Origin of the sequence: Gilliamella sp. M0320 (genome assembly GCF_016101635.1) — a bacterium.
Classification (GTDB): Bacteria; Pseudomonadota; Gammaproteobacteria; order Enterobacterales; family Orbaceae; genus Gilliamella; species Gilliamella apis.
On record NZ_JACFQD010000008.1, the window covers coordinates 57,672 to 115,342 of the forward strand.

Annotated in this window: 56 protein-coding genes (2 of these 56 cut by a window edge); 40 read left to right on the forward strand and 16 right to left on the reverse strand. The window is 35.9% G+C overall.

The window, feature by feature from the left end; translation table 11 throughout:
- On the forward strand, positions 1-82 hold the final stretch of the coding sequence (locus H3T83_RS10105; protein WP_086356824.1) for an EamA family transporter. The gene continues 791 nt to the left of window position 1, outside the view; 82 of the gene's 873 nt are visible here — the last part of the coding sequence; its start codon lies beyond the left edge, outside the window; the stop codon is at positions 80-82.
- Between the two features lie 69 nt (positions 83-151).
- On the opposite strand, the gene ffh is transcribed toward H3T83_RS10105, so the two are convergent.
- A complete protein-coding gene (ffh, locus tag H3T83_RS10110) occupies positions 152-1,519 on the reverse strand; it encodes a signal recognition particle protein (protein WP_065578375.1) in 1,368 nt (455 codons plus the stop codon).
- A 146-nt stretch (positions 1,520-1,665) separates the two neighbouring features.
- On the opposite strand from ffh, the gene H3T83_RS10115 reads away from it, so the two are divergent.
- From H3T83_RS10115 to galU, 6 genes are all read left to right on the forward strand, one after another.
- On the forward strand, positions 1,666-2,049 hold the full coding sequence (locus H3T83_RS10115; RefSeq protein ID WP_034901712.1) for a RidA family protein: 384 nt from the start codon (positions 1,666-1,668) through the stop codon (positions 2,047-2,049).
- 265 nt (positions 2,050-2,314) lie between these two features.
- Positions 2,315-3,511, forward strand: a complete 1,197-nt coding sequence (locus H3T83_RS10120) for an amino acid aminotransferase (RefSeq protein ID WP_198215686.1) — start codon at positions 2,315-2,317, stop codon at positions 3,509-3,511.
- Positions 3,512-3,535: 24 nt separating this feature from the next.
- Positions 3,536-3,685, forward strand: coding sequence for an entericidin A/B family lipoprotein (locus tag H3T83_RS10125; protein ID WP_065578372.1), 150 nt, complete (start codon positions 3,536-3,538; stop codon positions 3,683-3,685).
- 105 nt (positions 3,686-3,790) lie between these two features.
- Positions 3,791-4,240, forward strand: coding sequence for a hypothetical protein (locus tag H3T83_RS10130; RefSeq protein ID WP_131798792.1), 450 nt, complete (start codon positions 3,791-3,793; stop codon positions 4,238-4,240).
- Positions 4,241-4,250: 10 nt separating this feature from the next.
- Complete coding sequence (locus H3T83_RS10135; protein ID WP_086360334.1) at positions 4,251-4,745, forward strand: DUF2569 domain-containing protein; 495 nt, start codon at positions 4,251-4,253, stop codon at positions 4,743-4,745.
- Between the two features lie 22 nt (positions 4,746-4,767).
- Positions 4,768-5,682 carry a UTP--glucose-1-phosphate uridylyltransferase GalU gene (galU, locus tag H3T83_RS10140; protein ID WP_065651698.1) on the forward strand — a complete coding sequence of 305 codons (915 nt, stop codon included), beginning with the start codon at positions 4,768-4,770 and terminating at the stop codon, positions 5,680-5,682.
- Positions 5,683-5,769: 87 nt separating this feature from the next.
- Here galU and H3T83_RS10145 read toward each other — a convergent pair whose 3' ends face one another.
- From H3T83_RS10145 to orn, 5 genes are all read right to left on the reverse strand, one after another.
- Positions 5,770-7,191, reverse strand: coding sequence for a cation:dicarboxylate symporter family transporter (locus tag H3T83_RS10145; protein WP_198215687.1), 1,422 nt, complete (start codon positions 7,189-7,191; stop codon positions 5,770-5,772).
- Positions 7,192-7,325: 134 nt separating this feature from the next.
- Entirely contained in the window at positions 7,326-8,657 is a 1,332-nt protein-coding gene (locus H3T83_RS10150; RefSeq protein ID WP_198215688.1) for a CoA-disulfide reductase, read from the reverse strand.
- A 155-nt stretch (positions 8,658-8,812) separates the two neighbouring features.
- Complete coding sequence (gene hemH, locus H3T83_RS10155) at positions 8,813-9,790, reverse strand: ferrochelatase (RefSeq protein ID WP_198215689.1); 978 nt, start codon at positions 9,788-9,790, stop codon at positions 8,813-8,815.
- Between the two features lie 9 nt (positions 9,791-9,799).
- Complete coding sequence (gene waaA, locus H3T83_RS10160; RefSeq protein ID WP_232351155.1) at positions 9,800-11,071, reverse strand: lipid IV(A) 3-deoxy-D-manno-octulosonic acid transferase; 1,272 nt, start codon at positions 11,069-11,071, stop codon at positions 9,800-9,802.
- Between the two features lie 2 nt (positions 11,072-11,073).
- Entirely contained in the window at positions 11,074-11,640 is a 567-nt protein-coding gene (gene orn, locus H3T83_RS10165) for an oligoribonuclease (RefSeq protein ID WP_034883923.1), read from the reverse strand.
- An 80-nt stretch (positions 11,641-11,720) separates the two neighbouring features.
- Here orn and rsgA point away from each other — a divergent pair, with 80 nt between their 5' ends.
- Positions 11,721-12,746: a small ribosomal subunit biogenesis GTPase RsgA gene (rsgA, locus tag H3T83_RS10170; protein WP_198215690.1), complete on the forward strand. Its 1,026-nt coding sequence runs from the start codon at positions 11,721-11,723 to the stop codon at positions 12,744-12,746.
- Between the two features lie 90 nt (positions 12,747-12,836).
- Here rsgA and H3T83_RS10175 read toward each other — a convergent pair whose 3' ends face one another.
- Both H3T83_RS10175 and dauA read right to left on the reverse strand, forming a co-directional pair.
- Positions 12,837-13,382 (reverse strand): HdeD family acid-resistance protein, encoded by a 546-nt coding sequence (locus H3T83_RS10175; RefSeq protein ID WP_198201746.1) that lies wholly within the window; start codon positions 13,380-13,382, stop codon positions 12,837-12,839.
- 195 nt (positions 13,383-13,577) lie between these two features.
- Positions 13,578-15,251 (reverse strand): C4-dicarboxylic acid transporter DauA, encoded by a 1,674-nt coding sequence (dauA, locus tag H3T83_RS10180; RefSeq protein ID WP_198215691.1) that lies wholly within the window; start codon positions 15,249-15,251, stop codon positions 13,578-13,580.
- Between the two features lie 187 nt (positions 15,252-15,438).
- On the opposite strand from dauA, the gene H3T83_RS10185 reads away from it, so the two are divergent.
- Positions 15,439-16,806 carry a histidine-type phosphatase gene (locus H3T83_RS10185; protein ID WP_198215692.1) on the forward strand — a complete coding sequence of 456 codons (1,368 nt, stop codon included), beginning with the start codon at positions 15,439-15,441 and terminating at the stop codon, positions 16,804-16,806.
- Between the two features lie 54 nt (positions 16,807-16,860).
- Here the strand turns inward: H3T83_RS10185 and dtd are convergent, their stop codons facing one another.
- The 4 genes from dtd to rpsT form a co-directional block, all read right to left on the reverse strand.
- On the reverse strand, positions 16,861-17,295 hold the full coding sequence (dtd, locus tag H3T83_RS10190; protein WP_198215693.1) for a D-aminoacyl-tRNA deacylase: 435 nt from the start codon (positions 17,293-17,295) through the stop codon (positions 16,861-16,863).
- Between the two features lie 7 nt (positions 17,296-17,302).
- Complete coding sequence (locus H3T83_RS10195) at positions 17,303-18,145, reverse strand: virulence factor BrkB family protein (protein ID WP_086320892.1); 843 nt, start codon at positions 18,143-18,145, stop codon at positions 17,303-17,305.
- Between the two features lie 13 nt (positions 18,146-18,158).
- A complete protein-coding gene (locus H3T83_RS10200; RefSeq protein ID WP_065578364.1) occupies positions 18,159-18,743 on the reverse strand; it encodes an SPOR domain-containing protein in 585 nt (194 codons plus the stop codon).
- A 117-nt stretch (positions 18,744-18,860) separates the two neighbouring features.
- Positions 18,861-19,124 (reverse strand): 30S ribosomal protein S20, encoded by a 264-nt coding sequence (gene rpsT / locus H3T83_RS10205; RefSeq protein WP_034901681.1) that lies wholly within the window; start codon positions 19,122-19,124, stop codon positions 18,861-18,863.
- A 229-nt stretch (positions 19,125-19,353) separates the two neighbouring features.
- On the opposite strand from rpsT, the gene pgk reads away from it, so the two are divergent.
- The 31 genes from pgk (at position 19,354) to H3T83_RS10360 (ending at position 54,852) form a co-directional block, all read left to right on the forward strand.
- On the forward strand, positions 19,354-20,517 hold the full coding sequence (gene pgk / locus H3T83_RS10210; protein WP_198215694.1) for a phosphoglycerate kinase: 1,164 nt from the start codon (positions 19,354-19,356) through the stop codon (positions 20,515-20,517).
- Between the two features lie 76 nt (positions 20,518-20,593).
- Positions 20,594-21,673, forward strand: coding sequence for a class II fructose-bisphosphate aldolase (gene fbaA / locus H3T83_RS10215; protein ID WP_065578362.1), 1,080 nt, complete (start codon positions 20,594-20,596; stop codon positions 21,671-21,673).
- 196 nt (positions 21,674-21,869) lie between these two features.
- Complete coding sequence (rplK, locus tag H3T83_RS10220; protein WP_034884321.1) at positions 21,870-22,298, forward strand: 50S ribosomal protein L11; 429 nt, start codon at positions 21,870-21,872, stop codon at positions 22,296-22,298.
- Between the two features lie 3 nt (positions 22,299-22,301).
- Positions 22,302-23,003, forward strand: coding sequence for a 50S ribosomal protein L1 (gene rplA / locus H3T83_RS10225; protein ID WP_034901675.1), 702 nt, complete (start codon positions 22,302-22,304; stop codon positions 23,001-23,003).
- A 223-nt stretch (positions 23,004-23,226) separates the two neighbouring features.
- The gene (gene rplJ, locus H3T83_RS10230) at positions 23,227-23,724 is read left to right on the forward strand and encodes a 50S ribosomal protein L10 (protein ID WP_034901673.1); all 498 of its coding nucleotides are present in this window, start codon (positions 23,227-23,229) and stop codon (positions 23,722-23,724) included.
- A 58-nt stretch (positions 23,725-23,782) separates the two neighbouring features.
- The gene (gene rplL / locus H3T83_RS10235) at positions 23,783-24,151 is read left to right on the forward strand and encodes a 50S ribosomal protein L7/L12 (RefSeq protein ID WP_034901671.1); all 369 of its coding nucleotides are present in this window, start codon (positions 23,783-23,785) and stop codon (positions 24,149-24,151) included.
- A gap of 243 nt (positions 24,152-24,394) precedes the next feature.
- A complete protein-coding gene (gene rpoB, locus H3T83_RS10240; RefSeq protein WP_086320893.1) occupies positions 24,395-28,423 on the forward strand; it encodes a DNA-directed RNA polymerase subunit beta in 4,029 nt (1,342 codons plus the stop codon).
- 91 nt (positions 28,424-28,514) lie between these two features.
- Positions 28,515-32,735 (forward strand): DNA-directed RNA polymerase subunit beta', encoded by a 4,221-nt coding sequence (gene rpoC, locus H3T83_RS10245; RefSeq protein ID WP_198215695.1) that lies wholly within the window; start codon positions 28,515-28,517, stop codon positions 32,733-32,735.
- Between the two features lie 83 nt (positions 32,736-32,818).
- Positions 32,819-33,130 (forward strand): antibiotic biosynthesis monooxygenase, encoded by a 312-nt coding sequence (locus tag H3T83_RS10250; RefSeq protein ID WP_198215696.1) that lies wholly within the window; start codon positions 32,819-32,821, stop codon positions 33,128-33,130.
- A gap of 357 nt (positions 33,131-33,487) precedes the next feature.
- Entirely contained in the window at positions 33,488-34,087 is a 600-nt protein-coding gene (locus H3T83_RS10255; protein WP_198215697.1) for a LemA family protein, read from the forward strand.
- A gap of 5 nt (positions 34,088-34,092) precedes the next feature.
- A complete protein-coding gene (locus H3T83_RS10260; RefSeq protein ID WP_198215698.1) occupies positions 34,093-35,010 on the forward strand; it encodes a YgcG family protein in 918 nt (305 codons plus the stop codon).
- Between the two features lie 351 nt (positions 35,011-35,361).
- On the forward strand, positions 35,362-35,697 hold the full coding sequence (locus tag H3T83_RS10265; RefSeq protein ID WP_198215699.1) for a PRD domain-containing protein: 336 nt from the start codon (positions 35,362-35,364) through the stop codon (positions 35,695-35,697).
- 45 nt (positions 35,698-35,742) lie between these two features.
- Entirely contained in the window at positions 35,743-36,111 is a 369-nt protein-coding gene (locus tag H3T83_RS10270; RefSeq protein ID WP_034884881.1) for an SFCGS family glycine-rich protein, read from the forward strand.
- Between the two features lie 13 nt (positions 36,112-36,124).
- Positions 36,125-36,421, forward strand: a complete 297-nt coding sequence (locus H3T83_RS10275) for a DUF4312 family protein (RefSeq protein WP_065578355.1) — start codon at positions 36,125-36,127, stop codon at positions 36,419-36,421.
- A 15-nt stretch (positions 36,422-36,436) separates the two neighbouring features.
- The gene (locus H3T83_RS10280) at positions 36,437-37,189 is read left to right on the forward strand and encodes a DUF4311 domain-containing protein (protein WP_086356811.1); all 753 of its coding nucleotides are present in this window, start codon (positions 36,437-36,439) and stop codon (positions 37,187-37,189) included.
- An 18-nt stretch (positions 37,190-37,207) separates the two neighbouring features.
- Positions 37,208-37,861, forward strand: coding sequence for a DUF4310 family protein (locus H3T83_RS10285; RefSeq protein ID WP_198215700.1), 654 nt, complete (start codon positions 37,208-37,210; stop codon positions 37,859-37,861).
- A 48-nt stretch (positions 37,862-37,909) separates the two neighbouring features.
- Positions 37,910-39,064, forward strand: coding sequence for an amidohydrolase/deacetylase family metallohydrolase (locus H3T83_RS10290; RefSeq protein WP_198215701.1), 1,155 nt, complete (start codon positions 37,910-37,912; stop codon positions 39,062-39,064).
- Positions 39,042-40,181 (forward strand): DgaE family pyridoxal phosphate-dependent ammonia lyase, encoded by a 1,140-nt coding sequence (locus H3T83_RS10295; protein WP_065578351.1) that lies wholly within the window; start codon positions 39,042-39,044, stop codon positions 40,179-40,181. The genes H3T83_RS10290 and H3T83_RS10295 overlap by 23 nt, the downstream gene beginning before the upstream one ends.
- On the forward strand, positions 40,181-40,921 hold the full coding sequence (locus H3T83_RS10300) for a KDGP aldolase family protein (RefSeq protein ID WP_086360914.1): 741 nt from the start codon (positions 40,181-40,183) through the stop codon (positions 40,919-40,921). The genes H3T83_RS10295 and H3T83_RS10300 overlap by 1 nt, the downstream gene beginning before the upstream one ends.
- A 3-nt stretch (positions 40,922-40,924) precedes the next feature.
- Complete coding sequence (locus tag H3T83_RS10305; RefSeq protein WP_198215702.1) at positions 40,925-42,844, forward strand: transcription antiterminator; 1,920 nt, start codon at positions 40,925-40,927, stop codon at positions 42,842-42,844.
- Between the two features lie 297 nt (positions 42,845-43,141).
- On the forward strand, positions 43,142-43,651 hold the full coding sequence (yceD, locus tag H3T83_RS10310) for a 23S rRNA accumulation protein YceD (RefSeq protein ID WP_086320900.1): 510 nt from the start codon (positions 43,142-43,144) through the stop codon (positions 43,649-43,651).
- A gap of 4 nt (positions 43,652-43,655) precedes the next feature.
- The gene (gene rpmF / locus H3T83_RS10315) at positions 43,656-43,823 is read left to right on the forward strand and encodes a 50S ribosomal protein L32 (RefSeq protein ID WP_025316508.1); all 168 of its coding nucleotides are present in this window, start codon (positions 43,656-43,658) and stop codon (positions 43,821-43,823) included.
- 33 nt (positions 43,824-43,856) lie between these two features.
- The gene (gene plsX, locus H3T83_RS10320; protein ID WP_081300049.1) at positions 43,857-44,903 is read left to right on the forward strand and encodes a phosphate acyltransferase PlsX; all 1,047 of its coding nucleotides are present in this window, start codon (positions 43,857-43,859) and stop codon (positions 44,901-44,903) included.
- 4 nt (positions 44,904-44,907) lie between these two features.
- Entirely contained in the window at positions 44,908-45,861 is a 954-nt protein-coding gene (locus H3T83_RS10325; protein WP_065651682.1) for a beta-ketoacyl-ACP synthase III, read from the forward strand.
- Positions 45,862-45,896: 35 nt separating this feature from the next.
- Positions 45,897-46,832, forward strand: a complete 936-nt coding sequence (fabD, locus tag H3T83_RS10330; RefSeq protein WP_110453793.1) for an ACP S-malonyltransferase — start codon at positions 45,897-45,899, stop codon at positions 46,830-46,832.
- Positions 46,833-46,850: 18 nt separating this feature from the next.
- On the forward strand, positions 46,851-47,585 hold the full coding sequence (fabG, locus tag H3T83_RS10335) for a 3-oxoacyl-ACP reductase FabG (RefSeq protein WP_086360910.1): 735 nt from the start codon (positions 46,851-46,853) through the stop codon (positions 47,583-47,585).
- Between the two features lie 150 nt (positions 47,586-47,735).
- A complete protein-coding gene (acpP, locus tag H3T83_RS10340; protein ID WP_025316503.1) occupies positions 47,736-47,969 on the forward strand; it encodes an acyl carrier protein in 234 nt (77 codons plus the stop codon).
- A 154-nt stretch (positions 47,970-48,123) separates the two neighbouring features.
- Entirely contained in the window at positions 48,124-49,368 is a 1,245-nt protein-coding gene (fabF, locus tag H3T83_RS10345) for a beta-ketoacyl-ACP synthase II (protein WP_065614599.1), read from the forward strand.
- A gap of 416 nt (positions 49,369-49,784) precedes the next feature.
- The gene (gene dnaE, locus H3T83_RS10350; RefSeq protein WP_198215703.1) at positions 49,785-53,264 is read left to right on the forward strand and encodes a DNA polymerase III subunit alpha; all 3,480 of its coding nucleotides are present in this window, start codon (positions 49,785-49,787) and stop codon (positions 53,262-53,264) included.
- Between the two features lie 239 nt (positions 53,265-53,503).
- Entirely contained in the window at positions 53,504-54,463 is a 960-nt protein-coding gene (gene accA, locus H3T83_RS10355; protein WP_198215704.1) for an acetyl-CoA carboxylase carboxyl transferase subunit alpha, read from the forward strand.
- A 20-nt stretch (positions 54,464-54,483) separates the two neighbouring features.
- Complete coding sequence (locus H3T83_RS10360; protein WP_086320906.1) at positions 54,484-54,852, forward strand: diacylglycerol kinase; 369 nt, start codon at positions 54,484-54,486, stop codon at positions 54,850-54,852.
- Between the two features lie 83 nt (positions 54,853-54,935).
- On the opposite strand, the gene H3T83_RS10365 is transcribed toward H3T83_RS10360, so the two are convergent.
- The 4 genes from H3T83_RS10365 to metK all read right to left on the reverse strand — a co-directional run.
- Entirely contained in the window at positions 54,936-55,778 is an 843-nt protein-coding gene (locus H3T83_RS10365; RefSeq protein WP_198215705.1) for a 23S rRNA (adenine(2030)-N(6))-methyltransferase RlmJ, read from the reverse strand.
- Entirely contained in the window at positions 55,772-56,146 is a 375-nt protein-coding gene (locus H3T83_RS10370; protein WP_065578339.1) for a hypothetical protein, read from the reverse strand. The genes H3T83_RS10365 and H3T83_RS10370 overlap by 7 nt, the downstream gene beginning before the upstream one ends.
- A gap of 257 nt (positions 56,147-56,403) precedes the next feature.
- On the reverse strand, positions 56,404-56,907 hold the full coding sequence (locus H3T83_RS10375) for a SprT family zinc-dependent metalloprotease (protein WP_198215706.1): 504 nt from the start codon (positions 56,905-56,907) through the stop codon (positions 56,404-56,406).
- Positions 56,891-57,671 carry the 3' portion of a methionine adenosyltransferase gene (gene metK, locus H3T83_RS10380; RefSeq protein WP_198215707.1) on the reverse strand. 371 nt of this gene lie beyond the right edge of the window, so only the last 781 of its 1,152 coding nucleotides appear in the window; the start codon falls outside the window, past its right edge; it ends in the stop codon at positions 56,891-56,893. The genes H3T83_RS10375 and metK overlap by 17 nt, the downstream gene beginning before the upstream one ends.

The following is a 57,671-nucleotide window of genomic DNA, read 5'->3' on the forward strand; positions in this document are numbered from 1 at the left end:
GTTTATTATCGTTTCATCGATTGGAACGGTATTAACTATGCATCGGCCAAGTAAAATTAAAGCAGTAAATCGAGAGAATTAAGTTTATTGAAATACTATCGCGCCAAGCTGCGCGATAGTAATGAATTGAAAGAAAGAGAAAAGTAAAACGTTATCTCGGTGGGAAACCCATGCCTCCGCCCATTAAACCTTTCATTTGACGCATCATCTTCATCATGCCGCCACCTTTCATTTTTTTCATCATTTTTTGCATATCTTCAAACTGTTTAAGTAGTTTGTTGACATCTTGTACTTGTGTTCCTGATCCATTTGCAATACGGCGTTTGCGTGATCCTTTGATGATTTCTGGATTCGCTCGCTCTTTTAATGTCATAGAACCAATTATTGCTTCCATTTTGATGGTGATTTTGTCATCCATTTGCGCTTTAATATGATCCGGTAGTTGACCTACCCCCGGTAATTTAGCCAGCATGGCTCCCATTCCGCCCATATTACGCATCTGTTTAAGCTGATCTTGAAAATCATTAAAGTCAAATTTATCGCCTTTTTTTAACTTTTTAGCGATTTTTTCCGCTTTTTCACGATCAACATTACTCTGTAATTCTTCAATTAAAGAGAGAACATCTCCCATGCCTAAAATACGTGACGCGATACGGTCAGGGTAAAAAGGCTCTAATGCATCCGTTTTTTCCCCCATCCCTAAAAACTTAATTGGTTTACCGGTGATATGGCGGATAGATAATGCTGCACCACCACGAGCATCACCATCAACTTTAGTTAAAATGACACCGGTAAGTGGTAAGGCATCATTAAATGCTTTAGCTGTATTGGCGGCATCTTGCCCAGTCATTGCATCGACTACAAATAGCGTTTCAATTGGGTTGATTGCATCATGTAGTGCTTTGATTTCATCCATCATCTCGCTATCAACATGCAATCGACCAGCGGTATCGACAATCAGTACATCAAAAAATTGTAATTTCGCATGTGAAATTGCTTTATTAACAATATCAACCGGTTTTTGATTGATATCTGATGGGAAGAACTCGACATCAATTGCTTTAGCAAGTGTTTCTAATTGTTTTATTGCTGCGGGACGATAAACATCGGCAGAAACAACTAATACTTTCTTTTTTTGTTTTTCTTTTAAGAATTTTGCTAGTTTTGCAACGCTAGTTGTTTTACCTGCACCTTGTAAACCAGCCATTAGCATTACCGCTGGAGGCTGAGTAGCTAAGTTAAGTGAACTATTAACTTCACCCATTGCTGCAGTAAGTTCAGCTTGAACGATTTTAATAAATTCTTGGCCTGGGGTTAGCGTTTTATTCACGTCTAAACCGACGGCTTTTTGTTTAACTTGATTAATAAATTCTCGTACTACAGGTAGGGCAACATCAGCTTCAAGTAATGCCATTCGGACATCACGTAGTGCATCTTTGATATTATCTTCAGACAGACGTCCACGACCACTAATATTGCGGAATGTCTGCGATAAACGATCAGTTAAATTCTCAAACATACTAACTCTCAACAAATGAAAAAATTATCACCTATCATATCAGAAAATTTGCAGAAGTCCCATGCTCATAAATTTGTTATAACTTGACACAAAATTGTGTTCCTGTTGAAATGAGAGTCATAATAAATAAAAGGAGAAATTTATCTATGGCGAAAGTAGTTAATACCGATAAAGCCCCTGCAGCTATTGGTCCTTATGTGCAAGGTATTGATTTGGGCAATATGTTATTTGCATCAGGTCAAATCCCAATTAATCCAGCAACTGGTGAGATGCCAACTTGTGTGAAAGAACAAGCTAAGCAAAGTTTAGCTAATGTTAAAGCAATTGTTACTGAGGCGGGTTATCAAGTTAAAAATATCGTTAAAACAACTATTTTTTTAGCTGATATGAATGATTTTGCTGATGTTAATAGTGTCTATGAAGCATTTTTTACCGAAAATCAAGCAAGCTTTCCAGCGCGTTCTTGTGTGCAAGTAGCTCGAATTCCGAAAGATGCTAAAGTTGAAATAGAAGTTATTGCTGTTAAATAAGTTTGCCAAAGTGATTAGCACCAAGAGGTGCTAATGAAGCAAAAAAGTTGAGGAAAGGGTTTTTGGTGGCTTTTTTTGCTAAATATCCCTATTTGTTGTCACCAATTATGACGTTTTTCTATCTGAATCAGACTGTTAAACAGTCGATTTTATTTGCCTAAAATTATTTATATTTAAACTGTTATTTTGTGATTGATTGCCAATTAAGTTGGTGCAATAATCTACAATTATACATTGCTATTTATTGGTTAATTAGGTAGGAAAAATGTTTGAAAAAGTAGAGTCGTATGCGGGTGATCCAATTTTGTCATTAGTCGCAGAATTTAATAATGACAATCGTCAAGATAAGACTAATTTGAGTATTGGTTATTATTATGATGAAAACAGTCATGTTCCACAATTATCATGTATTAAAACGGCTCGTGATTATATTTATCAACATCAACAAGGTGCACAACTTTATTTACCAATGAGTGGTTTACCTAGTTATTGCCAAGCAATTCAATCACTGCTTTTTGGTGAAGATAATCCTGCTATTCTAACTAAAAGAATTGCGACTATTCAAACGCTAGGTGGATCAGGAGCCCTTAAAGTTGGTGCTGATTTTCTTTATCACTATTTTCCTAATTCGCAAGTATGGGTTAGTGATCCAACTTGGGAAAATCATATTGCTATTTTTAGTGGTGCAGGCTTTAAAGTAAATAAATATCCTTATTTTGACCCAGCAACTTGTGGTGTAAAATTTGACGCTATGCTAGATACATTAAATAGCTTGCCGGCTAAAAGTATCGTGCTATTACATCCTTGTTGTCATAATCCTACCGGCGTCGATTTAACTCAGCAGCAGTGGGATAAAGTGATTGAAGTTTTACAAAATCGTGATCTTATCCCATTTATGGATATTGCTTATCAAGGTTTTGGTGAAAGTATCGAAAGCGATAGTTATGCAATCAAAAAAGTCGCTGAGAAAGGATTATGTGGTTTGATTAGTAATTCTTTTTCCAAAACGTTTTCACTGTATGGAGAACGGGTAGGTGGATTATCCGTATTATGTGATGATAACCAAGCGGCCAACCGAGTGTTTGGCCAATTACAAGCAACCGTTCGTCGAAATTATTCCAGTCCAGCTGCGTATGGTGCGCAGTTAGTGTCATATGTATTAAATAATGCCGAACTTAAAACTTTATGGTTTCAAGAAGTTCAAACCATGCGCAACCGTATTGTAACCATGCGTTCAACGCTAGTCGATTTATTAAAAACAGCCGTACCGACACAAAATTTTGATTATTTAGTTAAACAAAGAGGTATGTTTAGTTATACAGGTTTTTCTAAAGAGCAAGTCACACAGCTAAAAGATGATTTCGCCGTTTATTTGGTGGGCAGCGGAAGAATGTGTGTGGCGGGATTAAATCACCATAATATACATCGTGTAGCAGAAGCATTTGCCACAATAAAATCATAATGTGACTAACTAGAGGAGAATCACATGTTACGTAAAGTATTTATTTTAATGGTAAGTATTGCGATGACAACAATGGTAGTTGGTTGTAACACGTTTAAAGGTGTCGGTAAAGATGTTCAATCTGGCGGTAAAGCAATTACTAATACTGCTGAAAATGTTAGTGAAAAGATGTAAATAGTAGCTGGAGTTACTTATAAATATTTTATAAGTAAACAATAAATAATGATGTATCGTATTTTTAATATTTTCTTTATATTTTTACTTGTAGGGTGTGGTTCGTTGAATTTTCGAACTGCACCTTTAACAATGGAAAATTGCCAGTATCAAAATCGTTCTGGTATTGAATTTAAGCTAAACCAGCTTGAACCCAATCTTACAGAATATCCCCATATTTATCTCTCACAAAGTCGAGCGAGTAATCATTTACCAATAAGTTATGTTGGTTTAAAAGGCAAATTAACCGGTCAAACTTTTGAGCGCGATTATCCAAAAGAGACATTTTGGCGGAGTCCTAATATATTTGAACGAGCATCAATGTATGATGATGGTTATGACGATTTGTATATCAGTGTTAAACAGAAAGAAGCTCGTGATCGTAAGGCAAAATTTGTGGTCAAAGAAGCGGTATTAGAAAACTGTCAGATTATCTATATTTCCATTGATTCTTTAGCTAAAGACAGGGATAATCCTTCATTAATTCAATCTGAGGATTTATCTATTTTAAATTAAGGATATTTGTATGTCTGATAACTTAACTCTCAAAGGATTAGGTGGTTGGCTCATTGTTGTTGCGATAAGATTATTTTTGAGTTGTATCACTAGTTTATTTTTGATTCTTTATAGTAGCATTACCTTTATAAAATTGGCTAATCTTACTAATTCTATTTTTTATATTGAAAATCTTAATTGGATTTATCCATTAGAAATTGGTATGAATTTGATTATTATCTTTTTTAATATCTACTTACTTTATCTCTTTTTCACTAAAAATTATAAATTTCCATCTTTGATGATTTGTTTTGAACTGTTAGTTATTGTATTTATGCTTTTAGATCAGTTTATTACTCATCAATTTACCTCATTTAAAATTGAAAGCCGTGATTTGTTTCATATAGCCAAAAACATTATTTTGAGCATTATTTGCATTTCCTATATGCTTAATTCAAAGCGAGTTTATAACACGTTTGTTAATGGACATCGTAGAGAGGAAAATTATAACAATGTTATTAGTTAATTTATTTTTTTAAGGAATTAAAATGTCATTAAATTTAGAACCATCTTTAAACGGAAAAGTAAAAAAAGCGGTTATCCCTGTTGCTGGTCTTGGTACAAGGATGTTACCTGCAACCAAAGCGATTCCTAAAGAGATGTTACCCGTGGTTGATAAACCACTTATTCAATATGTAGTCAAAGAGTGTATTGCAGCAGGAATAACTGAAATTATTTTTGTTACACATTCGTCTAAAAATTCGATTGAAAACCATTTTGATACCAGCTTCGAGCTTGAAGCCATGTTAGAAGCCCGAGTTAAACGTCAACTCTTGCAAGAAGTGCAAGGAATACTACCAAAACATGTCACTATCACAAGTGTTCGCCAAGGTTTAGCTAAAGGGCTTGGTCATGCGGTGCTTTGTGCTTATCCCTTAGTTGGTGATGAACCTTTTGCTGTTGTGTTACCTGATGTAATTATTGATGAGTATGATAGTGATCTTACTCAAGATAATTTAGCGGCGATGATTCATAATTATCATGATACTAAGCATAGCCAAATCATGGTTGAGCCAGTTCCGAAAGATCTTGTTTCATCTTATGGTATTGTTGACTGCCGTGGTGAGGAGCTATCAGCTGGTAATGTAACACAAATGTATAGTGTAGTTGAAAAACCGTCAATTGAAGATGCGCCATCTAACCAATCTGTGGTAGGCCGTTATGTGTTGTCTGAAAAAATTTGGCCTTTATTAGCCAAAACACCATTAGGTGCTGGTGGTGAAATTCAATTAACTGACGCAATTGCGATGTTACTTGCAGAAGATCCTGTTGATGCATATTGCATTAAAGGCCGAAGCCATGATTGTGGAAATAAATTAGGTTATGTCCAAACTTTTGTTCAATATGCAATGCGTCATAAAAGCTTAGGTGATGATGTTAAAGCGTGGTTAAAAACGATTTAATTTTATCTTTATTTCTGATGTAAAAAAGACGCCAATCGGCGTCTTTTGCTATTTGTTTAGAATTCATCGGAAGTGTATTTTTTATCATTAAACTTCTGACTGTTCATTATCCAAGGTCACGTTAGGATCGTTGTAGATATCCATATTCATTAATCCAACCTCGTGATCCGTTGCTATTGCTGCGGTCATTGCTCCAGATACGTTAGCTAAAGTTCTCGCCATATCAATAATTGGATCGACGGCTAATACCATACCGATTAATGGGAAGTACTCAGCCATCCCCATACCAGAAAGCACCACAGTAGCGGCAACAGTTGCCGTACCTGGAATACCGGCGATGCCAATCGAACCGATAACTACCACAATTACTAGCATAATGTAAAATTGAATATCAGTATTAATGCCAACCATATGGGCAACCATAACCGCGAGTAAAGCAGGGAAAAAGCCAGCACAACCATTCATACCCATTGTACTACCAAGCGATCCGACTAGGTTTGCGGTACCGGTATTTACCCCCATTCTGACTGTCAATGTTGAAATCGTCATTGGTAATGTTCCAACCGATGAGCGGCTGGTGAAGGCCAGTAACCATGTGCCAAGTGCCTTTTTAATAAAGAGGATAGGGGAAATACCATGCACCATCACAATCACGATATGTACTGCAAGCATTAATATGGTTGCAAGGTAAATCGCTAATACAAAGCTTGAAACTTCAATAATTGCAGGTATGCCATTTGAAATAATGGTACGAGCAAGTAAGGCAATTACCGCATAAGGCATATATTTGATGACCGTCATGGCAATTGACATGATGATTTTATAAAGCGCTTCAATAAAAGTTTTAAAAAGAGCGATAGGTTGTGGATTCTTTTTTTCCATGCGGTTAGCGGCAAGCCCCATTAATGCCGAAAAGATAACTAAACCTACGATATTCTCTTTTACCATAGAAGCAATAATATTACTTGGAATAAGATTGACAAATGTATCGATGATATTGGTATATTGTTTGGCAATTGCAGTTTTGGCTGAGGTTGAACTTAGTTCACCTAATGATAATACATTAGCCAAAATAATTCCAATAATACAGGCAATTGCTGTAGTGAACAGTAGCCAAAAAATACCTCTAAATGCGATTTGTGGTAAATTTTCTTTACCAGAAAAATCAATAATCACTTTTACAATTGAGACGAAAATGAGTGGGATAACCAGCATGCGGATAAAGGCTATAAAGGCTCGGCCGAATAAACCATACCATGTCGCGGTTTCTTGCATCCAAACTGCTGAGTCAGTAGGAAAACCGGCTACGGCTTGGATACCTAAACCAAGAACGGCACCAAGTATCAATCCGACTAACATTCGAATGGAAAAATTAACTTTTTTTGTTTGTAGTGGCCGCATGATAGCGAAAAAGCAAAGCAGTAATAAGCCAATGCCGATTAAGGTTTGATAATGAGTGATAGATAAGAACTTTTCGAAAAAAGTGCCCTGAAATATGGCATCTGACATGTTTACCCCCAGCGTTTGGATAAAATTAAATTAATTTTGAATAATCTGTTTTGGGGTTGGATTAACCATTTAAATTAACCCAACTGCCCATTCTGAATCTTAATAACTAAGCAAATATTTATTATGCTTAAACTCTATTTAGCGATACCTCCGGCGATATTTAAAATATCCCACGGTCTTGAAAAAGGTGGTGCATATAAAAAGTCCATCATCGCTAATTCATCAATTTTCATATTTGCCCAAATAGCCGTAGCTAAACTATTGGTTCTTAATGCAGCACCACTGCCACCCGCAAGCTGTCCACCTAATAAAACACGAGTTTCAGCGTGATAAATCAGTTTAGCAATAACGCTAGTTTGCCCTGCAACATAGTTACTATGATTTTTATCTTTAACTATCACTGTTTTGTAGGGGATACCTGCTTTGATAGCTTGCTGTTCGGTGAGTCCTGTTCGGCCAGCTTCAATATCAAACACTTTTAATGCTGATGTGCCAAGGGTTCCTGGGAATTGATTATTACCGCCAGCTAAATTGTCACCAACCACCTTACCGAGTTTGTTGGCGCCAGTAGCTAATGGTATATAAGTCATTGATTGACTAACTCGATGATATAGTGCGACACAGTCGCCCGCGGCATAAATATCAGCAATATTAGTTTTGCCATAACTATCAATGACAATAGCGCCATTGCTAAGTGTTTCAAGCTCTAAATCATTATATACTTTGCTATTAGGTTTTACCCCTGTAGCTATAATGACAATATCCGCCGCATATTTAGCTTTATCGGTAATAACATGGGTAACTTTTTGTACACCTTCGAAACCTTGTACTCGTTCTTGTAGGTGTAAATCACAATGTTGTTTTAGGTTTTCTTCAATTATCTCGGTAAGTTCCGGATCGAAGGCGTCGACCAATACTCTTTCATCTAATTGAATTAATTTTACATTTTTGTTTAATGCCACTAAAGATTCAGTTACTTCAAGCCCTATGTAGCCAGCACCAATGACTACAACATTGGTATTTTGTGGATTCGTTAAGGCATTTTTTATTGCCAGACCATCATATATATCACGTAAAGTGAAAATATTTTCCAGTTGGCGATTTTCTAAAGGCGGAATTATTGGTACTGCTCCAACCGCAATAAGTAATTTGTCATAATCATCATCAAAACAGTTATTGGTATTAAGATCTTTGACTTTAATTTTTTTTAATTTTGCATTAATAGCAATAACTTCATGTAACGTTTTGATTTCAATCCCATCTTTTGCAAATTGATTTGGTGTTCTGGATATCATTTCATTTTCATCTTGAAAATGATTGCCAATAAAGTAAGGTAATCCACAAGCACCAAATGAAATAATATCTGATTTTTCATAGATGCGAATCGTCGCATTGGGATCCTTTCTTCTGGCTTTAGCCGCGGCACTTGCGCCAGCTGCTTGAGCGCCAATGATGATTATTTTCATCGAGTATTCTCCTTTGAGCGCAAATAATTTTTAATTATCATCCTAACACAGGTTAATCACACTAGTTAGATTAGTTGGTTATTTAGCTTTAATATTAATCAATTTAAAGTTGTGCCGATAAGATTTGATTTTTGTTAAAAATAAATCTTAATCAGTTAAAATTTTTTGAGGAAAGGGGTTTTTTCAACTATATTTTTGATTAATTTAACCTGTAATGGTGTATCGTTTAGGGCTGGGATATAATAAAACAGTTTACCACCAGCATTTAAAAATATTTCTCGATTTTGTTCGTCAATTTCATAAAGCGTTTCAATGCAATCTGCCGAAAAACCTGGACAGATAACCTGCACATGTTCAGTACCGGTTTTAGCCAAGTTTGCTAATATATCGCTGGTGTTGGGTTCAACCCATTTCCCTTTACCAAACTTTGATTGATAAGCCATTATTATTGGTAAGTCGATGCCATTTGCTTGGCATTTGTCTGTCAATAATTTAGTGGTTAACTGGCATCTTTGCACATAGTCGTCTTGGCGTTTATCAATATAGCGTTGAGGAATACCATGGTAAGAAAGGAGTAATACATCCGGTTGCCCTTGGGTTGAAAACGCTTGCTGAACTTGCCAATAAAGTGCATCAATATAATTTGGGTGGTCGGCATAATCACGAATATAGCTAAGATTAATTTTGATATTATTGTCAGCAATAAGTTGCTTTACTTTAGCTAATACCGCTTGAGTTGTGGTGGTCGAATATTGCGGAAATAACGGTAATAAAGTGACTTTTTCACATGATTTTAAATTATTTAGCGCCGACAGTAAGTTCGGTTCCCCATAGGTCATGGCTAATTCGCATTGCATATCTGGTAATGCGGGTTGTAATTGATTGATCAAGCGTTTACTGTAATGGAGTAATGGTGATTCACCCTCTCTCCATATCTTTTGATAATGGTTGATGATATAGGGGACACGTTTAGGCAGTACGAGGTATTTTAAAATTGGATGCCAAATAAAAGCAGGCAGGTCGACAACATGGCGATCGAGTAAAAACTCGGTCAAGTAACAACGAATCGCCATTGGTGTTACGGCACTTGGTGTGCCTAAATTAACTAGCAATAACCCCTGTTTTTTATTCACAAGCCATCCTTATGATTTTTCAAGATAGTGATGGATAACCTCAAGAAGGCGATTTAGTGCACCTTGGTTATTTTTTAAAACTTGATAGGCATTTTCGCCAATTTGCTGACAACGACTTTCATCATTTAATAAGCTATTAATGGTGGAATAGAGCGAATCAGCAGAACTATCACATATCAGCATGCCATTAGCTTCAATTAACTGTTCACCAATAACTTTAAAGTTAAAAAAATGTGTACCGCTTATAATAGGAATATGGTGTAGAGCCGGTTCCAGGGGGTTATGTCCGCCATGTTCAATTAAACTACCGCCAACAAAAGCAATATTAGCCAAACCATAAAGTTCCAGTAATTCTCCCATGGTATCACCCAAAATCACTTGTGTCTGATCTGTAGGGTTTTGTTTGCTACTGCGTGTAATATAATTCAAGCCATTATCGGCAATTAGTTTTTCAACGGTTTTAAAACGTTCAGGGTGACGAGGGACTAAAATAAGTAATAAGTTGCTATGATTTTTAAGAAGCTGTTGAAATGCTGATAAAATGATTTCATCTTCACCTGAATGCGTGCTGGCAGCGATTAGTACTGGTCGATGTAATTGCCATTGCTGTTTTAACTGCGCAAGATTCTGTTGTTGCTTGGCCGTGAGTTCAATATCAAACTTAATACTACCCGTTACCGCTAAATGATCTGCCGGTAGACCCAATGAGATAAATCTATCACCGTCTTGTCTATTTTGGGCGGCAACCGTGCTGATTTTAGCTAATAGTTTACTAATCGCTTGTCCTAGTTTATGGTATCTTCTGGCTGAACGTTCAGATAAGCGGGCATTAGCAATGATCAATGGAATTTTTTTGCTATAACATTGGCTAATTAAGTTTGGCCAAAGCTCTGTTTCCATAATTATGACTAATTTGGGCTGAACTGTTTTTAGAAAGCGATGTATTGCACAAGGCAGATCATAAGGCAAGTAGACATGACTAACACTCTCTTTGAGTATTGATTTAACTTGTTTAGAGCCAGTGGGTGTCATGGTCGTCACCGTAATCGGTAACTGTGGATATTGGCTTTGCAGCGCTTTAATCAATGGAATTGCGGCTAACGTTTCGCCGACAGAAACCGCATGTACTAAAATCCCACCTGATTTGACTTTATTTTTGCAAAATCCATAACGTTCTAACCAACGTTTACGGTAGTCTGGCGCTTTACGGCTACGCCAAAGTAATCTCAGCCAGACTAGTGGTTGAATTAAATAAAGTAAGATCGTATATACAATACTCATGATCATTCATTAGTTAGATTAAAAAAGTGTTGTCGGTAATAAACTAATTCGGCAATTGAATCACGAATATCATCCAACGCTTGGTGAGAACTCTGTTTACTGATACCTTTTAATATTTCTGGTTTCCAGCGTCTGGCTAATTCCTTAATCGTACTGACATCTAAATATCGATAATGAAAATATTTTTCTAAATTTGGCATATAGTTAAATAGAAAACGGCGATCTTGACCAATGGTATTACCACAGATTGGTGAACTGTTTTCCGGCACCCATTGTTTTAAAAATTCAATGGTTTGTTGTTCAGCTTGTTGTTCGCAAATGGTACTTTGACGCACACGATCAATTAATCCGGATTTGCCATGCGTTCTTTGATTCCAATCATCCATAAGCGCAAGTTGTTCATCTGATTGATGGATAGCAATGACTGGGCCTTCAGCGAGGATATTTAAATTAGAATCAGTTACGATGGTAGCGATTTCGATAATCCGATCGCTATTTGGATCAAGACCTGTCATTTCTAGGTCAATCCAGATAAGATTACTACTGTTTATATTTACTTGTGTCGTCATAATTTTCGAGATAAATTTTCTTTTTAATACCGAGTAGTGTAGCATAAGTACCAAACTGTTTGAGCAAAAAATTAGTTACTGTGGCGAAAAATCAACTCTCAAAAAATCAACAAAGGCGTATGGCCGCTAAGCATCAACAGCGTTTAGAAACCAAGTTAGATGACAATCTGGCTAATTTTTCTGCGCCTCGTGATGGTGTGGTGGTGAGTCGCTTTGGCAAATCAGCGGATGTTGAAGATAATGCTGGCAACATCTACCGATGTAGTATTCGTCGTACTTTACCATCATTAGTGACCGGCGATAAAGTATTGTGGCGTGAAAGTTTAGAACCAAATACTAATGGTATTATTGAAGCTGTTCATCCGCGCCATTCTGAATTAGTGCGACCTGATTTTTATGATGGGGTTAAGCCTGTTGCAGCAAATGTTGATCAAATTGTTATTATTTCAGCCGTATTACCGGAATTATCGTTTAATATCATCGATCGCTATTTAGTTGCTTGTGAAGCAACCAATATCACACCGATTATTGTTTTGAATAAAATCGATTTGCTTGATGAGCACAAAAAACAGGAAATTGAGCAGCAGTTACAAATTTACACTAAAATTGGTTATCAAGTTTTATATGTTTCATGTCTATCACAGCAGGGTATAGAACCTTTACAAAAGGTACTGGATGACAAAATATCTATATTGGTTGGCCAATCTGGTGTGGGTAAATCAAGTATTATTAATCTGCTATTACCTCATGATCAATCGACGTTAACTGGTGAGGTGTCTGAGATATCAGGCCTTGGTCAACATACCACAACTTCAACTCGACTTTACCATTTACCTAATGGTGGTGATATTATTGATTCGCCGGGAATTCGAGAATTCGGTTTATGGCATTTAGAGCCAGAGCAAGTTATTGGTGGTTTTGTTGAATTTGATGATTATTTAGGAGGTTGCCAATTTAGGGATTGCAATCACTTAGATACACCAGGGTGTCTATTGCAAAAAGCGGTATCAGAAGGAGCAATCGCTCCATCAAGATTAGATAATTATCATCGAATTTTGCAATCAATGCGTGAGGTTAAAGCGAAAACCAATAAGAGTTATAAATAGCCATTAATAATTAGCAGATTTTTATTTTTGATATGTTGCCGAATATTGCTCACAAGTAGTGTTGTGAGCAATAAAATAAACTATCGCTATTTAGTGATTTTTTAATGCGAAACCAATAGCAATATAGGCAAAACCTTGGAAAACTAGATCGATACCTAAAAACATTCCTAATACCCAAACACTATCATATGGCCAACCAGCAATTAGCATTAGCCCTAAAATGATGTTAATAATTCCCGAAAAGACTACCCATCCCCAACGAGGGATATTGCGATTACTCATCGCAGCAAAAATTTGGCTAAATCCACTAATAGTCAATAATAATGAAATCAGTAAAGTTAGTGCTGATGAAACGGCAATCGGTTGGAAAAAAGCCATCCCACCAATAAAGATATATAAAATCCCCATGATTGCCCATAAGGCAGTTTGGCCAAAACCTTTGATATTAAATGCATGTACAACTTGAATGATGCCTGCAATTAATAGCAGTGACCCGATAAAATAAACAGAAAAAACGGTAGCCATGAATTGATAACCCAATGCCAAGCAACCGAGAACAATCAAAATCACACCAATTACAATAAACCAATTCGCTTTATGTTTAACATCTTGAATAGTGTTTTTATTAGTTGTCATATTAATTTCCTATTTTTGTTGTTAATGTAAAGAATTAAACAATTAAACAAATACTATCTTGCAAAGTTAACTTTTACTTATATTATTTTAGAAAAGGGCAAGGTATATAGGTGATGCAAAATACTTAGTGAAAATCAGAGGCTATATTTTCACTAAGTATAATATTTAAGCAATATAATAAAACGAATTTCGCACTTAAATTTTATCTTTCAGTGCTTCATCTAAAGTTGAATAAAACATTAATTTGTTTGGAATTGGTACAATTTTTGCTCGGGCTAAAGTTTTTAATGGTTGAAATTGTAATTCACAAATTGAGAGCTCCACCTGTGCAGGTAATTCATCAATGAAGTGAATAAGCGCATTTAAGCCACCAGCATCAAGAATAGGTACTGCATCCCACTGAAGAACAATGTGTTGATAACCATTAATTTTTTGGTATAACTCTAAAAAGGTACGCTCAGCAGCGGCAAAAAACAATGGACCACTAATACGTAGTACTAATGTTTTCTCATTTCCTTGACTTAATTCGACCAAACGAGTCATTCTTGCAATGCGACGCATAAATAAGATAGAAGCTAATACAATACCAATTGTTATAGCGATAACCATATCAAATAATACAGTCAGTGACATGCAAATAAGCATAATTATAATATCATCTTTAGGGGCACGTTTGATGATATAAATAACTCTCTGCACGGCACTCATATTCCATGCAACAATTAATAATAATGCTGCCATTGCAGATAATGGAATAAAAGATAATAATGGCGCAAAACAGATGAGTGCCAATAAAACAATTAACGCATGCAATACCGCAGCAATGGGGGAAGTTGCCCCAGCTTTTACATTTGCTGCTGATCGTGCAATAGCTGCTGTTGCTGAAATTCCACCAAAAAATGGCGCAATGATATTACCTAGACCTTGGCCAATCAATTCACTATTAGAATGATGTTTAGTATGTGTCATTTCATCTAAAACTACAGCACAAAGTAGTGATTCAATAGCACATAACATTGCCATAGTGATTGAGATTGGAATTAACGCACTGAATGTTGTCCAATCCCAAGTAAAACCAGCATGTTCCCATGGTAAGATAAATTCTGGTAAAACTGGTGGAATACCATGTCCAACAGTGTTATCGGCTAATGTATAAGTGAATCGTGAGCCAATTGTTTCTATTTGATAGCCAAATTGATTGAAGATTAACATTATTAATACACCCGCGACTAATGCTGGTAAATGGCCAGAAATTTTCATTCGAAATTTTGGCCAAACAATTAGCACAATAAGTGTTATTAATCCTACTGATGTATCTGCGATATTAATTGTTGGCAACTTCCTCACTAGTTCAATAACTTTATTGATGTAGTTTTCCGGCATATGTTCCAGTGTTAAACCAAAAAAGTCTTTAATTTGCATCGTTGCAATTGTTATTGCAATACCAGAGGTAAAACCTAATACCACCGGTAGTGGAATGTATTCAATCAATCGCCCTAAACGAATCACACCCATTAATATCAAAAAAACTCCAGAAAGTAGGGTGGCAATTAACAGTCCGGATAAACCAAATTGTATTGAAACCGGATATAAAATTACCACAAAAGCTGCTGTTGGACCGGAAACGCTGAAACGAGAACCGCCTGTCAGTGCTATCACGAAACCAGCAATAATCGCAGTATATAGGCCATGCTGAGGTGCAACACCACTCGCAATAGCTAACGCCATAGCCAGCGGAATAGCGATAATACCAACGGTTATTCCGGCAATGAGATCTTTAAGAAAACGCGTTGTGTTGTATGGAGTAGTTATGCAGGCTGATATAAACGCACAGCTAATTTTAGTACCAGAAAGGCCATATAATTTCATTATGTTTTAAATCAATTAAATGAGTTATAAAAAGTAGCTAATAAGATAATCTTTTTTTTAAAAATTGAAAGAGTGTTATTAAAATAATTACATGATTTTCAGTTAAATTATGTCATTAATAGTATACAATGATCAAAAAAGCACTCATATTTTCCACTTATATTGTTGATTATAGGTAGGAGTCATTATGTCTTTTATAAAACACTCTTTTTTTATCCAGTTTTTAATCGTCGCAATTTTATTGCTGATATTTTCCCCCCTCAGTTTGGCAACAATGATGACATCAGGCTCAAAGACCGCGTATCACTATGTTAAACAACCAACTGCTGTACCAGCTGGTTATCAAGCATTTTATATTGATCATATTGGTCGCCATGGTTCCCGTTATATCAGCAAAGCTAAATATGAAGATATTGCTTATAAAATTTTAGTATTGGCGGAAAAAAATAATCAATTAACTGAAAAAGGGAAATTATTATTAACGCAAATTACTACTATTAAAGAACTTAATAAAGATCATTATGGTGAACTTAGTGATCTTGGTCGAAAAGATATAAGTTTAATTAGTCAACGGATGTTAAACAATAATCCAACAGTGTTTAAAGGTCAAAAAATAGCGGTTATTTCATCAACTTCTCCACGGGCTAAAGAAACGGCTGAAATCTTTATTAATACATTCAAAACCAAATATCCTAATCTAAACGTTCATCAACAACCAGAAGATCAGCAAACGTTGTTACGTTTTTTCGAATATTCGCCTGCTTATGCTAAATATAAGAAAAATAAAATAATTAAAAATACGCTAAAATCATTAGAAAATGCCCCTAAATCAATAGAAATGAGTGAAAATATCGCAAGGCTGATCTTTACATCTAATTTTATTCATCAATTGAATAATGGTATCTCGCTATCAGAAAATTCTATAGTTAAAACGCAAAATTTTGTGCTTGCTGTTTATCAACTTTATCAAGAATTATTATCCTTTTCACCACCATTATTAGCCGACAATCATCTTGATTTTAGCGGTTACTTCACCAAAGATCAGCTATTATGGTTTAGCACTGTCGTCACCGCAAAAAATTATTTACAAATTGGTCCTGCTTTTGATAGTAATGGTATCCAAATTAAGATTGCTGCACCATTATTATTAGATATGTTAAAAACAGCTGATAGTGCGATAGCTAATAATAATATTGATGCCAATTTGCGCTTTGCTCATGCCGAAACTGTATCTCCGTTAGCAACATTGATGGAAATTGAAGGTACCAATATAGTAGCTAATCCAGTAAGTGATTATCCTTCCGTTTGGCAAGCCGACAAAATTATTCCAATGGCAGCAAATATTCAATGGATTTTTTATAAAAGTGAACAAGCTGATCAGCCTATATTGGTTAAAGTCATGTTAAATGAGCGAGAAGTCCATTTACCTTTAAAAACCAACGATTACCCTTATTATCAATGGGACGAATTGAAGAAGTTCTATAAAAATAAATTAAATAACTGGGGGCTTACCGACCAAGGAGTGGTATTAAAATGGCTAAATAAAATTAAATAAATACGTTATATTTACTTAAAAAATTTAGAATATCTTTCCTTTAAGACCGCATAGTTAAACTTGTAGCCAAAATGTTGCTGGGCCGTCATTAATCAGTGATACTTGCATATCGGCTGCAAATTGCCCTGTTTGTGTTTCAATATGCTGTTGGCACTGTTTGACAAAAAATTGGTAAAGCTCATTGGCCATATCTGGCGAAGCCCCTTTTGTAAAACTTGGCCGCATACCTTTTTGAGTATCAGCGGCTAGTGTAAACTGAGAAACAACCAATAGTTTGCCATTAATTTGTTGAACATTGAGGTTCATCTTGCCATCATTGTCACTGAAAATACGATAGCCAAGTACTTTTTCACTTAAACGGATCGCTTTTTGTTCATTATCGCCTTGTTCAACACCAAGTAAAACTAATAATCCCTGATCTATTTCACCAATAATTTGGTTATTTACAGAAACTGAAGCGTGTTTTACTCGTTGGATTAAGGCAATCATTTTTATATTACTCCGATTGGGATGAATGTTTTAGATGCATTTTGTTATGTCTATTATAGTCGGTGAGTGTTGCAGCAAATTCGGCGCCAAATAAGACAATACACCAAGAACAATATATCCAAACTAACATAATAGGAATTGAGGATACTACACCATAAATAAGTTGATAAGTAGGAAATGATGTCACGTACAGCGCAAAAGCACGTTTACCAATTTCAAATAATATCGCTGCGACTAATGCGCCAATTAAGGCTTCTTTAAATGGTACCGATTCGGTAGGTATAATACTGTAAAGTAACCAAAATCCGACAATAGATATAATAAATGGTAAGGTACTTAGTAGTACATCACCGCTGGCTGCATCGGATAACCATTTTAGTGAAAATATATAAGAGCTTACAGCAACACTTGAACCAACTAAAATAGGGCCTAAAGTCAAAATGGTCCAATACATAGTTAAGTTGTACATGAACGAACGTTTCCGCTTAGTTCGCCAGATACGATTAAGTGCGTTATTAATAGAGTTAATAAGTAATAATGATGTCACTATTAAGCCGATAATTCCGACCAAGGTCATTTTTCTGGTATTGGCGATAAATTGCTCAAGATAATTTTGGATAGTATCACTAGCAGTTGGAACGAGATTACTATAAATGAGTTGCTTTAATGATTGACTCACCTCGTCAAACATAGGAAAGGCTGAGAGTAATGCAAAAATTACCGTTATCAGGGGGACTAATGCAAGTATAGTTGTGTAAGCTAGTTCTGCTGCTGAAGTAGTTAATCTATCATGATTTATTCGAGCCCACAACATTACTAAAAATGACTGCATATGCTTAAGTATATTCATAATATACCTTCATTTAGTTAGAAAGAATGCAATTATTGATCCCGTTACCTTTTAATGTGTTTAATATTTTTTGTGCATCAGTTTTATTTGTATATGGGCCAACAGTAACTCGATATAACTGTTGACTGGAGGTTATATTACCACTAATACCAGTCATAGCTAGAGATGCTTTTAATGTGTCTGCATTTGTTTTTTCTTTAAATGCACCGCACTGTAGTAACCATTTATTATTTTCAGTATTGGTTGATGTAGTTGGTGTTGTAGAAGAATTATTGATAAAACTATCTAATATTTGTTGCCTTTCACTTGCAGTGGAATTAGTATCACTACTCGCGTTCGGTGTTTCTAATTCTTTAAGATAGGTCCAACGTTCTTGTGGTTGTTCAGGTAAAGTTGCTACCGGCGACTCAGTTTTTACTTTTGGTCGCTCAATAGGTTTTTCTGGGTGATTTGTTGATAGTAAATATAAAATAGCAGAAAACAAAACAATAATGATAACTGCAAGAACTATCATTAACGATGGTAATATTCGTGACTTATTCTTTTTAGCTTTTGATTTTGATTGGCTCTTTTTTCTTACATAATCACGTTGAACCACAATATGCTCTCTTTTCTTTCATTCATATAAATTGAAATAACAGTATATAAATAAAAAAAGTGGCTTACACCACTTTTTTTCAATTTTCTTTAACTCTATTGTCAACAGATTAGAACATTAAGCTAGTGCTTTAATCTGTTTAATTAAATTCGCTTTATGACGTGCAGCTTTGTTTCTGTGGATTAGACCACGAGCCGCTTGACGGTCAACAACTGCTTGCATGTCTTTGAATGCTACTTCAGCTGTTTGTTTATCACCAGCTGCAACAGCTGCGTAAACTTTTTTAACATAAGTACGCATCATTGAACGGTTACTAGCATTATGTTTACGACGTTTTTCGGATTGAACCGCACGCTTTTTAGCTGATTTGATATTAGCCAAAGTCAACTCCCAAGTTTAAATAAAAATACATATTAATAAGGCGGGGAAATATGCCTGATTTTCTTTCCATTGTCAATGCTGTTACATAAAAAAATTTACTATAAAAAGTACAAAGCACAAATTTCGAGTAATGTTTACTATATAACCGATATTGATTGTAACCTAATTAGAAATTTTATGTTAGAATAGCAAAAATTTTATTGTTTTTATATTTATAAGAGGAAGTCTCATGTCTATCATTAGAATGCAAAATCTTGATCTAAAAGGGAAACGTTTATTTATTCGCTCAGATCTTAATGTGCCTGTTAAAAATGGTAAGGTTACTTCAGATGCGCGAATCAAAGCATCATTACCTACTATTGAAGAAGCCATTAAAAAAGGTGCTAAAGTAATGGTTACTTCTCATATTGGCCGACCAACTGAAGGCGAATATAACCCAGAGTTCTCTTTACAACCTGTGGTTGATTACTTAAAAGAACATGTTTCTTTCCCTGTTCGTTTAGTTAAAGATTACCTTGATGGTGTTGATGTTAACGAAGGTGAACTTGTCGTTCTTGAAAACGTACGTTTTAATGTTGGTGAAGGTAAAGATGATGAAACTTTATCTAAAAAATATGCGGCTCTTTGCGACATTTATGTAATGGATGCGTTTGGTACTGCTCACCGTGCTCAAGCTTCAACTCACGGTGCTGGTAAGTTTGCTCCAGTTGCTTGTGCAGGTCCATTATTAGCTGCTGAACTTGATGCATTAGGTAAAGCACTTGATAATCCAGCCCGTCCGATGGTTGCGATTGTTGCTGGTTCTAAAGTATCAACTAAATTAACAGTTCTTGATTCTTTATCAAAAATCGCTGATCAAATTATTGTTGGTGGTGGTATCGCTAATACCTTTATCGCAGCTGAAGGCTATAATGTAGGTAAATCACTTTATGAAGCTGATTTAATTCCTGAAGCGAAAAAATTAATGGCTAATTGTCATATTCCAGTTCCAACTGACGTTCGTGTAGCAACAGAATTTAGCGAAACAGCAACGGCAACTGAAAAATCAGTTAAAGATGTGAAAGAAAATGAACAAATCCTTGATTTAGGTGATGAGTCAGCAGAAGCGTTAGCTGATATTATCAAAAAAGCAAAAACCATTTTATGGAATGGCCCTGTCGGTGTGTTTGAGTTCCCTAATTTCCGTCGTGGTACTGAAATTGTTGCTAAAGCAATTGCTGATAGCCAAGGATTCTCAATCGCTGGTGGTGGTGATACATTAGCTGCAATTGACTTATTTGGTATTGAAGATAAAATTTCTTATATTTCTACTGGTGGTGGAGCATTCCTTGAATTTGTTGAAGGTAAAAAACTACCAGCTGTTGCAATGTTAGAAGAGAGAGCAAAAGCTTAATATTCTATTTCGATAATAAGGATGAGCCAATTACTCATCCTTTACTTTTTATATAAATAAATCTATAGGAATTAAAATGGCTACAAAGATTTCTGATGTCGTTAAACCTGGTGTTGTTACTGGTGATGATGTTCAAAAAGTTTTTCAAATCGCGCGTGAGAATAATTTTGCTTTACCTGCTGTTAACTGTGTTGATACAAATACAATTAACGCAGTAATTGAAACTGCCGCTAAAGTTGGTTCTGCTGTTATCGTTCAATTCTCTAATGGCGGTGCTCAATTTATCGCTGGTAAAGGCTTAAAATTAGATGGACAAGAAGCGGCTGTTTTAGGTGCGGTTTCAGGTGCTAAACATGTTCACCTAATGGCTGAAAAATATGGTGTGCCAGTTATTCTTCATACTGACCACTGTGCTAAAAAACTTCTTCCATGGGTTGATGGATTACTTGACGCTGGTGAAGCTCACTTTGCTAAAACAGGTAAACCTTTATTCTCTTCTCATATGATCGATCTTTCCGAAGAAACATTAAAAGATAATATTGATATTTGTTGTCAATATCTTGCTCGTATGTCTGCGATGAAAATGACATTAGAGTTAGAATTAGGTTGTACTGGTGGTGAAGAAGACGGCGTAGATAATAGTCATATGGATAGTTCTGCATTGTATACACAACCAGAAGATGTTGCTTATGCTTATGAACGTTTAAGCGAAATTAGCCCACGTTTTACTATTGCTGCATCATTCGGTAATGTTCACGGTGTTTACAAACCAGGTAACGTGAAATTAACGCCAAAAATTTTAGATAATTCTCAAAAATATGTATCTGAGAAATTCAATTTACCAGCTAAATCATTAAACTTCGTTTTCCATGGTGGTTCAGGTTCAACACAAGAAGAAATTGCTGAAGCAGTTAGCTATGGTGTTGTTAAAATGAATATCGATACTGATACTCAATGGGCAAACTGGGCTGGTATTTTAGATTACTACAAAGCAAACGAAGCTTATCTTCAAGGTCAATTAGGTAACCCTGAAGGTGTTGATGCGCCGAATAAAAAATATTACGATCCACGTGTATGGTTACGTAAAGGACAAGAATCTTTAGTTGCTCGTTTAGAACTTGCATTTAAAGAACTTAACGCTATTGACGTACTGTAAAATTTTCTAATATTTTTTATTGTATATAAAGAAGCAGAGCAATAAACTCTGCTTTTGTTTTATTCTTCAACAAATAAATGTTGCATTTTTGTATTAGTTATAGGATAATTTCGCCCTCATTTAACTTAGGGGAGCTGTCTATTTATTAATAGCTATTATTAATAGAAGCGTTTGCACCCGAGAAAAGGAAACTAAAATGGCAAAAAAAGTACAAGCCTACATCAAGTTGCAAGTTGCAGCTGGTGCAGCAAATCCTAGTCCACCAGTTGGTCCAGCACTTGGTCAACACGGTGTGAATATTATGGAATTCTGTAAAGCATTTAACGCTAAAACAGAAAGCATGGAAAAAGGTTTACCTATTCCTGTAGTTATTACTGTATATTCTGACCGTTCATTCACTTTTGTAACTAAGACTCCTCCAGCCGCTGTATTATTAAAGAAAGCCGCTAAAATCAAGTCTGGTTCTGGTGAACCGAATAAGAAAAAAGTCGGTAAAGTAACTAGCGCTCAAATTCGCGAAATCGCTGAATTAAAAGCTGCTGATATGAATGGTGCAACCATTGAAACGATGATGCGTTCTATCGAAGGAACTGCACGTTCAATGGGCTTGGAAGTGGAGGGTTAATTCATGGCTAAATTATCTAAGAAAGCTAAACTTATCCGCGAAAAAGTAAACGCAACTAAACTATATGATATCAATGAAGCAGTCGCTTTATTAAAAGAACTTGCTACAGCTAAATTCACTGAAAGCGTTGATGTTGCTGTTAATTTAGGTATCGACTCACGTAAATCAGATCAAAATGTACGTGGTGCTATCGTTCTTCCACATGGTACAGGACGTAGTGTTCGTGTTGCTGTATTTACTCAAGGTGCAAACGCTGATGCTGCTAAAGAAGCTGGTGCTGAATTAGTTGGTATGGATGATCTAGCAGATCAAATCAAAAAAGGCGAAATGAACTTTGACGTTGTTATCGCATCTCCAGACGCAATGCGTGTTGTTGGTCAATTAGGTCAAATTTTAGGACCTCGTGGCTTAATGCCAAACCCTAAAGTTGGTACTGTAACACCTAACGTTGCTGAAGCTGTTAAAAATGCTAAAGCAGGTCAAATCCGTTACCGTAATGATAAAAATGGTATTATCCATACTACTATCGGTAAAGCTGATTTTGATGCAGATAAACTTAAAGAGAATTTAGAAGCATTACTTGTTGCTTTAAAACGTGCAAAACCAGCATCTTCAAAAGGTGTATTTGTGAAAAAAGTTAGTCTTTCTACTACAATGGGCGCTGGTGTTGCTATCGATCAAGCAACTTTAAATGCATCTGTTTAATTAACAATTAAACAAAGAATCGGTTGGTGTCTGGCCTTAACCAGACCCCGTCCAAGACCGTAGGTGTAATTGATATTTAATTACTTAATTTTCCTACGTAGACGGTGACAGAACCTGATAAGATATAATACAGGAATTCTGCTCATCGTGATTGTGCTAGCTACATTTGTAGTTAGTTAAAGTAATTCTAGGCTTTGCCTAGTTTAATCCAGGAGCAATACCAATGGCACTAAATCTTCAAAATAAACAAGAAATTGTTGCTGAAGTTAATGAAATAGCCAAAGGTGCGCTATCTGCAGTTGTTGCTGATTCTCGTGGCGTAACTGTAGAAAAAATGACTGCATTACGTAAATCTGCTCGTGAAGCTGGTGTTTATATGCGTGTTGTTCGTAACACCTTATTACGCCGTGTTGTTGAGGGAACTCAATACGAGTGTTTAAAAGATACGTTTGTTGGTCCAACTCTAATTGCGTTTTCAAATGAGCACCCAGGTGCTGCAGCGCGTATTTTTAAAGCGTTTGCAAAAGAAAATGATAATTTTGAGATTAAAGCCGCAGCCTTTGAAGGTGAGTTGATTACTGCAGCGAACATTGATCGCTTAGCAACATTACCTACTTATGAAGAAGCATTAGCTCGCTTGATGTCAACCATGAAAGAAGCCGCAGCTGGCAAATTGGTTCGTACTCTTGCAGCGGTTCGCGATCAAAAACAAGCTGCTTAATTGCGGTATGATTGTGAATTTTATTAATTAAAAAAATGTAAATTTGGGAAACTATATTATGTCTATCACTAAAGAACAAATTTTAGATGCAGTTGCTGAAATGTCTGTAATGGATGTTGTTGAACTTGTATCTATGATGGAAGAAAAATTTGGCGTTTCTGCAGCAGCAGCTGTAGCAGTTGCAGCAGCGGGTCCAGCTGAAGCAGCAGAAGAAAAATCTGAATTTGATGTAATCTTAAAAGATGTTGGTGCTAACAAAGTAGCTGTTATCAAAGCAGTTCGTGGTGCAACTGGTTTAGGCTTAAAAGAAGCTAAAGACCTTGTTGAATCAGCTCCAGCAACTGTTAAAGAAGGTGTTAGTAAAGCTGACGCAGATGAACTTAAAAAGGCACTTGAAGAATCTGGTGCAGTTGTCGAACTTAAGTAAGTTTATCGATAACAAGCTAACTGGCTGGGGGTTTTATACCTCCAGCCTTTTTGCGCTGTAATAAGTCAAAGAATTTTATTTGAAGATTATCAATAAAAAGTAATAAAGAAATAATATATTTATTAAGCCTAATCATTTGATATTTATAGATATTTTCGATGAGGTGTCAGGCGTTATTATTTCGTAGTACCCTGATGAATATTTAATCATGCTAAAATAGCAGATAAGCAAGTTGAGGAACTAATGGTTTACTCTTATACCGAGAAAAAACGAATTCGTAAGAATTTTGGTAAGCGTCCACAAGTCTTGGATATACCGTATCTTCTTTCTATTCAACTTGATTCGTTCCAGAAGTTTATTGAGCAAGACCCTGAAGGTCAATATGGTTTAGAAGCCGCTTTTCGTTCAATATTTCCGATAAAAAGTTATAGTGGTAGCGCTGAGTTACAATACGTGAGCTTTAAGATGGGCGAACCTGTATTTGATGTAAAAGAATGTCAAATTAGAGGGATCACTTACTCAGCACCATTGCGCGTTAAATTACGTTTAGTTATTTATGATAAAGATGCGCCAGAAGGAACAGTTAAAGATATTAAAGAGCAAGACGTCTACATGGGCGAAATTCCTTTAATGACTGACAATGGTACGTTTGTGATTAACGGTACAGAGCGTGTTATCGTTTCACAATTACACCGTAGTCCAGGTGTGTTCTTTGATAGTGATAAAGGTAAAACACACTCTTCTGGTAAAGTTTTATATAATGCTCGGATTATTCCTTATCGTGGCTCTTGGCTTGATTTCGAATTTGATCCAAAAGATAATCTTTTTGCTCGTATTGACCGTCGTCGTAAACTTCCTGCAACAATCATTTTGCGTGCGTTAGGTTATGAAACTGAAGAAATTTTAGATATGTTCTTCGAAAAAACTATTTTCGAAGTGGGCAAATCAAAATTAAAAATGGATCTTGTACCAGAGCGTTTACGTGGTGAAACAGCGTTATTTGATATTGAATCAAAAGGCAAAGTTTACGCAGAGAAAGGTCGTCGTATTACAGCTCGTCATATTCGTGAGCTTGAAAAAGATAAAGTAACTAAGATCGATGTTCCAGTTGAATATATTGTTAATAAAGTATTAGCGAAAGATTATGTGAATCAAGAAACTGGTGAAGTTGTTGCTTTTGCTAATACACCAATTTCATTAGAACTATTGCTTGAATTAACTAATGCAGGCTATAAGAAAATTGAAACATTATTCACTAATGATTTAGATCATGGTGCATTTATTTCTGAAACCTTAAATGTTGACTCTACTCGAGATCGACTAGGTGCATTAGTTGAAATTTATCGAATGATGCGTCCTGGTGAGCCACCAACAAAAGAAGCAGCTGAAGCTTTATTTGATAACTTATTCTTCTCTGATGAGCGTTATGACTTATCAGCAGTAGGTCGTATGAAGTTTAATCGTTCTTTAGGACGTGACGATATTGAAGGCGAAAGTGTCTTAACTAAAACTGATATCGTTGATGTAATGAAGAAATTGATCAGCATTCGTAATGGTCATGGTGAAGTCGATGATATCGATCACTTAGGTAACCGTCGTATCCGTAGTGTTGGTGAAATGGCTGAAAACCAATTCCGTATTGGTTTAGTTCGTGTAGAACGTGCGGTAAAAGAACGCTTATCACTAGGCGATCTTGAATCATTAATGCCACAAGATATGATTAATGCTAAACCAATTTCTGCGGCAATTCGTGAATTCTTTGGTTCTAGCCAGTTATCTCAGTTTATGGATCAAAACAATCCATTATCTGAAATTACTCACAAACGTCGTATTTCAGCATTAGGTCCTGGTGGTTTAACCCGTGAACGTGCCGGATTCGAAGTACGTGACGTACATCCTACCCATTATGGTCGTGTATGTCCGATTGAAACACCGGAAGGTCCAAACATCGGTTTGATTAACTCATTAGCGGTATATTCTCGTACTAATGAGTATGGATTCCTTGAGACTCCATATCGCCGAGTGGTTGATGGTGTGGTAACTGATGAAATTAACTATTTATCAGCAATCGACGAAAGTGAATTTGTTATTGCTCAGGCTAACTCAAATCTTGATGACGATGGTCGTTTTAAAGAAGATTTAGTGACTTGTCGTTTAAATGGTGAGTCTGGTTTATATAGCCCTGAACAAGTCCATTATATGGACGTATCAACACAACAAATCGTATCGGTTGGTGCTTCATTAATTCCATTCTTAGAACATGATGATGCTAACCGTGCATTGATGGGTGCAAACATGCAACGTCAAGCGGTACCAACGTTAAAAGCAGAAAAACCATTTGTTGGTACTGGTATGGAACGTGCAGTAGCAGTTGACTCAGGTGTAACTGCAGTTGCTCGTCGTGGTGGTACAGTACAATATGTTGATGCTTCACGCATCGTAATTAATGTTAACGATGATGAAATGTATGCTGGTGAAACAGGGATTGATATTTATAATTTAACTAAATATACCCGTTCAAACCAAAATACTTGTATTAACCAAATTCCATGTGTGGAATTAGGTGAAAAAGTTGAGCGTGGTGATGTCCTTGCTGACGGTCCATCAACTGACTTAGGTGAGTTAGCTTTAGGTCAAAACATGCGTGTGGCATTCATGCCATGGAATGGTTATAACTTTGAGGATTCTATTTTAGTTTCTGAAAAAGTGGTACAAGATGACCGTTTCACTTCGATTCATATTCAAGAATTATCTTGTGTATCTCGTGATACTAAACTAGGTGCAGAAGAAATTACCGCAGATATTCCAAATGTGGGTGAAGCGGCTCTTTCTAAACTAGATGAATCAGGTATTGTTTATATTGGTGCTGAAGTTAAAGGTGGCGATATTCTGGTTGGTAAAGTAACACCAAAAGGTGAAACACAATTAACACCAGAAGAAAAATTACTACGCGCTATTTTTGGTGAAAAAGCGTCAGATGTTAAGGATACTTCACTTCGTGTACCAAATGGTGTTTCAGGTACAGTTATTGATGTTCAAGTCTTTACTCGTGATGGTGTACAAAAAGATAAACGTGCACTTGAAATTGAAGAGATGCAACTTAAACAAGTTCGCAAAGACTTAACCGAAGAGCTTAAAATCCTTGAAGCAGCGTTATTTGCTCGTATTCGTGATGTATTAATTTCTGGCGGTATTAAAGCCGACAAATTAGATGCCTTACCACGTGAAAAATGGTTAACTATTGGTATTGCTAATGAGAGCAAACAAGCGCAATTAGAGCAACTTGCTGAACAGCATGATGAAATTAAAGCTGAGTTTAACAAAAAACTTGAAGCTAAACGTATGAAGATCACTCAAGGTGATGATTTACAACCTGGTGTGCTGAAAATTGTTAAAGTTTACTTAGCGGTTAAACGTCAAATTCAGCCTGGTGATAAGATGGCGGGTCGTCATGGTAACAAAGGGGTTATCTCTAAAATCAACCCAATTGAAGATATGCCATATGATGATAAAGGACGTCCAGTTGATATCGTATTGAATCCGCTAGGTGTTCCTTCACGTATGAATATTGGTCAGATTTTAGAAACTCACTTAGGTATGGCGGCGAAAGGTATTGGTCAAAAGATCGATGCTATGCTAAAAGAACAGCAAGAGTTAGCTAAATTACGTGATTTTATCCAAAAAGCTTATGACCTTGGTTTAGGTGCAGCGCAAAAAGTCAATGTTGCTGAATTTACCGATCAAGAAGTGATGACATTGGCGCAAAATTTACGTAATGGTATGCCACTTGCAACACCAGTATTTGATGGTGCAAAAGAGCAAGAAATTAAAGCATTACTTGAGCTCGGTGATTTACCAACTTCAGGTCAAATTACCTTGTTTGATGGTCGTACCGGTGAGCAATTTGAACGTCCAGTAACTGTAGGTTATATGTACATGTTGAAATTGAATCACTTAGTTGATGATAAGATGCATGCTCGTTCTACAGGCTCATATAGTTTGGTTACACAGCAACCGTTGGGTGGTAAAGCTCAATTTGGTGGTCAACGTTTCGGTGAGATGGAAGTGTGGGCACTTGAAGCATATGGTGCAGCTTATACCTTACAAGAAATGTTAACTGTTAAATCAGATGATGTGAACGGTCGTACTAAGATGTATAAAAATATTGTAGATGGTGATCATCGTATGGAACCTGCGATCCCAGAATCATTTAATGTATTGTTAAAAGAGATTCGTTCGTTAGGTATTAATATCGAGTTAGATGAAGAGTAATCTTAGCTAGCTAAAATGATTTCTATTTATAAGGGATAACTTATCAGTAATGATAAGTTATCTAATTGATTTAACTCCATAGGAGTCAATTGTGAAAGACTTACTAAAGTTTCTAAAAGCACAAACAAAAACTGAAGATTTTGATGCTATCAAGATTGGCCTTGCCTCTCCTGATATGATTCGTTCATGGTCTTTTGGTGAAGTTAAAAAACCTGAAACAATTAACTATCGTACGTTTAAACCTGAACGTGATGGATTGTTTTGTGCGCGTATTTTCGGGCCAGTTAAAGATTATGAATGTTTGTGTGGAAAATATAAACGTTTAAAACACCGTGGTGTTATTTGTGAAAAATGTGGTGTAGAAGTCACACAAGCTAAAGTACGTCGTGAACGTATGGGCCACATTGAACTTGCATCACCAACTGCACATATTTGGTTTTTAAAATCATTACCATCACGTATTGGTTTATTACTTGATATGCCACTTCGTGATATTGAACGAGTGCTTTATTTTGAATCATTTATGGTTCTTGATGGTGGCATGACTAATTTAGAACGTGGGCAAATCTTAACTGAAGAACAGTATTTAGATGCGTTAGAAGAGTTCGGTGATGAGTTTGATGCACGTATGGGTGCAGAAGCTATTCAAGAATTATTACGTAATATTGATGTTCAATCTGAATGTGAAGTATTACGTGATGAACTATCAACGACTAATTCTGAAACAAAACGTAAAAAGTTAACTAAAAGAATTAAGATCATTGAAGCATTTATTCAATCAGAAAATAAACCTGAATGGATGATCTTAAATGTGTTACCTGTGTTGCCACCAGATTTACGTCCATTAGTACCATTAGATGGTGGTCGTTTTGCAACATCAGACTTAAATGATTTATATCGTCGTGTTATCAACCGTAATAATCGTTTAAAACGTTTATTAGATTTAGCTGCACCAGATATTATTGTACGTAACGAAAAACGTATGTTACAAGAATCTGTAGACGCATTGTTAGATAATGGTCGTCGTGGTCGTGCAATCACTGGTTCAAATAAACGTCCACTAAAATCACTTGCCGATATGATTAAAGGTAAGCAAGGTCGTTTCCGTCAAAACCTATTAGGTAAACGTGTAGACTATTCAGGCCGTTCAGTAATTACTGTAGGTCCATACTTACGTTTACATCAATGTGGTTTACCGAAGAAAATGGCGCTTGAACTATTTAAACCATTTATTTACGGTAAATTAGAGCGTCGTGGTTATGCAACAACCATTAAAGCTGCTAAGAAAATGGTTGAACGTGAAGATGCAATTGTTTGGGATATCTTAGATGAAGTTATCCGTGAACATCCGGTATTATTAAACCGTGCACCAACACTTCACAGACTAGGTATTCAGGCATTTGAACCTATCCTAATTGAAGGTAAAGCGATCCAATTGCACCCATTAGTTTGTGCGGCATTCAATGCTGACTTCGATGGTGACCAAATGGCGGTTCACGTTCCATTAACGTTAGAAGCGCAATTAGAAGCGCGTGCGTTAATGATGTCAACCAACAATATTCTTTCGCCAGCAAGTGGTGAGCCTATTATCGTTCCATCTCAGGACGTGGTATTAGGTCTTTACTACATGACTCGTGATAAAGTCAATGCTAAAGGTGAAGGCATGGTATTAACCGGCCCTAAAGAAGCAGAAAAACTGTATCGTTTAGGTCTAGTTGAATTACATGCTAAAGTTAAAGTACGTATAACTGAAAGCCATCGTAACAGTATTGGTGAATGGGAAGATACAACTTCTGTAATTGATACTACTGTTGGTCGTGCTATCTTATGGTTAATTATGCCTAAAGGCATGAGTTTCTCAGTTATCAATCAGCCGCTTGGTAAAAAAGCGATTTCACGAATTTTAAATATTTGTTATCGCCAATTAGGCATGAAAGAAACTGTTATTTTAGCTGACCAAGTTATGTATACCGGCTTTGCTTATGCAGCTCGTTCTGGTGTATCGGTTGGTATTGATGATATGGAAATTCCTGCTAAGAAATTACAAATTATCAATGAAGCTGAAATCGAAGTTGCAGAAATTCAAGAACAGTTCCAATCAGGTTTAGTAACTGCTGGTGAACGTTATAACAAAGTTATCGATATTTGGGCAGCAGCTAATGAGCGTGTTGCTAAAGCGATGATGGATAACTTATCAACTGAAAAAGTTATTAACCGTGAAGGTAGAGAAGAAGTTCAATCTTCATTTAACAGCATCTATATGATGGCCGATTCTGGTGCTCGTGGTTCTGCAGCTCAGATTCGTCAGTTAGCGGGTATGCGTGGTTTGATGGCTAAACCAGATGGTTCAATCATCGAAACACCAATTACGGCAAACTTCCGTGAAGGATTAAACGTACTTCAATACTTTATCTCGACCCATGGTGCGCGTAAAGGTCTTGCTGATACCGCATTGAAAACAGCGAACTCAGGTTACTTAACTCGTCGTTTAGTTGATGTGGCTCAAGATTTAGTTGTTATTGAAGATGACTGTGGCACGTTAGAAGGTGTGGTAATGACACCTGTGATTGAAGGTGGTGATGTTAAAGAACCATTACGTGAACGTGTATTAGGTCGTGTAACAGCTGAAGACGTATTAAAACCAGGTAGTGCGGATATTTTAATCCCTCGCAATACATTACTTGATGAAAGTTATTGTGATCTACTTGAACAAGAATCTGTAGATAGCGTTAAAGTTCGTTCAGTAGTTTCGTGTGATACTGATTTTGGTGTTTGTGCGAAATGTTATGGACGTGACTTAGCTCGTGGTCACTTAGTGAACAAAGGTGAAGCAATCGGTGTTATCGCTGCTCAATCAATCGGTGAGCCAGGTACACAGTTAACCATGCGTACGTTCCATATCGGTGGTGCGGCATCACGAGCAGCAGCAGAATCTAGTGTTCAAGTTAAAAACAAAGGTAGTATTAAACTAACTAATGCTAAATTTGTAACTAACCCAGATCAGAAACTAGTTATTACTTCACGTAATGCTGAATTAACTATTATTGATGAATTAGGTCGAATGAAAGAAACTTATAAAGTTCCTTATGGCTCGATTCTAACTAAAGGTAATGGTGCAACTGTTGATGCTGGTGAAACGATAGCAAACTGGGATCCACATACAATGCCAGTTATTTCGGAAGCCAAAGGTTTTGTTCGTTTTGTTGATATGATCGATGGTCAAACTATTACTCGTCAAACTGATGAGTTAACAGGTTTATCCTCTATCGTGATCTTAGATGTAGCAGAACGTACTGGTGTTGGTAAAGATCTACGTCCAGCAATTAAAATTGTTGATGCTAAAGGTAATGATATCTTTGTGGCAGGTACAGAAATGCTTGCGCAGTACTTCTTACCAGGTAAAGCATTAGTACAATTAGAAGATGGTGCGGAAATTAATGTTGGTGATACACTTGCACGTATTCCACAAGCATCTGTAGGTACTAAAGATATCACCGGTGGTTTACCACGAGTTGCTGATTTATTTGAAGCTCGTAAACCTAAAGAGCCGGCAATTCTTGCTGAAATTGATGGTATTATCTCATTCGGTAAAGAAACTAAAGGTAAACGTCGCTTAATTATTACTCCACTAGATGGTAGTGAACCATATGAAGAGATGATTCCAAAATGGCGTCAACTTAACGTATTCGAAGGCGAACAAGTTGGCCGTGGTGATGTGATTTCTGATGGTCCTGAATCAGCACATGATATTTTACGTCTACGAGGTGTTAATGCAGTAACTCGTTACATTGTGAATGAAGTTCAAGAAGTTTATCGTTTACAAGGTGTAAAAATTAACGATAAACATATTGAAGTTATTGTTCGTCAAATGTTACGTAAAGCAACGGTTATTCATCCTGGTGGTTCTCGTTTACTTGATGGTGAACAACTTGAAGTTTCACGCTTGAAGATTATTAATCGTGAGCTTGAAGCACAAGGTAAAGAACCAATTGTTTACTTGCATGATTTACTTGGTATTACTAAAGCATCACTTACTACTGAGTCATTTATTTCTGCGGCATCGTTCCAAGAAACGACTCGCGTATTAACTGAAGCAGCAGTTGCAGGTAAAAATGATGAACTTCGTGGCCTGAAAGAAAACGTTATTGTTGGTCGCTTAATTCCAGCTGGTACTGGTTATGCATATCATAAAGAACGTTTGCGTAAACGCGCAATGCCATCTGATGATGCAATTCAACCAACAACTGTTTCAGCTGAGGAAGCTACAGCTAACTTAGCGGAATTATTGAATTCAGCAGAAGAAAATCAATAGATTTTAGATAAATCGATTAAAGTAGCACGTGTTATCACGTGCTATTTTTTTGTCGAGTGTATGGTGTATGAAAGGAGTATTAGATGTATATTGTAATGAATCGGTTTAAAATTAAGTTAGGTAGTGAAGACACTTTTATTGAAATATGGCGTAATCGTGATAGCCATTTAAAAGAGATGAAAGGTTTTAATCGTTTTTATTTTCTTAAAGGTAAAACGTATGCAGATTACACATTGTTTTCATCATATGCTGAATGGGAATCAAAACAAGATTTTGAAAATTGGGTTAATTCTGCTCATTTCAAACATACTCACCGTAATACCGATAGCCGCCCAAATAACGCAGATATCTATTTTGAACCTGCTCAACTTGAATGTTTTGAAGTTATTATCTAAGTAATTTTTAAACTAAAAAAATCAAATTTTAAAATAAACATTGTGAGCAATACCAATAAAAAATTACCGATGATAATTCTTCGCAAATTGCATAAAAAAAGATATAATCAAATAAAGTTACATGGGCATTATTAAAGAACTCGATCAGTCCATGTAAATTAAATCTACTATCTTAAAGTCTCTTCTTTGTATTTTATAGTTCATAATTATTTTTATAAAAAGTTGTAAAAATATATTCCTTAATTAAGCATTATAAGTTTGTTTAGTAACAAAATTTTTAGGCTACTGGTTAGTATTTTCTAATTATCATTGCTTTTTTAAGCTATTTGAAAGTTTAACTATTTACAGGGGCTCGTCATGAAATCCAAATTACTATTGCTTATTCTTATTTTAATTATTGTTGGTGGATTTTTCTTTTTTAAAGACTATAACAGTATTCAAACTCAAGACGAAAAAGTAGCGGCTTCTTGGTCAGAAGTTGTTAATCAGTATAAACGTCGAGCAGATTTAGTTCCGAATCTAGTCAATACAGTAAAAGGATATGCAACTCATGAAAAATACGTTTTTACTCAGGTAACAGATGCAAGAGCGAAAGTGGGTTCTATCCAAATTAATGCAGATCAACTTAGTGATCCCGCTTTATTCTCAAAATTCCAACAAGCCCAATCAGAATTAAGTTCCGCATTAAGTCGCTTAATTGCTGTTAGTGAAAATTACCCAGAACTTAAAGCAAATACACTATATCAAGATTTAATGAGCCAACTTGAAGGTACTGAAAATCGGATAACGGTTGCTAGAGGTCGATATATAGAAACAGTACAATCATTTAATACTTATATTCGTCAATTACCAACTAAATGGATTGCAAATATTATAGGGGTACAACCAAAACAACAATTTACGGTTGAAAATGAACAACAAATTTCTAATCCACCAGCAGTCAATTTTGGACAATAAGCACAATGAAAAAATATTATCTGCTCTTTTGTTTACTGTTTTTTAGTGCGGTAAGTTATGCATTAACTGAGATTCCTACATTTGATCGCCGTGTTATTGATACATCAGATACTTTAGAGCCATCACAAATAGATGATTTGGAATCAAGCTTGATTGCTTTTGAAAAGACGCGAACTGATGGTGCACAGATCGCGGTATTAATGATCTCCAAACTCGATAATGAAACGGTTGAACAGTATGCTGATCGGGTGTTTATACAGTGGAAAATAGGTAAAAAAGAGCAAGATAATGGTATTTTATTATTAATTGTTAAAGATGATAAGTTGATGCGAATTGAAGTTGGTTATGGTTTTGAAGGCATCATTACGGATTTAATTGCTAGTCATATCATTCGTGAACAATTAGCGCCACAATTTAGACAAAATAACTATTATCAAGGTATACATAATGCGCTTTCAGTTTTAATTAATAAGTTGAATGATCCTCAGCAGGTACCGGCGACTAATAGTGATCCAGATCTCAAAACGGTACTTGCTGGTGATTTTGGTGCCAATTTATTTAATTATGGATTAGCATCCTTTTTTATTTGTTTCACTATTGCTAGCTTATTTTCGATTACTTCCACTAAACGTAGTGCTAGCCGAAGTTTAGGTACTGGTTTACTAAATGGTATATCAGTTGGTGGTTTTACTTTGTTCAATGGTTATTCATTACATATTGTCTTACCTCTAATATTTTTAGCATTTGTTGCCAGTGCGATTTTAAGTGGAATTTTAACCATGATTGGTGGTAGCGGGCGTGGTGGTCGAGGCGGCGGTTTCGGAGGGGGTAATGGTGGTGGATTTGGCGGAGGTTCATTCGGCGGATTTGGTGGCGGAGGCGGTGGCCGTAGTGGCGGTGGTGGTGCCTCTGGCAGCTGGTAAATTTTCTTAGAAAGCACCAAAAGAAATTGGCAATTTACTTTTTTAACAATAATTCTACCTAGGTTTATAGCCTCAATAACAAAAATAACTATCTTTGCTTGAAAAAATTTTGAGGAAAGGGGTTTTTTATATCAAAAAAATTTATTAATGATACTTTTAAGCAATAGTTTGTTTAAATTTAAAATCAATTTAGTTAATCTTCAATCATATCCTACATAATAATCCTTGTTTACAACAGCTTTCAGCTAGCCTGACAATAAATTTCCTTTTGCAATAGGAAAAAGTCTCTCTCCACATTGATAATTATTTCCTTTAGGCTAAGTCATCTTAAAAAGAAAAAAGAGAATTAGAATGACTATGCCACAAATACAATTCCGTATGATCGAAGATGATTTAGATCCCGAAGTTGTGACTGCGCAAACGATAGAAATCATTAATCGTTGGTTGACTGATCATCAAATATCCCAAAATGACGTGCAAAAAGCGATGTTGTTATCACATGTTAAAGCAATGGTTGAAAGAGCGAAAACGCTAGAAAAATTACCTGAGGTTGATCCTTCTTTATTTGATGAGCTCTCAGAGCAATCCTTAATGCTTGCACGTAAAACTGTACAATTATTCAATAGTCTACCAATGGAAGAGGCTTATTTACTGGCTGTTCATTATGAAGTAGCTATAGCAAATTAAACGAATTACTAAATTTAAAAAACAATAATTGATAGGAGAATAATTATGGCAGAAGTAATCATTGTCATCGGCGATAGAATGGGCAAAGGACAAAAAATTGCAGAGGGAATTAATTCTATTGAAGGGTGTCGTGCAATTGTTATTCCAGGTATGGCTGCTGATATGAAATTGGGTGACGTAATGAATAATGAGAATGCAGATCTAGGACTTTCGTTTTGTGGCAGTGGCGGTGCAGGCGCTATAACGGCACAAAATAAATATGGCTATTCTCAACGACACGGTATGCGTTCAATTGAAGAGGGTGAAACAGCCATTAATGACGGTTGTAAAGTACTAGGATTTGGTTTTATGGATACGGTAGAACTAGGCCAACGTATAGCCCAAGCATTTTTGAAAAAATATCCTCGTTCTTAAATAGGTTAGAAATATGAAAAAAACTGAGCAGATACAAGTAAGAGTAACTGGGCAAGGAGATTCGAAGCAGCGTGCGTTCGCTATAGCGCTAAATCAAGTGCAAAAGCAGGTACTTAAAAATACTAATAATGTTATGTTACGAATTGAACCGCTTGATATTAGTGTTGTTTCTGCTATTGAAAAGATAACTACAGAACGCTTTTTATTTATCTTTTTACCTAGAAAAAAGACATTTTATGACATCACACTCGATGTCTCAGTAAATGTTACGTTTATCGATCTGAACGATATTAAATTTATCTCTAAATAACGTAAAAGGAAAGTCATGGAAATTCTAATTATAGCATTGAAGTCCATTGTAATTGGTGGACTGTGTGGATTTGGAGTAGGCGCTGGTGCAGCTCGAATGTTTCATGCTCCAACTTATCAAGGTATGGGCGCCTTTCGTACCTTAGGTGAACTTAATTCTTGTGAGGGTGATCCTGCTGCACATTTTTCATTTGGCTTAGGATTCTTTTTTAATGCTTGGGCTTCGTCTGTTGCTGCTGGTTCATTTACCCAAGATGTTGATCATCGCATCATTCCAAACTGGGGTGCTGCACTATTGATGATAAAAAACCGAAATTTAGCACAAACGTTACATGATCCTAAGAAAATGGCCTTTGCTTGTGCATTTATCGGTGTGATTGTTGTGTTATTTTTAAATACAACCACCTCGGTTATTCCTGATTCTTTAAAAATTACTGCAACTAAAGTTTTAGTTCCAGCCGCAAATTTACTGGTCGCAACTGTGATGCCGGTTATTTTCTGGTTGGCAGCTTTAGATGCCGGTAGAAGAAGTGGTTTTTGGGGCACTTTGTTTGGTGGGCTAGCGCAATTAATTATGGGTAATGCAGTACCTGGTTTAGTGTTAGGTATTTTGATTGGTAAAGGAGTGGATGACAGTGGTTGGAATCGAGTGATGAAAATCATGTTAGTTGCGGTAATTGTTTTATTTGTCATGAGCGGATATTTCCGTGGATTTGATATGAAAATGATTAATTCATTCCGAGATGGTTTGTCTTATTGGTTTAAATAATATAGGGAACAACAGATTATGAATACTCAAACAACCATTAATAAAAGTTTTTGGTATGCCGATTGGTCATTCCCTATTCTTTGTGGATTACTCTCTGCAGGTATTTTTGCTGGAACGCATACTTTTTATGTATATGGAATTGGTGCTTTTAATGAAATAGCCTTTGTTGCAATGCTTAAATCAGGTATGACGACAGGCGATTATGGTGCAGTAGCAGCATTTGGTGCCAGTTTTTTATTTGCACGTGTCATTGAAGGATCGCTAGTTGGAATTCTCGATATTGGTGGCGCCTTACAAACAGGTATAGGTTTAGGTGTGCCAGCGTTGTTATTGGCTGGTGGCTATACATTGCCAATTGAAAACTTTTTTGTGGCGTTATTAACTGGTTTATTACTCGGTATGGCAATAGGTTTACTTATCATCCTTATCCGTAAATTTACGGTTAATAGTGGTGGTGGATCAACCTTTGGTGCTGATGTAATGATGGGTGCGGGAAATACATCTGGTCGTTTTCTTGGTCCAATGATTATTTTATCAGCTATGGTTGCATCTATTCCTATTGGTATAGGGTCCTTGCTTGGTGCACTATTATTTTATGTATGGAAAAAACCTATTACTGGTGGTGCAATCCTAGGTGCCATGATTTTTGGTGGTATCTTCCCAATTATATAATGTTATGTCCCCTCTATCATGACTATGGTCGAGGGGTTGGATTAAATTATGTATGATTTAATTATAAAAAATGCCAAACTCATCGATAATTCAATAACTGATATTGCCATTCAACATGGCAAAATTGTGGAAATTGGCAAAAATATAATCGCAACATCAAATCAAGTGTTGGATCTAAAAAACCAACACTATGTAAGTGCCGGCTGGATAGATTCCCATACTCATTGCTTCGCACACTCACCAATTTACCACGATGAACCCGATCTGATTGGTATTGAGGCTGGCGTGACGGCAGTGGTTGATGCTGGTAGTGTTGGAGCACTTAATATTGACGAGTTTTATGAATTAGCGATGCAGGCTAAAACTCATGTTTATTCTTTTTTAAATATCTCAAAAATTGGCTTAATAAGGCAGAGTGAGCTTGCTGATATGCAAGATATCGATGTGCCGTTATTTGACCAAACTTTAGTTAAATATCCTAATTTTATTATTGGAATAAAAGTTAGGATCAGTCGTAGCGTTGTTGGTGAAAATGGTATTTTACCGTTAATCAAAGCGAAAGAGATGCAGAAAAAGACGGGTTTGCCACTAATGATTCATGTAGGAAATAATCCGCCTGAACTTGATGAAATTGCTGATTTATTAACTAAAGGCGATATTATTACTCATTGTTTTAATGGTAAGCCAAACCAAATATTTGATAAGCAGAATAATCTGCGTGATTCAATTAAACGCGCCATTGAACGTGGGGTGATTTTAGATATTGGTCATGGTGGTGAAAGTTTCAGTTTTTCGGTAGCTGAGCGAGCTAAATGTTTAGATGTTTATCCAAACACTATCAGCTCTGATATATATTCTAAAAATCGTTTGCAAGGTCCTGTATTTAGCTTAGCAAATGTGATGAATAAATTTATCTGTCTAGGTTATAGCAAAACTAGAATTATTGATAGTGTCACTAAAAATGCGGCCCAAATTTTGCATTTAAACAATAAAGGGGAAATAGCTATTGGCTATGATGCCGATTTGACTATTTTTGATATAAAACAGCAAACCGTCTCTTTAACTGATTCAGAAGGTGAGCAGAGGGAATGCCATGAACAGTTTGTTCCTTTAGCCGCTATCGCAACAAATACAACCAAAAAAGTTACACACATTGAAATAACACAAGAAGGTAGTAAAAATGAGCTCAGAATCTCAAACTGAAAAAGAAATATACAGTAAATACCACTTGAAAAAAGTGATTAATGCTTCGGGGCGAATGACTATTTTAGGTGTTTCAACACCTAGAGCAGAAGTGGTTGATACTGTATCCCTCGGATTAAATGAATATTTTGAAATAAAAGATTTAGTCGATAAAACTGGTCAATACATTGCTAAATTACTCAATGTCGAAAACGCTGTGGTCGTATCATGTGCCTCGGCTGGCATTGCGCAAGCTGTCGCAGGTTTAATCGTTAAAGATGATCGTGATTTATTATTTAATTTACATAGTTCTGATAAATGGATAGCAAAGGAAATTATTGTGCCAAAAGGACATAACGTAAATTTTGGTGCTCCTATTGGTACTATGGTCGCTTTAGGTGGTGGAATTGTGGTTGAAGCGGGTTATGCAAATGAGTGTAAACCAGAGCACATTGAATCATTAATTAATTCTGATACCGCGGCTATTTTATATGTCAAATCACATCACTGTGTGCAAAAAAGTATGCTATCAGTTGCGCAAGCTGTAACGGTGGCCAAAAAATATAATATTCCATTAATTGTTGATGCCGCAGCAGAAGAGGATTTACAAACCTATTATCAACAAGGTGCTGATTTAGTTATTTATAGTGGTGCAAAAGCAATTGAAGGGCCAACTAGTGGCTTAGTTATTGGCCGTCATCAAGCCATTGAGTGGCTTAAACTTCAATCTCAAGGTATTGGTCGACCAATGAAGGTTGGTAAAGAGGGTATTTTAGGCTTGACCAAGGCTATTGAGTTATATATTAACGATCCTAAACAAGAAACTGGGCAAGAAATGGTTGTCAAAATGACACCATTTATCGAAAAGTTAAATTCTATTAATGGTATATCGGCAAAAGTTGTCTGGGATGGTGCTGGCCGAGATATTGCTCGTGCAGAAATATCATTTGATGCAAAGGTTATTGGTAAAAGTGCTGTTGAAATGATAGACCTGATGAAGCAAGGTGAGATTGCAGTCTATTTTCGGGAATATAAAGCCAATGAGGGTAAAGTAGATGCAGATGTTCGTAGTGTAACGGCGGAACAGCTTGATATTGTCTATAACAAAATTATAAAAATTATCCAAGGAGTTAAATAATGCAATTGACACCAAATTATTTTAACGATCGCGTTTGTTTAAACGTATTAGCCAATTCAATTGATAATGCTAGTGCTATTTATGAAGCTGCACAAACTTATGTTGTTGTGGGAGTGTTATCTAAAAATTATCCAGATAATCAGCAAGCAATAGCAGATATGAAAAAATATGCGTTAGCCATTGATAATGCTATTTCAGTTGGTCTAGGAGCGGGTGATCCTAATCAATCTACTATGGTGTCAGAAATATCTGCAGTTCTACAGCCTCAACATGTTAATCAAGTTTTTACAGGGGTGGCAACAAGTCGTGCTTTATTAGGACAAAAAGAAACGGTAATCAATGGTCTTGTATCACCAACAGGGAAAGTAGGATTAGTTAATATAGCTACAGGTCCACTAAGCTCAACATCACCTGCTGCTATCGTACCGGTTGAAACCGCTATTGCTTTATTAAAAGATATGGGAGGAAGCTCAATTAAATATTTTCCTATGGGCGGGTTAAAGCATATAGATGAATATGAGTATGTGGCTAAATGCTGTGCTGAACATAATTTCTATCTAGAACCTACTGGTGGTATTGATTTAGACAATTATGAAACAATTTTAAAAATTGCCTTAAATGCCGGTGTGAAAAAAGTTATTCCACATATTTATACCTCAATTATTGATAAAACAACTGGGGCGACAAGAACTGAAGATGTTAAACAACTATTAGCGATTACGCAAAAATTAGCAGGATGAGTAATGGCATCTAAATTGCTATTCCCTTATCAAAGATTAGCGTATATTTTTGATACCATAAAAAACGAATTGCTACCTCAAAAAGAGCTAGCAAATCGTTTTACAGTATCAATCAGAACGATTCGATCTGATATTGTTGCGCTTAACGATGTATTAAATAAGTATGGTGCGCAAGTTGATTATATTAAAAACGTTGGTTATCACCTTGTCATAACAGATCCTAATCTGTATGCAACCATTCCGGTTGTTCAGCAAATAGAACGGGTTCCTCGAACTAATAAAGAGCGCGTTTCCGCTTTATTGATTGCATTTTTAACTCAATCAAAGTCGGTAAAATTGGATGATATTGCAGGTGAATGGTTTTTGAGCCGTAATACATTACAAAATGATGTTATTGAAGTTAAGCAATATTTAGATAAATACCATTTATCGCTGGATAATCGTCCTTATTCAGGTATGCGATTAGTTGGTGAGGAGTCGGCTATTCGAGCGTGTTTAACTGATATATTATGGCAAAACCATATCACAGGGGACACTATCAATGTTAATCGGTTAATTCAGGCAATATTATCTGATATTGATTTAGATTATCTGGAAAATGTACTACAAAATCAGTTTGAACGTTTTGAATTAAAATTAACTTCGGAAGGGCAAGGATATTTGCTCTATTGTTGTGCCGTTTCAATCACCAGAATTACGCAAGGGCATGAATTAGTAGAATATCAAGTCGATAATATTGATTCGACAGTTATTGGTGCGGCACGTGAAGTTTCTGAAGGCTTCTCCTATTTTTTAGGTAGTACCCTTTCTGATGCTGAATTCAACTATTTATGTGTGCAAATCATGTCGCGTACTATTATGCAATCACCTAATCAAGCCAAAAGTTTAGAGTTATTTGAACATATCTTATCTTATATCAATGATTCTTATCACTATAATTTGAAACAAGATATGAAGCTACGCCAAGATATGTTAATTCATATTTCATCGATGCTATCTCGTATAAAATATCAAATTCATACTTCCAATCCGTTATTACATGAAATTAAACAATATTATCCTTTTGCTTATGACATTACTTTATCGGCATTAGCAAATATTCATAAGTTTACTGATGTGAAAATGACTGAAGACGAAATCAGCTATTTAGCAATTCATATAGGGGTAGCATTGGAGCGTAACTATAGTGCAGGATATGAAAGATTAGTACAAATTTTATTGGTTAGTGAATTAGGTAACGCCACTTTGCGTATGATTGAATCAAAAATTAAACGCGATTTTCCGCATATTTTAATCAACCGAACACTATCTTATCGAGAGTATGAACAGTTAACGCATATTGAAGAAGACTTTGTGGTATCTACGGTTCGCTTAACCGAAAAAGATAAGCAAATAGTGAAAATAGCACCATTTCCAACGCCGTATCAACTTGAACAATTAGGGCGTTTATCTATGGTTGATCGCACTATGCCATATATTATTGAGCGCTTTTTTAATGAAAAATTTTTCCTCATTATTGACAAACCGATGACACAAAGTGAACTGTTCCAGATAGTTTGTCAGCGGCTGGAAGAATCTGGATATGTGGGACAGGACTTTTATCCATCGGTAGTAGAACGAGAAAGCATTGTATCGACTTTAATCGGTGAAAATATTGCTATTCCTCATTCAGTTGGGTTGTTGGCCAAAAAGACAGTAGTTACCACTATTTTAGCTCCTCAAGGTATTGAATGGAATAAAAATGAAATTGCGCATGTTATTTTCTTATTAGCAATTAGCAAAGATGAATACGAAGATGCGATGCGAATTTATAACTTAGTCGTCAATTTTGTTAAAGAGAGATCAACTAAGCGGTTGTTAAATAGTCGTAATTTCGATGATTTTCAAGCTATTGTAAAAGATAGTTTTGGGCGTTTATCGTAATAAACTTGAGTTAATTTGCTATTTAGAAAGGGATTCAACTAAGCGAGTAACATAAGTTATTTAGCGATTAAATAAATAACAGTTTTGAGCGCTAAAAAACCCTGTTCCTCAAAATTTTTTGTTAAGAAATAAGTAAAATAATAATTATAAATATTTAAGAAATAATCAACAATTAAAACAAATTATCATGTGCTTGCCCATTGACGAAATGGTGATTTAAAGGTATTATGCGCGCCTTATGGCTTTGTGTGGTTTTTAGCTGCACTTAATAATTTTTAAGGTAGGCATGCATATCTTATGCAAAATAAATTACCATTAACAATTGACCCAATCAAAGCAGCACAAAAAAGACTTGATTATGTTGGATATTATCCAGCAAAAAGTGCAACAAGGATTGAAAGTCCAAAAAGTGATATCGAATGTCATTTGTCTTTTGATTTTGATGAGCAAAGACTTTGCGTTATCACCATTGATGCAAAAATGACGCTAGAACAAATTTGTCAGCGTTGTTTTAAACCTTTTATCACTGAAGTTCATGTGATGAATAAATTTAGTCCTGTTAAGAGCGATGCTCAAGCAGAGACATTACCGGAACATTATGAGCCCGTTTTAGTTAACGAGTTTGGTGAAGTAGATATATTAGCGTTAATTGAGGACGAAATTATTCTCTCATTACCAATTGCGCCGGTGCATGATAGTAAACACTGCGAAGTGTCAGAGGCAGATATGGTGTTTGGTGAAATTCCTGCTGAGAATGAAAAACCAAATCCATTTGCAATTTTAGTTAGTTTAAAGAATAAGGGGTAAATCCATGGCTGTTCAACAGAATCGTAAAACTCGTGCAAAACGTGGTATGCGTCGTTCTCATGATGCATTAACTGTTGCTAATATCTCAGTTGATGAATCAGGTAAAACTCATTTACGTCATCACGTAACCGCTGATGGTTATTATCGCGGCCGAAAAGTAATTTCTAAATAATTAATTAGTAATTAGAAATCTTCAGGTGACATTTTGGATAATCTAACCATTGCGTTAGATGCTATGAGCGGGGACTTTGGTCCTCGTATTGTTGTTCCTGCTGCAATTCAAGCATTACATCATTATCCAAATCTTTCTATCTTCCTTGTTGGTGACATAAAGGAAGTTAGATTTTTTTTGTCTAAAGAAAATGCCAAGCTAGTTACCCAGTACCAAGAAACAGGTCGCTTGATGGTGACAGAATCAACATCTATCATTACTAACGATATGAAACCTTCTTATGCAATTAGGCATAGCCAAGGTTCGTCAATGAGAATTGCATTAGAATTAGTAAAAAATAATAAAGCTCAAGCTTGTGTTAGCGCTGGTAATACTGGTGCGCTGATGGGGTTATCTAAGTTGTTGTTGCATTCTTTAACAGGTATTGATCGACCAGCATTAGTTGCCACCATTCCTGCGTTAAATAATCAAAATACTGTGGTACTTGATTTGGGGGCAAATGCTGAATGTGATAGTGATATGCTGGTTCAATTTGCTATAATGGGTGAAATACTAGCAAAATCGGTTCTTCATATTGAAAATCCTCGAGTTGCTTTGCTTAATATTGGTGAAGAAGACATTAAAGGATTGGATAAAATTCGTGCTGCTGCATCTGTTTTGAAGGCTAATCATCAAATTAATTATATAGGTTATTTAGAAGGTAATGAGCTATTAACTGGTAAAACCGATGTATTAGTTTGTGACGGCTTTGTTGGTAATGTGACTTTGAAAACGGTAGAAGGGTTAATTAAAATTTTTCTATCTTCGTTCAAAATGCTTTTAGGGCACAACTCATTAGTTATGAAATTTTTGAGTAAATGGCTGCAAAGAAAAATAGTAAAAAATTTTGGCTATTTAGACCCTGGGCGATATAATGGCGCTTGTTTACTTGGTCTTCAAAGTATTGTGATTAAAAGTCACGGTAGTGCCAATCAAAAATCATTTTTTGCAGCAATTGAGCAAGCTATTTTAGCTATTGAAACCAATATACCAGAGAAGATTGCCAATAGCCTTTCTTCTGCACTACCCAAGAGCGAATAATTCGATGTATACAAAAATATTAGGAACAGGAAGTTATCTTCCAAAACAAATAAGAACCAATACCGATCTTGAAAAAATGGTGGATACTAGCGACGAATGGATAACTACTCGTACAGGTATTAAAGAAAGACGGATAGCTGCACCTGATGAAACTGTTACTAGTATGGCCTATGAAGCCGCGATTAAAGCTATTGAAATGGCGGATATTGATAAACAAGAAATTGGTTTAATTATTGTTGCAACAGCAACATCAGCTAATGCTTTTCCTAGTTCAGCTACAGAATTACAAGCTAAATTAGATCTCGGTGATGTGGTTGCCTTTGATGTGTCGGCAGCTTGTTCTGGATTTATTTATGCATTAGATATTGCTGATAAATATGTAAAAAGTGGTGTAATAAAATATGCCTTAGTTGTTGGTTCTGATATGTTAACCCGCGGTGTTGATCCAACAGATAGAGGTACAATTATCATTTTCGGTGATGGTGCTGGAGCTGTTGTGGTTGGTGCTTCTGAAGAGCCTGGTCTTATTGCCTCTCATTTACATGCCGACGGCCGATATGGCGAATTATTAAAATACCCATATGTTGATCGCCGTTCTCTTAATGACCCTGTCTATATGACAATGCAAGGTAATGACGTATTCAAAATTGCAGTCAAAGAACTTTCTAATCTAGTTGATGAACTTTTAACCGAAAATGCCTTTAATAAATCTGATTTAGATTGGTTAGTGCCACATCAAGCTAATTTAAGGATTATTTCAGCAACGGCTAAACGCCTTGATATGGATATGAGTAAAGTTATTGTGACGCTTGATAAACAAGGCAATACTTCTGCCGCATCTGTGCCTTGTGCTTTAGATACCGGGGTACGAGATGGCCGTATTAAGCGAGGGCAGTTAATTTTATTAGAAGCTTTCGGTGGCGGCTTTGTTTGGGGCTCCGCACTCGTTAGATTTTAATTTTATAAATTATTTAGGTAATCAAGGATTTCAAAATGACCAAATTTGCAATGGTATTTCCAGGACAAGGCTCACAAGCTGTTGGTATGTTAAAAGATCTTGCTGAAAATTATTCAGTTGTGAAATCAACTTTCGATGAAGCATCACAAGTATTAGGTTATGATTTATGGACTTTAGTGCAAGAGGGTCCAGCTGATGAATTGAATAAAACTTGGCAAACACAACCGGCATTACTTGCTGCATCGGTTGCGATTTACCGAGTTTGGCAAAGTATTAATGGCCCTCAACCAGAATTTATGGCTGGTCACAGTTTGGGTGAATATTCAGCATTAGTATGTGCTGGTGTGATAGATTTTAAAGACGCTATTAAATTAGTAGAGTTACGTGGTAAATTAATGCAAGAGGCAGTGCCAAGTGGTACTGGTGCAATGTTTGCTATTATTGGTTTAGATAACGATTCAATTCGAAAAGCATGTGAACAAGCTGCTCAAGGTCAAGTTGTCGCGCCAGTTAATTTTAATTCACCAGGCCAAGTTGTTATTGCTGGTAATAAAGAAGCGGTTGAACGTGCTGGTGCGCTTTGTAAAGAAGCCGGAGCTAAACGTGCTTTACCATTGGCGGTAAGTGTTCCTTCACATTGTGCATTAATGAAACCAGCCGCTGATAAACTAGCGACAACTTTAAATAATATGACGTTTAATGCACCTCAATTTGCTGTGATTAATAACGTTGATGTTAAAGTTGAATCATCTGCAGAAAATATTAAAGCAGCATTAATAGCCCAGTTATATAGCCCAGTTCGTTGGACTGAAACGGTTGAAGAAATGGCAAAACAAGGTGTAACACTATTAGTTGAGATGGGCCCAGGTAAAGTTTTAACTGGCTTAACTAAACGAATTGTTGATTCATTATCAGCTTGTGCTGTTAATGATAAAGAGTCATTAGATGTTGCAATTGAAAATACTAAATAGAATACAAAAGGGGTAGTTATGAACCTATCAGGAAAAATTGCTTTAGTAACTGGTGCAAGCCGTGGAATTGGAAAGGCCATTGCGGAAAAATTAGTTGCATGTGGTGCAACAGTGATTGGTACTGCAACGACAGAAAAAGGCGCACAGGCCATAAGTGAATATTTAGGCTCTAACGGAAAAGGTTTAGCACTAAATGTAACTGACGAAGCATCTATCGAATCAGTTATTAATGCAATTAAAACGGAGTTTGGCGATATTGATATTTTAGTTAATAACGCAGGTATTACCCGTGATAATTTATTAATGCGAATGAAAGAAGATGAATGGCAAGACATTTTAGATACTAACTTAACATCAGTTTTTCGTTTATCAAAGGCATTAATGCGTACTATGATGAAAAAACGTTATGGCCGAATTATTACTATAGGTTCAGTTGTAGGAACTATGGGTAACGCAGGTCAGGCTAATTATTCTGCAGCAAAAGCAGGATTAATCGGATTTAGTAAATCTTTAGCACGTGAAGTTGCATCTCGAGGAATTACTGTTAACGTGGTAGCGCCAGGGTTTATTGCAACTGATATGACAGAAGCACTAACGGATGAGCAAAAAGCTTTAACATTAGCGCAAGTACCAGCAGGACGTTTAGGTGAACCAGCTGAGATTGCTAATGCGGTGGCATTTTTGGCTTCTGATGACGCATCTTACATCACAGGTGAAACTTTACATGTCAATGGTGGCATGTATATGGTGTAATTGATCAGAATAGTGTAAAATAAACCAATAATTTGATGTTTTGAACAAAAAATAAGCAATTGGGTTGAAAAATGATTGGCATCTTTTTCAACATTTTATAAACTTACATTCACCGCCACTTTCGGCGATATTTATAGGAAAAAAAAGAGTATGAGCACTATTGAAGAGCGAGTTAAGAAAATTATTGTTGAGCAACTTGGTGTGAAAGAGGACGAAGTTAAGAATGAATCTTCTTTCGTTGAAGATCTTGGCGCTGACTCTCTTGACACAGTTGAATTAGTTATGGCTTTAGAAGAAGAATTTGATACAGAAATTCCTGATGAAGAAGCTGAAAAAATTACGACTGTACAATCAGCAATTGATTATATTACTGCAAATCAATAAGGTTAGCAGAGTTTTCACAATAGGCGGTCAAATGATCGCCTAGTTTTTATTTATGTCTCTATTTTATAGAGTTAATTTGACGTAAAATTCTGAAAACTCATAATAAAATTTTCAATGATTCAAATTTCATTTCAATCCTTTTCTGGAGGACAATGTGTCTAAACGCAGAGTTGTTGTTACTGGAATGGGCATGATATCTCCATTAGGTAATACAGTTGAGTCTACTTGGCAAGCTTTATTAGCAGGTCAAAGTGGCGTAGAACTTATAGAACACTTTGATACAGCCCCTTTTGCAACGCGCTTCGCCGCAATGGTTAAAGACTTTAATGGCGAAGATTATAATATTTCACGTAAAGATGCCCGTAAAATGGATTATTTTATCCAATATGGTATCGCTGCTGGTATGCAAGCAATGCAAGATGCTGGCATTGAAGTTACGGAAGAAAACGCAGAGCGCATTGGTTGTGCTATCGGTTCAGGTATTGGTGGACTAGGATTAATTGAAGAAAATCATAGTGCATTAGTTAATGGTGGACCGCGTAAAATTAGTCCATTTTTTGTGCCATCAACAATCGTCAATATGATTGCTGGTCATTTATCAATTATCTACGGATTAAAAGGACCAAGTATTACTATTGCTACCGCTTGTTCATCGGGCGTGCATAATATTGGTCATGCTGCACGTATGATTGCTTATGGTGATGCCGATGCAATGTTAGCCGGCGGTGGTGAAAAAGCCAGTACACCATTGGGTATTGGTGGTTTTGGTGCTGCTCGTGCATTATCAACTAACAATGATAATCCTAAAGCTGCAAGTCGCCCATGGGATAAAGACCGTGATGGTTTTGTGCTTGGTGATGGTGCCGGTATCATGTTCTTAGAAGAATATGAACATGCTAAAAAACGTGGCGCTAAAATTTATGCTGAGATCGTTGGTTTTGGTATGAGTGGCGATGCTTATCATATGACTTCACCTCCAGAAAATGGTAGTGGCGCAGCATTAGCTATGAAATGTGCTATTCGAGATGCAGGTATAACAGCGGAACAAGTTGGATATATTAATGCGCATGGTACGTCAACTCCAGCTGGCGATAAAGCTGAAACACAGGCAGTTAAAAGTATTTTTCAAGAAAACGCTAATAAAGTAATGGTAAGTTCAACTAAATCAATGATTGGGCATTTATTAGGTGCTGCTGGTGCTGTTGAATCTATCTTTACGGTGCTTGCATTACGTGATCAAGCTGTTCCACCAACAATTAATCTTGATAACCCTGATGAGGGTTGTGATCTGGATTATGTTCCACATACAGCTCGTCAAGTGAAAAACTTAGAATATGCGCTTTGTAATTCATTTGGTTTTGGTGGTACTAACGGTTCAGTTTTATTTAAAAAGATCTAATCTTTTTTTCCCATCACAATTTGGTGATGGGAATCACACCTTTTATTGTTTTCTCCCATAAACGATAAGTTTTCCTCAGCGATAATCGTAGTTATACCTATGGATAAATTTTGATATTAATTTGTATTATCTAAAAATCTTTATTTAGTTAGTATCAGTTTAAAAAGTTCATATCTGTGTCAAAGAAGCTAACCAACTGTTAATACTAACTAATTTAATATTAATATTTAGGTATATCACTAAAAATAGCAAAATATCGTGATGGATAAAGCGATTAACTATTAAAAATTTTTAATATAAATAACGAGTTTTATTTGTCCGTTATGGGATTTTCCGATAAATAAAGACAATAAGAATATTCATATGGTTTATGCTATAATTGAGGCTAATTTTCGGAGTAATTATTTTTGGTAAATATGACTGAACCTAAGTTTATTCATCTTCACTTACATAGCGATTTTTCAATGATTGATGGCATTGCTAAAGTAGGTGCTTTAGTTAATGAAGTCAGCAAGTTGCAAATGCCTGCTTTTGCTATTACTGATTTTACCAATCTGTGTGGACTGGTGAAGTTTTATGGTTCAGCAATGGGTAAGGGCATCAAACCGATTATTGGTGCCGATTTAGCTGTTAAAAATTCACAATTAAGTGATGAGGTTTATCGGTTAACATTATTAGCTGCAAATAATGAAGGCTACCAAAATCTTACTTTATTAATTTCTAAAGCTTACCAGCGTGGCTATATTGGAGATTTACCGGTTGTTGATCAAGAATGGTTAACATTGCATCGCAATGGTTTAATCATATTAGCTGGTCGTGAAAGTGATATTGGTATTGGTATTATTCGTGATAATCAGGCTATTATTGATGATGCAATTAACTTTTATCAAGAAACTTTTAATCAACACTTTTATTTTGAATTGGTTCGCACAAATCGCCTTAATGAAGAATTATTTATTCATAGTGCTATTAAGCTAGCAGAACAACATGCCTTACCTGTTGTGGCGACTAATGATGTACGATTTTTGAAATCTTCGGATTTTGAAGCACATGAAATTCGCGTCGCTATTCATGATGGTAATACACTTGAAGATCCTAATAGACCGAAAAATTATTCAGCTGAACAATATTTGCGTACTGAACAAGAGATGTGCGATTTATTTTCAGATATTCCAGAGGCATTAGAAAATAGTGTAGAAATAGCTAAGCGATGCAATGTTACTATAAGGCTTGGTGAATATTTCCTACCACAATTTCCTACTGGTGATATGTCGACGGAAGATTTTTTGGTACATAAATCTCGAGAAGGTTTAGAAGAGAGATTAGAATTTCTTTTTCCTGATCCCGAAGAACGAAAACAAAAACGTCCAGAATATGATGAACGATTAGAAACAGAATTAAACGTAATAAATCAGATGGGTTTCCCTGGTTACTTTTTGATCGTAATGGAATTTATTCAATGGTCAAAAGATAACGATATTCCCGTTGGCCCTGGACGTGGTTCAGGAGCAGGTTCATTAGTTGCATATGCTTTAAAAATAACTGATTTAGATCCATTAGCATTTGATTTACTTTTTGAACGTTTTTTGAATCCAGAACGGGTTTCAATGCCGGATTTTGATGTCGACTTTTGTATGGAAAAGCGTGATATGGTTATTGATCACGTTGCTGATATGTATGGTCGAGATGCTGTATCGCAAATTATTACCTTTGGTACTATGGCTGCAAAAGCGGTTATCCGTGATGTAGGGCGAGTACTTGGCCATCCTTATGGATTTGTCGATCGTATCTCAAAATTAATTCCTCTTGATCCTGGTATGACCTTAGCTAAGGCGTTTGAAGCTGAACCACAACTACAAGAGCTTTATGATAATAACGAAGAAGTTAAGTCTCTTATTGATATCGCAAGACAATTGGAAGGTGTTACTCGAAATGCAGGTAAACATGCTGGAGGTGTTGTAATATCTCCAACTAAGATTACTGATTTTTCTCCTATTTATTGTGATCCAGAAGGCCACCATCCAGTAACGCAATTTGATAAAAATGATGTTGAATATGCTGGACTAGTTAAATTTGACTTCTTAGGATTACGTACCTTAACCATTATTGACTGGGCGATTAAAATGATTAATGAGCGCCAGTTAAGGGATGGTAAGGCCGCAGTTGATATTACTCGTATTCCATTAGATGATGAAGAATCTTTCCAATTATTATTAAAAGCTGAAACTACCGCGGTCTTCCAATTGGAATCGCGTGGTATGAAAGATTTGATCAGGCGGTTAAAACCAGACTGCTTTGAAGATATGATCGCGTTAGTTGCTTTATTTCGACCGGGGCCGTTACAGTCAGGGATGGTAGATAATTTTATTGACCGTAAGCATGGACGAGAAGAAGTATCATATCCAGATATCAATCATCAACACGAATCTCTTAAACCAATATTAGAACCAACCTATGGCATAATTTTATATCAAGAACAAGTTATGCAAATTGCCCAAACACTATCTGGTTATACGCTAGGTGGTGCAGACTTGTTACGACGAGCGATGGGTAAGAAAAAACCAGAAGAGATGGCTAAGCAGCGTTCTGTTTTTAAAGAAGGTGCGGAAAAGCAAGGCGTTGATGGTGAGCTTTCAATGCATATTTTTGATCTGGTTGAAAAATTTGCTGGCTATGGTTTTAATAAATCTCACTCCGCAGCTTATGCACTGGTTTCATATCAAACATTATGGTTAAAAACTCATTATCCGGCTGAATTTATGGCTGCTGTAATGACAGCTGATATGGACAATACAGATAAAATTGTTGGTTTAGTTGACGAATGTCTAAGAATGGGGTTGCAAGTTAATCCTCCAGATATTAACAGTGGTCTTTACCATTTTCATGTGAATGATAAAGGTGAAATTGTTTATGGCATTGGTGCCATAAAAGGGGTAGGTGAAGGGCCGATTGAAGCAATTGTAGAGGCGCGTAATAGCGGCGGATATTTTAAAAATATCTTTGAGCTTTGTGCTCGAACTGATATGAAAAAAATTAACCGACGTGTCTTAGAGAAATTAACTATGGCAGGGGCTTTTGATAAATTGGGCCCACATAGAGCAGCTATTTTACATAGTATTAATGATGCCATGCAAGCGGCAGATCAATATGCTAAAGCACAGAATATTGGTCAAGAAGATATGTTCGGAGTCCTTGCTGAAGAGCCAGAACAAGTTGAACATGCATATGCTGCTGTACCTGAATTACCAGCACAAGTTTTACTTGATGGTGAACGTGAAGCATTAGGACTTTATTTAACCGGCCATCCGGTTACCCAATATTTAAAAGAACTTAATCGATATTCAGGGGGCCTTCGTATTAGTGAGGCAGCACCAACTGGATGGGGCAAAATGGCCACTTTTGCCGGTATTGTTGTTGATGCTAGAGTTCGAATTACCAAAAAAGGTAATAAAATTGGATTATTTACTTTAGATGATAGGTCAGGGCGAATTGATGGCATGCTTTTTTCTGAAGCATTAGATAAATTTGGTCATTTACTGGTAAAAGATAAAATTCTAATTGTTTCAGGGCAAGTAAGTCATGATGATTTCAATGGTGGGTTTAAATTATCTGTTCGTGATATTGTTGACTTAAAAGATGCTCGGGCTAAATATGTTAAAGGGTTAGCTGTTACATTAACTGATATTGAAGTTAATCGGACGATCCTACAACGACTACAGCAAATTATAGAACCTTATCGACACGGTAGTGTTCCAATTAATTTATATTATCAAAGAGAAGACTCTATCGTACGCCTACAATTTGGTACCACTTGGCGTATAGTACCTGAAGATGCACTAATAATAGAACTAAAAACCTTACTAGGTAATGAGCGTGTGAATTTTGAATTTGATTAATTAAGTTATATTAATCGAATAAGTAATAAAAATTTGGGCTATTTAGAAATAAAGATTTAAATAAATATTAAAGGTTCTATTTAACCTGTTTAAGTCTATTAATAATAAATATTGATGACTTCAATGACAATTACATAGTAGAATTGGTTTAATTTTATTTTAATAAATAGTCAGTATACTAAATTTAGTAACGTATTTTTAATAAAATACAAATAATACAAGAGGCAATCACAAGCGTTATGAACAATTTTTTGGAATTTGAAAAGCCGATAGCGGAATTAGAAGCAAAAATTAATTCCTTAAAGAATATTGATTCGCAACAAGTTGAATTAGATATTAATTTAGATAAAGAAATTAAGCAATTGAATCAGAAAAGTCGTGAATTGACTAAAAAAATATTTTCTAATCTATCGCCTTGGGATGTGGCTCAATTAGCTAGGCACCCTAATCGCCCTTACACATTAGACTATATCAATGAAATTTTTACTGATTTTGATGAGTTGGCTGGTGATAGAGCCTATGCTGATGATAAGGCAATTGTTGGTGGCATAGCGCGTATAGATGATCGCCCAGTTATGGTGATTGGCCACCAAAAAGGTCGTGAAACTAAACAGAAAATCTATCGTAACTTTGGTATGCCTGCTCCAGAAGGTTACCGTAAAGCATTGAGATTAATGCAAATGGCTGAGCGATTTAAGTTACCAATTATTACATTTATTGATACTCCAGGAGCCTATCCTGGAATTGGTGCAGAGGAAAGAGGACAAGCTGAAGCAATTGCCCGTAACCTACGTGAGATGTCACGATTAAATGTACCAACAATTTGTACTGTCATTGGTGAGGGTGGATCGGGTGGCGCACTTGCAATTGGTGTCGCAGATAAAGTTAATATGCTACAGTATAGTACTTACTCAGTTATTTCTCCGGAAGGATGTGCATCAATTTTATGGAAAAGTGCTGATAAAGCGCCAGTAGCAGCAGAAGCAATGAATATGACTGCTGACAAATTGATAAAATTGAATCTGATCGATTCTATCGTACCAGAACCTCTTGGTGGCGCTCATCGTGACTATACTGCTATTGCTACTTCACTTAAAGCACAATTATTAGCTGATCTGGATAAATTAGAAGGTTTAGCATTATCAGAACTGCTTGAAAGAAGATTCCAACGTCTTATGAACTACGGTTATGTACGATAATTTAGGGATCGAATATAAATATGAATAAACCGACCGGATTGCAACGCATTATTAATGCGACAAAATATTCTTTGAAGGGATTTAAGTCTGCAATAAAATATGAAGTCGCATTTCGTCAAGAATTAATTATATTAATTCTAGCTTATATAACAGTAATGTTAATCGATTTTTCTATTTATGAACGCATTTTATTATTGGGTTCAATTGGCGTTGTGATGATTGTTGAATTACTTAATAGTGCTATTGAATGTGTGGTTGATCGTATTGGTAGTGAAAGGCATGAATTGTCAGGGCGGGCAAAAGATTATGGTTCTGCAGCAGTTTTTCTTTCCCTGTTACTAACTATAATTTTATGGATTTATTTGTTTGCTTGTCATTTCTTTCCTTAATTTTTATTATTTAATTGTTGTTTAAATATTATTTATTAAAAATGCGAGAGGTTCTCGCATTTTTGGTTTATTACCATTAGAAATCATTCTGGAACTAATTCTTTAATAAGATAATTCCCCATTTTTTCTGTATCAAGGGTGCTTTTCAACCACGGCATAATGGTTTGCATTTGTTGCTGTAATTTCCATGGCGGATTAATAACTATCATACCGGAAGCCGTCATACCTTTCTGGTTATTATCTGGTTTGATTGCAAATTCAAATTGAGAAATTTTCTTAATACCTAAGTTAACAATTTCATCTATCATCTTTTGTGTTTGAGTTCGAGAAACAACTGGATACCAAATTAAATAAATGCCAGTTGCGAAACGTTTATATGCTTCCAATAATGCTTTAGGGATTTTTTGATAGTCATCTTTTATTTCATATGAAGGATCAATCAAAACAATGCCACGTCGAGACTCTGGGGGTAATTTTGATTTTAATTGAGCAAACCCATCTTCTCTTAATACTTTAGCTCGCTTATCTTTACTGAATTCTTGTCGCAATAATGGATAATCTGTAGGATGAAGTTCAGTAAGATTGATCTTGTCTTGTTCTCTTAATAATTGTTTAGCAATTAAAGGGGATCCTAAATAATATTTCAACTTATCAAAAGGGTTATAACGTTTTAAAACCGATAAATAGGTGTTTAGTAACTCAGGCGTTTCTGATTGTTGCCAAATTAAATTGATACCTGATAAATATTCCCCTGTTTTTTCAGCATGTTCACTTTGTAGTAAATAACGACCGGCGCCAGAATGTGTATCTAAGTATAAAAATGGTTTTTCTTTTTCTTTTAATGAGTTAATACATAATGTTAATACAATATGTTTTAATACATCGGCATGATTGCCTGCGTGATAGCTATGGCGATAGCTTAACATGTTTTGTTTAACCTCTTTTGTTCATTTTTTTGCATATAAAATGTCGTCAATGCAAGACTCAAAAGACAAGGAATCTCCATCAACTCTTCAATAAGATCTTTGCGCTCGGGATCCAAAACTAACCATTGGTAACCTAAACGACGGTGTTCAGCCGTGTCAGCAATACCTAAAAACAGAAAGGCAAAAAACAGATGCCAGACCGGAATTGTGTCATATTTATATCGACGAGCTATTTCTCGGCGAATGGTTGGTAAAAATATACTTAATATGGGTATTGCCATGATAATGCTAGCGATGATTTTGTAATAAAAACGCGGTACGTCAGGGAAAAAATCTCGTCCCCAACTGATTCCTCGACCAAAAAGCATAAACCACCAAAAAATTGTCCAAATCCAAAATTTGTAGAGATCCGCATGATTTTTGAAATTTTTAGCATAATAGTATGTGTAACAACACATAAATAATAAGAACAGAGATTGGAAGTGTTCAACTAAGCTAACTGTTAATTTTCCATATAATGGAATGTAAAAGTTACCAAAGATGTAAAGACAAAGGCTTAAAATTACAATGAAAATCGAGCTTTTGTAAAAATGAGTATCAAAATTAGGCATGATTTATTTCAAAATTAAATACAATTTTTAAGTTTGAGTATAGTACCGCATTTACGACATTGATAACTAGTTTTATTATTTATAATTTTGTTATGCCGTATTGGTGATAAATGATGCTCTTGGCAGTCACAAAAATATATATATCCATTGCGTTTAATTTTGAAATTATGGGTCACTTTTGGTTCTTTTTTCATTATTTTAGACATGACATATTGCCATTCTTTGCCATGAGGTTTTACTTTACCAAAATATTGAAAAGTAATGAGATGAGCTAATTCATGAGGCACAACTTCATTAATAAAATCTTCCTTATTCTCATAGAGCATTGTGCTATTAAGTTGTATTTCCCAATGGGTTAATAATGCGCAGCCAGCAATACTACCTTTAGGTTTGTAACTGATTTTAGGCTCTTTATAATAGGTTTTTAATATTTGATTGGCTTGAATTAAGTGGGTTCTTAAACAAGCCAATACTTGATTATGTAGATAAATTGGTATGTGTTTATAATCCTGCTGCATCGCGAAGAATAGCTGCCTTATCGGTTTTTTCCCAAGGGAAGATATCTCGACCAAAATGGCCATAGCTGGCCGTTTTTTGATAAATTGGCTGGATAAGATCAAGCATTTGAATTAGTCCATAAGGACGTAAATCAAAAAATTCTTTTATTAATGATATAATTTTGTCATGAGCAATTTTTTTAGTACCAAAAGTATTAACATAAATAGAAGTTGGATGAGCAACACCGATAGCGTAAGAAATTTGTAATTCACATTTATCAGCAAGTCCTGCGGCTACAATATTTTTGGCAACATATCTTGCTGCATAAGCTGCTGAGCGGTCTACTTTTGAAGGATCTTTGCCAGAAAATGCACCACCACCATGACGTGCGGCACCGCCATAGGTATCAACAATAATTTTTCGACCAGTTAAACCACAATCTCCCATAGGACCACCAATAACAAAGCGTCCAGTAGGGTTGATAAAATATTTTGTTCTTGAAGTTAACCACTCGTTTGGTAACGTTGGTTTAATGATCTCTTCCATAACCGCTTCATGCAACTCTTTTTGTTCAATGCCTTCTGAATGTTGGGTCGATAAAACTACAGTATCGACTCCTTGGATTTTTCCATCTTGGTAAATCAATGTGACTTGGCTTTTGGCATCAGGCCTTAACCATGGGAGAGTACCATTTTTTCTTACTTCAGCTTGACGACGCATAAGATCATGAGCATAACTAATTGCCGCTGGCATTAAATTAGGCATTTCATTCGTTGCATAACCA

Coding starts and splice junctions, on each gene's coding strand:
- ffh (WP_065578375.1), bottom strand. CDS start 1,519: ATGTTTGAGAATTTAACTGATCGTTTATCGCAGACATTCCGCAATATT.
- H3T83_RS10115 (WP_034901712.1), top strand. CDS start 1,666: ATGGCGAAAGTAGTTAATACCGATAAAGCCCCTGCAGCTATTGGTCCT.
- H3T83_RS10120 (WP_198215686.1), top strand. CDS start 2,315: ATGTTTGAAAAAGTAGAGTCGTATGCGGGTGATCCAATTTTGTCATTA.
- H3T83_RS10125 (WP_065578372.1), top strand. CDS start 3,536: ATGTTACGTAAAGTATTTATTTTAATGGTAAGTATTGCGATGACAACA.
- H3T83_RS10135 (WP_086360334.1), top strand. CDS start 4,251: ATGTCTGATAACTTAACTCTCAAAGGATTAGGTGGTTGGCTCATTGTT.
- galU (WP_065651698.1), top strand. CDS start 4,768: ATGTCATTAAATTTAGAACCATCTTTAAACGGAAAAGTAAAAAAAGCG.
- H3T83_RS10145 (WP_198215687.1), bottom strand. CDS start 7,191: ATGTCAGATGCCATATTTCAGGGCACTTTTTTCGAAAAGTTCTTATCT.
- H3T83_RS10150 (WP_198215688.1), bottom strand. CDS start 8,657: ATGAAAATAATCATCATTGGCGCTCAAGCAGCTGGCGCAAGTGCCGCG.
- waaA (WP_232351155.1), bottom strand. CDS start 11,071: ATGAGTATTGTATATACGATCTTACTTTATTTAATTCAACCACTAGTC.
- orn (WP_034883923.1), bottom strand. CDS start 11,640: ATGACGACACAAGTAAATATAAACAGTAGTAATCTTATCTGGATTGAC.
- H3T83_RS10175 (WP_198201746.1), bottom strand. CDS start 13,382: ATGACAACTAATAAAAACACTATTCAAGATGTTAAACATAAAGCGAAT.
- dauA (WP_198215691.1), bottom strand. CDS start 15,251: ATGAAATTATATGGCCTTTCTGGTACTAAAATTAGCTGTGCGTTTATA.
- H3T83_RS10185 (WP_198215692.1), top strand. CDS start 15,439: ATGTCTTTTATAAAACACTCTTTTTTTATCCAGTTTTTAATCGTCGCA.
- dtd (WP_198215693.1), bottom strand. CDS start 17,295: ATGATTGCCTTAATCCAACGAGTAAAACACGCTTCAGTTTCTGTAAAT.
- H3T83_RS10195 (WP_086320892.1), bottom strand. CDS start 18,145: ATGAATATACTTAAGCATATGCAGTCATTTTTAGTAATGTTGTGGGCT.
- pgk (WP_198215694.1), top strand. CDS start 19,354: ATGTCTATCATTAGAATGCAAAATCTTGATCTAAAAGGGAAACGTTTA.
- fbaA (WP_065578362.1), top strand. CDS start 20,594: ATGGCTACAAAGATTTCTGATGTCGTTAAACCTGGTGTTGTTACTGGT.
- rplK (WP_034884321.1), top strand. CDS start 21,870: ATGGCAAAAAAAGTACAAGCCTACATCAAGTTGCAAGTTGCAGCTGGT.
- rplA (WP_034901675.1), top strand. CDS start 22,302: ATGGCTAAATTATCTAAGAAAGCTAAACTTATCCGCGAAAAAGTAAAC.
- rplJ (WP_034901673.1), top strand. CDS start 23,227: ATGGCACTAAATCTTCAAAATAAACAAGAAATTGTTGCTGAAGTTAAT.
- rplL (WP_034901671.1), top strand. CDS start 23,783: ATGTCTATCACTAAAGAACAAATTTTAGATGCAGTTGCTGAAATGTCT.
- rpoB (WP_086320893.1), top strand. CDS start 24,395: ATGGTTTACTCTTATACCGAGAAAAAACGAATTCGTAAGAATTTTGGT.
- H3T83_RS10250 (WP_198215696.1), top strand. CDS start 32,819: ATGTATATTGTAATGAATCGGTTTAAAATTAAGTTAGGTAGTGAAGAC.
- H3T83_RS10255 (WP_198215697.1), top strand. CDS start 33,488: ATGAAATCCAAATTACTATTGCTTATTCTTATTTTAATTATTGTTGGT.
- H3T83_RS10260 (WP_198215698.1), top strand. CDS start 34,093: ATGAAAAAATATTATCTGCTCTTTTGTTTACTGTTTTTTAGTGCGGTA.
- H3T83_RS10265 (WP_198215699.1), top strand. CDS start 35,362: ATGACTATGCCACAAATACAATTCCGTATGATCGAAGATGATTTAGAT.
- H3T83_RS10270 (WP_034884881.1), top strand. CDS start 35,743: ATGGCAGAAGTAATCATTGTCATCGGCGATAGAATGGGCAAAGGACAA.
- H3T83_RS10275 (WP_065578355.1), top strand. CDS start 36,125: ATGAAAAAAACTGAGCAGATACAAGTAAGAGTAACTGGGCAAGGAGAT.
- H3T83_RS10280 (WP_086356811.1), top strand. CDS start 36,437: ATGGAAATTCTAATTATAGCATTGAAGTCCATTGTAATTGGTGGACTG.
- H3T83_RS10285 (WP_198215700.1), top strand. CDS start 37,208: ATGAATACTCAAACAACCATTAATAAAAGTTTTTGGTATGCCGATTGG.
- H3T83_RS10290 (WP_198215701.1), top strand. CDS start 37,910: ATGTATGATTTAATTATAAAAAATGCCAAACTCATCGATAATTCAATA.
- H3T83_RS10295 (WP_065578351.1), top strand. CDS start 39,042: ATGAGCTCAGAATCTCAAACTGAAAAAGAAATATACAGTAAATACCAC.
- H3T83_RS10300 (WP_086360914.1), top strand. CDS start 40,181: ATGCAATTGACACCAAATTATTTTAACGATCGCGTTTGTTTAAACGTA.
- H3T83_RS10305 (WP_198215702.1), top strand. CDS start 40,925: ATGGCATCTAAATTGCTATTCCCTTATCAAAGATTAGCGTATATTTTT.
- yceD (WP_086320900.1), top strand. CDS start 43,142: ATGCAAAATAAATTACCATTAACAATTGACCCAATCAAAGCAGCACAA.
- rpmF (WP_025316508.1), top strand. CDS start 43,656: ATGGCTGTTCAACAGAATCGTAAAACTCGTGCAAAACGTGGTATGCGT.
- H3T83_RS10325 (WP_065651682.1), top strand. CDS start 44,908: ATGTATACAAAAATATTAGGAACAGGAAGTTATCTTCCAAAACAAATA.
- fabD (WP_110453793.1), top strand. CDS start 45,897: ATGACCAAATTTGCAATGGTATTTCCAGGACAAGGCTCACAAGCTGTT.
- fabG (WP_086360910.1), top strand. CDS start 46,851: ATGAACCTATCAGGAAAAATTGCTTTAGTAACTGGTGCAAGCCGTGGA.
- acpP (WP_025316503.1), top strand. CDS start 47,736: ATGAGCACTATTGAAGAGCGAGTTAAGAAAATTATTGTTGAGCAACTT.
- dnaE (WP_198215703.1), top strand. CDS start 49,785: ATGACTGAACCTAAGTTTATTCATCTTCACTTACATAGCGATTTTTCA.
- accA (WP_198215704.1), top strand. CDS start 53,504: ATGAACAATTTTTTGGAATTTGAAAAGCCGATAGCGGAATTAGAAGCA.
- H3T83_RS10360 (WP_086320906.1), top strand. CDS start 54,484: ATGAATAAACCGACCGGATTGCAACGCATTATTAATGCGACAAAATAT.
- H3T83_RS10365 (WP_198215705.1), bottom strand. CDS start 55,778: ATGTTAAGCTATCGCCATAGCTATCACGCAGGCAATCATGCCGATGTA.
- H3T83_RS10370 (WP_065578339.1), bottom strand. CDS start 56,146: ATGCTTTTTGGTCGAGGAATCAGTTGGGGACGAGATTTTTTCCCTGAC.
- H3T83_RS10375 (WP_198215706.1), bottom strand. CDS start 56,907: ATGCAGCAGGATTATAAACACATACCAATTTATCTACATAATCAAGTA.